Below are 50079 nucleotides of genomic sequence, written 5' to 3'. Positions count from 1 at the left end.
CATTATCTGCCTACTTCCTGCTTCGTGTTTTTATGTAATCCAAGTCGCTTAACGGCTTCTCTCAAAGGAATATCGCCAATCTGAGTAAATTTAAGCCAATATGACCATATAGTATCATACTGGCTGTCTGTTATCAACCCTTAGCGAAATGTGATCGAGTAAATTGGGTACGACTCTAACCGTCTAACACACTGGGGTCAATTAGAGTAATATCAAACGGGTCTTGAGATCCACTTTGTTTGTCTTCGGACTTAAGTCTTTTATCTTCGGGCTTGAGTCGGTAGTATTTCGCACTCACGCCTGAACTACCGCTAAACATAACTTGATCGGTATCTTTAAGTTCGTAAGCACTAATTTTACGACCATTAATCAAGATACCATTGGTGCTAGGTTGACCTTGGAGATTACCATCCATAATTTTGTAACGGTAAGACCCGTCATCAAGTGCTATCCGTCGTAACGTAGCATGTTGGCTCGAGACAAACATGGAGAACAAGCGGATATCGCAATTCGGAGATCGACCAAGGGAATAGACTTCCGCTTCTAAGGGAACGATTCGGCGTCCTTTATCATCTTCCACCAGCAATAGATGGCTTTCTTGAGCATCTGAAGCCTCGGAAAGCTGATGGGAGTCCTTGGGTGTGTGGTTAGCCGGTTTATGGAATTGAGACGTTTCAGTTTGAGACATTTGTTTTATCCTTGGGTTGACCGAAGGCGGTAACAACGACAAGCGAATAACCCAAAGTGGTTTAATCTAGTTTAACCATTGGGCGATCGCAACGCTTCGCGACAAGGGAGATCAGGGAGATAAGGGGGACAACAGTTATTTTAGCAGGTTAAGATTTGCAGCTACTCTGCATTAGGCGTCCTTGGAGAAGGCTCTAGAGAGTAGAAGACATCAGATTCTGTTTCTTTCATGCTACATCGAAAACTACAGGACTGGCGACGCCTAAAAATTCAACCATTGTGACAGGGTTCCTGGAACGGGTAGGAGAATACTCACCAAAACAGTCAACGCCAGCAATCCGGCAAAGTCGCGCCCATTATCCAATTCGGAAACATCGTTCAATGCGGGTTCATCGACGACGGGCAGCAAGATTAAAATAATCGCCCACAAGAGTAAATCGGGTTGTAAGAATGCCAAAACCAACATCAATAAGCGACTCAGTTGACCAATGGCGGCACCGGTTCTCTGTCCAAACATGGCATGGATAATATGACCGCCATCCAGTTGACCGACAGGCATTAAATTAAACGCGGTGACGATTAAGCCGATATACCCCGCCACAGCGACGGGATGCAAGTTAATCGCCATATCTGGCATGAATTGACTACCTAATGCCCATTTGCTGAGGACTGACAGCAATAGGGAAAAACGCGGATCTAAGGATTGGATATTCACCAATCCCGATTCCTCCGTCAACGGCACTGGACTAGAATGGGCTAACCCCCAGAACAGCAGGGGAAGGGCAACCAGTAACCCCGCCACCGGACCAGCAATCCCGACATCAAATAAAGCTTTGCGATTGGGGACAGGCGATCGCATCTGGATAAATGCGCCAAATGTGCCTAAGAAAAAGGGTACAGGGATAAAGTAGGGCAGAGTCGTCCGTATTTTATAATACAGGGCGACGAGGTAATGACCCAATTCGTGAATCCCTAAAATTGCCATCAGGGCTAAGGCATAGGGCAATCCTCTGAGTAACGCCTCTGGGTTCGATTGCACTTGTTCGGCAGAAAGTCCAGCAATCTGAGTCGCGCCCACCACGGTTGTGGTAAACAAGGTAATCACCACTAGCGCTAATGCTAAACCTGGTCGAGTTAACTCATCCTGCAACCGTCTCCCTCTAGGCTGGGTATAGGGATTGGGAACCAAGGCAAAGAAGGGTTTCCCACTGAAGCTTTCCTGAAAAATCACAAAAAAGCGATCGCCAAATTCGGCTTCAACATTTTTCCGTACTGTTTTGTAAGCCGCATCCGGATTGGTACGGAGTTTACCCCGACATAAAACGGCTTGGGGACGATATTCCAGATTTTGGAGATAGTAGACCCCCCAAGGAAAACAATTTCGCAGTTCCGTTTCTTCCTGCTTGGTGATTGGACGCAGCCCTAACTTTTCAGCCGTCTGGGACACCGTTGATCCAGTCGCTGAGTTTTGAGAGGGTGTCGGCATCCGGTTCATCCTGGTAACCGAGTACCTGCCAATAAAGTAGGCAATGAAAACAAGTAAAATTAGGAGTAACCAGAGTTCCATGATGTACAGATATACCCATTCGTAATAAAAGCAAAATCTTGACCCCGATGAGTCCGATTAGTCCAAGTGGCTAATGATTACAGACCAACCCGTATAGTGCAACCTGATTTGTATCCAACGGCTCATCGTGTTTTTCGTTCCTGATCGTCGTCCAATCTACAACCTACTGTGTTCAAATCCCCACGCCTAATCCTTGATTCTATTTTCGCATTTCCACCCAATCGTGACACCTTAGGAGGTACAGCTTATTTCATTGTAGAGAATGGGGCTGGGGTATTGATTGATTGTCCGGCTTGGCATGAGGGAACTCAGCAATTTTTGCAGGATCACGGCGGTGTCTGGTGTCTGTTCATTACCCATCGCGGCGGTATTGGCAAAGCCCAGGAGATTCAGGACACCTTTGGCTGTAAGCTGGTGATTCAAGAACAAGAAGCCTATCTGCTACCCAGCGCCAACGTTACCTCCTTTCACCGAGAATTGGCGATTTCTGAGCGCTGTACGGCTATCTGGACACCGGGTCATTCTCCGGGTTCAGCCTGCCTTTACTATAACCAGGAAGGGGGTGTGCTGTTTTCTGGACGCCATTTGCTACCCAACCCAGAGGGAGAACCTGTACCGTTACGAGTCTCAAAAACATTTCACTGGCAACGCCAACTTCGCAGCCTCCAGGCTATCCTAGATCGCTTTACCCCAGACACCTTGAGTTATATCTGTCCTGGGGCAAACACCGGGGCGCTGCGGGGAAAAGGCGCGATCGATCAGGCTTATCAACGGCTGTCTCAAATTGACCGAGTTTGATGGTGTCGGGGCGGGTTTCACTATTATCGTTTCTTCCTTCACCCCGATGTCACTAAACCCGCCCCGACTAAATTTTGACGATTCCGATCAGTTCTAATTTAACTTTTGCGTCCCCTGAATCCTGAGACGGGCGGGTTTAGTTCAGTTATCGGTTGGTGCCAAAACGTTATAGGTAAAACCCGCCCCTACAACCTGACAGGTGTAGGTTTTTTATTTTAGGGTGGGGACAAGACAAGGAGGACAAGGAAGGAAAGAAGACAAGGGGGAAAAACCGTACAGAATTAGGTTCGGTCAAACTAACTTCTAAAAGCTGAAACGCTCTATTTTTCGTTAAAACTCTATCTCCCCCATCTCCCTCATCTCCCTCATCTCCCTCATCTCCCCCATCTCTGACTTATGCGGCTTTAGCGGTTAAGACAGAATCCCCCGTCAATAACTCCACGGCGGCTTGATATTGGCGATCTGAGGCTGTACCCGCACGAGTCACAGGAATCGGATCAAGAGACACCTCCCAATCCGGCGTAATCCCTAACTTGTTGATATCTCGATGATTGGGCGTCTCGTATTTGGCAACGGTTACGGCTAAACCTGATCCATCGGATAAGTCAAATAAGGACTGAATTAACCCTTTCCCAAAGGTTCGTTCCCCGACAAGTTCCGCTCTACCATTGTCTTGAAGTGCGCCCGCTAAAATTTCACTGGCGCTGGCACTTCCCTGGTTGACTAATACGACTAACGGTGCTTCTGTAACTGCCTGTCCAAAAGCATCAAAACTGCCCATCATGCCATTGCGATTAACGGTATAGACAATAGTGCCACGATCCAGCCAGAGACGCGCAATTTCTAAACCCGCCTGCAATAAACCGCCGGGATTATTCCGCAGATCGAGAATGTAAGCATTTGCCCCCTCTTGTTCGAGTTGGTTAATCGCAGCTTCGACTTCCATGGGCGCATTAGCGCTAAATTGGGTGAGGCGAATGTAGCCAATGGGGATGTTGTTGGATTCAGAATCGAGTGCGGCATAAACTGGATTGAGGGCAATGCGATCGCGCACCAGTTCAATCACCCTAGGTTGCTCGTCTTTGCTCTGTACCGAGAGGGTGACGCTTGTGCCAACCGGTCCACGCATCCGGGCGGCGGCTTCGTCGAGGGTTAAGGCGGCTGTGGTTTCGCCATCAATTGCCACAATGCGATCGCGCGGTTGAATTCCAGCTTCCTCAGCGGGAGATCCAGCGATGGGCGCGACAACAGCTAATTGCCCGGTTTCATCATCCAGGGCAATTTGTAACCCGACACCAGACAGTTCACCGGATGTATTCACCTTAAGACTGCGATATTGACTCGGTTTCAGCAGTCGCGTGTAGGGATCATCCAGACTTGCCAACATCTTCTCAATTGCCTTATATGTGGCATCACGGTTCTCTAAATCCTTCTTCAGAGTTTTCTGGCGCACCAGCCACCAGTTTTGCTGGTTAAAGGAATCATCCACATACGCTTGCGAGACAATCCGCCACGCTTCGGAAAATAGTTGTTGTTCTTGAGTCGATGCTGAAGCTGAGGGAGTCCACCCCACCCATAGCAGGACAATTTGGCAAAGGATTATCAGTCCAACCCAGAATGATCGTTTTGGCATAACTCAACAAAAATTAACGCTAGGCTTTGATGCTCTCATTTATCTAGTTTGGCAAAGTCTCAGAAAATAAGTGTGCCAGGGGTACAGTTTTCTGAGGGAGAAGGGAATCTGGGGGAGCTGGGGGAGCAATGTAGAGACGTAGCATGCTACGTCTGGGAGCTAGGGGAGGTGTAGGGGCGGGTTTTACCGTTAACGTTTGGTTTTCACCCTGATATCCCTAAACCCGCCCCGACAGAGTGCAAGTAGTTTTCAACAAATGACAAAGGACGAAGGACGAATGACGAATGACGAATGACGAATGACGAATGACAAAGGACTACTCTTGTCAAGTTATGTTACATTTCTCATAGAGCAATTTCAAATCGGGTCAGTGTTCCCGATACAAAGATTCCGCCCCAGCGGTATTCAACACGCTAGTCCCAGAGCTATCTCATTTCCTGATAGACTTAACCCTATCCAGGATTAGCTCACACGCTTTCCAGCAATATCCTTCTAAAAATTCTGGCTTCATGTTTTCTAAGCAGGTAACTGAATCAAAAGCTTTTAACTGGTTTCAGGAGCGTCTAGAAATTCAGGCATTAGCTGAAGACGTAACATCAAAGTACGTTCCTCCCCACGTTAATATCTTCTACTGTCTCGGTGGAATTACTCTGGTTTGCTTTATTATCCAGTTCGCCACTGGATTTGCCATGACCTTCTACTACAGACCAACGGTCACAGAGGCATTTTCGTCTGTACAGTACATCATGACGGATGTCAACTTCGGTTGGCTGATCCGTTCCGTCCATCGCTGGTCTGCCAGTATGATGGTGCTAATGATGATTTTGCACACCTTCCGGGTTTATCTGACAGGCGGATTCAAAAAGCCACGGGAATTGACCTGGATAACAGGCGTAATTTTGGCAGTCATTACCGTTTCCTTTGGCGTGACAGGATACTCTCTACCTTGGGATCAAGTGGGCTACTGGGCGGTCAAAATCGTCTCCGGTGTTCCTGACGCGATTCCTGTAGTTGGTTCCTTAATCGTTGAACTCATTCGTGGCGGTCAAAGTGTGGGTCAAGCTACCTTGACTCGCTTCTACAGCCTGCACACCTTTGTTCTTCCTTGGCTCATTGCCGTCTTCATGCTGCTGCACTTTATCATGATTCGCAAGCAGGGTATCTCTGGTCCCCTCTAAACGGCGATTCCTGACAAAGACGTGCTACTCTTTGTTGATTAAGGACATTTAAAATCATGTCAATTCTGAAAAAGCCGGATCTCAGCGATCCCAAATTACGCGAAAAATTGGCTCAAGGCATGGGTCACAACTACTACGGTGAACCTGCTTGGCCCAATGACCTGCTTTACACCTTCCCAATCGTGATTATGGGGACAATCGCGCTATGCGTTGCTCTAGCTGTCCTCGATCCAGCTATGGTTGGCGAACCCTCTGATCCGTTTGCTACTCCCCTAGAAATCCTACCGGAATGGTATCTCTATCCTTCATTCCAAATTCTGCGTGTTGTTCCCAATAAACTCTTGGGGATTGCGTTAACGGGAGCGATTCCACTTGGTCTAATCCTGGTTCCCTTTATCGAAAACGTCAACAAGTTCCAAAACCCCTTCCGCCGCCCAGTGGCAACCACTGTCTTTATGATTGGTACCCTGGTTACGCTGTGGATGGGTATTGGTGCAACATTCCCGATTGACAAATCGTTTACTTTGGGTCTGTTCTAAACGTTCAAATTCTTTGAACTTAACACCTGTCGCTGTCTTAGTTATGTCTCTATCTAAGGCAATGGCAGGTGTTATATCATCAGGGAACAGGGAACAGGGAACAGGAAACAGGAAACAGGGAACGGGGAACAGGGAACAGGGAACAGGGAACAGGGAACAGCCAAATATAGCACTACGCACTCTAGTGCAAGAAGGCAGAAATAACTGAACAGCTAATATCTCCCCCAGCTCCCTCAGCTTCCCCTGCTCCCCCAGCTTCATCGTATTTACGAAGCTGCTCAAGTATTTCCGCAGCGCTGTACTAGTTAGGACATAAAAGAAAAATTCAAATCGCTTTGACCCTGAGCGAAGTCGAAGGGTCAATCCCTTGTAAGGTAAGCGTTTTTCTTCACTATTGCAAGAAAGCCTATTGCCCATTGTCTGGCGCGTAGCGCTATAGAACTTATTCGAGTAGTATTGGGGTTAGGAAGAATTTAAACATACAGCATTAGTAGGTCGGGGGAAAAGAAAAAATTGAGGAGTCTGAATAATACCCCAACTCATCATTTATTTGTTTTTCTAGAGATTTTTGCCATTGAAGGCGGTATTCAATCCTACGTTAAAAATATATTACAAGCTTATCTATCAATTCAGGCTCAAACTGAAGCCGAGATCGGGGCTGAGGTATTTTTACTCCGGGATAGCCCAGATTGCGACAATCCGTTTGATGTTCCCTGTCTACAATTCCATTACCTAAAAACTAAACCCCCAATGCTAGGACGTCTCAGGCTAGCCGCAGCGCTGGGGCTTTGTTTGTGGCAAAAACGCCCCAAGCATGTCTTTTGTGGTCATATTAACTTAGCCCCTCTGATTCAGTTTCTTTGTCAGCCATTGGGTATTCCTTACACCGTTTTGACTTATGGTAAGGAAGTTTGGCAACCATTACCTGATTCCCAACGTCGGGCGTTAGCTGGTGCGGCTCAAATCTGGACTATTAGTCGCTACAGTCGCGATCGCGCTTGTGCGGCGAATGACTTAAATCCCGACCAGATAAAGATTTTACCCTGTATGGTGGATGGTGATGCCTTTACTCCGGGTGACAAGTCTCCAGCGTTAATTCAGCGATATGATTTGGCAGGGGCTAAAGTATTAATGACTGTAGCACGTCTGTGGTCAGGGGATATTTATAAGGGAGTGGATGTGACGATTCGCGCCCTCCCTAAAATCGCGGCGGTTTTCCCAGAGGTAAACTATTTAGTCATTGGGCGCGGTGATGACCAGCCTAGATTAGCGCAATTGACTCAAGAACTTGGTGTTCGCGATCACGTGGTTTTTGCTGGGTTTGTTCCCACCAGTGACTTAGTTGAACATTACCGCGTAGCGGATGCTTATATCATGCCCTCTCAAGAAGGCTTTGGTATTGTCTATCTAGAAGCCATGGCTTGCGGTAAACCTGTATTAGCTGGGGACGCCGATGGATCGGCTGATCCCTTACAGGATGGACGTTTAGGCTGGCGAGTACCGCACCGTGATCCGGACGCTGTAGCAGCAGCCTGTATTGAAATCCTTAAAGGCGAGGATCAGCGCTGTGATGGGGAGTGGTTGCGAGAACAATGTCTGGCTAAATTTAGCCGAGATGCTTTTCAGGAACAGTTTAAACAACTTTTGTACAACTTATAGCGCTTTTCAAGTAAGTAAGGTACACAGACAGATCCCCGACTTCTCCAAGAAGTCGGGGATCTTGCTTCGATGTGTCTACTGCTCTACTTACTGTCTCTACCTGCTTAAAACTGCTCTAATTCTTCCTTAAATAAAACATCGAGGAAAATTGCAGAACCTGTAAGGTAGGCAATCAAAATCAAGAATGTTAACATAACCATCACCTCCACTATTTCATACGTCCACTTGGCTAGAGGTTATGCATATTAGTTTCAATTCTTTACAATCTTGGTCAGTACCTGGTTGAGCGATCGCCTGTCTGTGTGCCAATCGCCACCACCCTGCGCTGAACCTAGGAATGTTTCGCACCTGAACCCGAATACCCCTAGTCGCGGACTACCGCTCTGTTTACATTTTTTCACTTTTGCGATCGCATAGGCAATAGAAATACCCGAAATAAACTTTTAATTTTACCGTAAATCGGCGAAAATAGGAAATTCAAATTCATTACTTATAATTCATAACCATCCCTCATCGCCTTTTGATAAGCTTGAACCTGCCAATCAATTCCCGTAATCGCCGTTCCCACCACCACAGCATCAGCGCCTAACTGGAGGGCTTGTTGTGCCATCTGGGGCGAGGCAATCCCCCCTTCACAGATAGTTGGTACGTCTAACTGTTCGACGATTTGGGACAAGAGGTCAAATCCTGGGGGTTGAAGATGTTGGGTTGAGGCGGTGTAACCATAAAGGGTAGTTCCCACAAAATCTGCCTCGGCTTTCGCGGCGGCGGTTGCGCTTTCAATCGTATCGATATCCGCCATAACTGGCTTACCCAATTCCGCGTGAATTCGGGGAATTAAGTCAGAGAGGGTTTCCCCGCCAGGGCGTTGTCGTAACGTAGCATCAATAGCAATAATATCAGCCCCGGCTGACGCGATCGCCTGGGCATGATTAAATTGAGGGGTAATGTAAACTTCAGATCCAGGTATTTGCTGTTTCCACAACCCAATAATCGGCGTTGTCGGACATTGCTTCCGCACCGCTTGAATATGGGCAGGGGTCTCAATTCGTACCCCAACCGCACCCTGATTCACAGAGGCTTGCGCCATCGCTGCAATTACTAATGGATCATGGAGTGGCGAGTCAACAGGGGCTTGACAAGAGACGATCAAACCGTGATGTAAGGTTGAAATTAAGTTCTGAGAATTGGCTGTCATATTAATCCGGGTTAATTGCCGACTTAAGGTTGGAAGTCTTACTTAATAAGAGATCCCCCCTAGCCCCCCTTCAAAAGGGGGGAACCAGAAATTACAACAGTTTTCAAGTTAGCAGACTACAGACGATCATTGCGCTGAAAAGCAAACCGATACAATTTTGCTTTCCATAAACATGAAAAGCGCTGTAATCAAAGTCCCCCTTTTGAAGGGGGATTTAGGGGGATCTAAACTTTGAGCGTTAGTGATACAAAGTCTTAAGTTGACACGCGATATCTCGCTTTCATCTTATTTTTTAATTAGAGTAGCCGACTTTTGTTTGCGTCGTAACTGGGTAACGACACCAAAAGCACCAATCGCCAATAATCCTACAATAGAAGTCGATTCGGGAACAGAAGTTTCATCTGTCAGATCACAATCGGTTCTGTTACTCCATTCTGAATGCGGAGTAGCCTACCTGTTGCTCCATAACACAGGTCAACATTAGGGCGACTCGGCGAGGGAATACAAGAACCTGAACCCCCTTTGCCGGCTTCTGTCGCATAGAGAGCGCCATCAGAGCCAATCGTTAAACCTCTAGGACTATTCAAACCACTCGCTAATACGTCAACGTTAAAGCTAGCTGCTTGTGCTGCTTCTGAGACACCAAACGCCATTAATGCAGTTCCCGCCGCCGCGATCGTCAATTTCTTGAACATGATTAATTGTTGAATTTGAACGGTATCATGTTACCGCTGATTCTTAACTGTTCTGGCGATAGGCTGGAAAGGTTTATAAAGCTTTACTTTTTTAGAGATAAAATAGAGTAATTGAGTCAAAATTAACAGCTTGTAAAAATATTTATGCCTATAGGTGGATGGCGTTGACAACTCAAGTATTCCTAGAAACCGGGTTTCTTTGGGTGAAAGTTGATATCGTTGTCATCCTCACGAGAAACCCGGTTTCTTGACCGAGGTCTGACGTGACACACCTAATAGTATGAATTAACCTTACGCCGCGAAACTGTAGGGGCGCAAAGGCTTGCGCCCGATTTAATGGTAAAATCTCTACCACCATGTTAGCTGTGCCACGCCAGTAGATGGACATAAACTTGAAGGTGGAGAAAGCCCTATTTGGTAGAGTTAATCCCATCCTACACCACGCGATTATTTCTAATGCATTCTCGATACCAATCAAAGCTGGCTTTAGGAATCCGGTTCTGAGTCGGATAATCGATATAAATCAGTCCAAATCGGCGGTCATAACCATAAGACCATTCAAAATTATCCATCAAACTCCAGAGAAAATATCCGTTGAGGGGATACCCTTCAGAAATAGCGCGATGAGCAGAACGCAAGTGCTGGCGCAGGTAAAAAATGCGGTCAATATCGATAACTTCCCCCTGACTATTTAATTCATCCGCAACAGCACAACCGTTTTCAGTAATCACAATGGGTAAATCAGGACGCCCCACTGTTTCACTAATATGGCGAATACCCCAATAAATACAATCTGGCAAAATATGCAACCATGGCATATTCAGTTTCGGATAATGTTCGGGGAAATCGATAACTTCGTATCCCAATTCATTATCAGCAGCGCGAACATAATCACCGAAGTAAACATTAAATCCCAGAACATCCAAGGGTTGATGAATGGTTTCTAAGTCTTCATCCTGAATATCGGGCGCATTCTTTCCTAACTTTTCCAACAACGCCGGACTATACTTTCCAGTTAATGCGGGAAAAATAATCCCGCCATTTTGTCCACAGGTATGAAATGCTTTTTTTGCCGCCTCGATATGATCAGGAGATTCATTAATCGGTACGGTTACCGCAAAATTATCGACTAAACTAACCGAACAGGGAACAGGTGATGCGGCGCGAATGGCTTGACATCCTAAACCATGGGCTAAAAGGGCATGATGAGAGGTTTGCCACACTTGTTTGAGTGAACTCACCCGCGTTCCTGGTGCATGAGGCGGATCAGAATTAACCCCATAACCCCAGTGGGTAAAGCAGGGGATTTCATTCAGCGTCATCCAATGGGTAATGCGATCGCCTAATCGACTGACCACGGTGGTAACATAGTCAGCATAATCGGTTGCCATTTGCCGATTTTGCCAGGAACCGTAAGCCTCTTCTAACGCTTGGGGAGAGTCCCAGTGAAACAACGTCGCGTGGGGCGTAATTCCCTTATCCAGCAAGCAATCCACCAAACGCTTATAAAAATCAATTCCTTGTTCATTCACCGTACCACGACCATCGGGAATAATTCGTGACCAGGCGATACTAAACCGATAGTGTTGAATACCCAGTTGTGCCATTAAGTCTACATCCTGTTCGTAGCGATGATAATGATCACAAGCCACATCACCCGTATCGCCATTCAGGGTACGTCCAGGGGTAGCGCTAAATGTATCCCAGACACTCGGTTTGCGCCCACCTTCGTTTACTGCACCTTCGATTTGATAGGAAGCCGTGGCGCTTCCCCACCAGAACGCCTCTGGAAATTGGTAACTGGTCATAATGAATTTAAAATGTTGACCCCATGCCTATGATTGCAGATAAACTGGCATCGCATGACGAGTAGGGTTTGGAAACCAAACCCCTACGACCAAACGGTTATAATTTGAGATATTTCCCAGGGAAAATTGACGCCACAATTGGTAATGGTATAAAGAGAGGGACAAAGGACTCATGGCATGGACGCCGGGACACCAATTGAAAAGTCGCCCCTTTGTGGTGGATGATGTCCTGGGAGAGGGCGGATTCGGAATCACCTACAAAGTCCATCATCAAGACCTCAAGCAATATTTTGTGATTAAAACGCCGAACGCCCGCCTGCAAAATGACCCCGATTATCCAAAATATCTGAACCGCTTTATTCAAGAAGGACAGCGAGTCGCTAAAATTTGTCATGACCCCCATCCTCATATTGTTCGGGTGACGGATTTGTTTGAAGAGGCGGGGATTCACTGTCTAGTGATGGATTATGTCCCTGGGGAGAGTTTATGGAAATACGTGCAGAATCAAGGCGCGTTGTCAGAAGCCCAAGCGGTGCGATATATTCGCCAGATTGGGGATGCGCTGCGTGTGGTTCATCAGGCGGGATTAGTGCATCGGGATGCGACGCCCCTGAATATTATGGTGCGGAATCCGGAAAAAGCGGTATTAATTGATTTTGGTATTGCTAAAGGATTAATCCCAACCACGAGTACAACCACGGATAAAGCAGGAAATCAGGGATTTGCCCCCTATGAACAGATTGGATTAGGGAGTCGAGAGGTTACGGTTGATGTGTATACCTTAGCGGCATCCTTATATTATGCGGTAACAGGTCAGCGTCCAGTTGGTTCCTTTGGGCGAAAGCTGTTTAATGCAGAATTAGTACCACCGCAACAGCATATTCCTGGGTTAAGTGATGCCACAAACCAGGCTATTTTATCAGGAATGGCGCTAGAACCGGAAGACCGCCCTCAATCCATGGAGGCTTGGTTGGAGTTGCTACCACTTCCATCTGCACCCAAGCCATCCAGAACTGTTCCAAGAAGGACTCCTCGACCAACACCGCAGATGCTTGCTTCTACAGTTCCAGAGACTCCGCTTCCGCCTCAACCGCCCATCTTTCCCAATCAGCCTAATTCAACCAATTCTCGGAAACAACCCCTGATTTTAACCCGACGACGTTTGCTTCAGTTTGCGGGGTGGACAGGTGCGGGTTTAGGGATGACTGGGTTGATACAAGTCTTTAGTCGCAATTCATCTACTTCCCCTGAGAGTGTTTCGGTAAAGCCTGATTCTCCTAAAGGAGAACCTATTTCCACCACTAAGTTTCCTTTTGATGTGGTGAACGTTGATACAAAGGGAACGATAGTTGAAGAAAAAACTGGAGAGGCTGAGTTTTTTAGGGAAAGCTTGGGTAATGATGTAACTCTGGATATGGTAGCGATTCCAGAGGGTACATTCCAGATGGGTTCGCCAGAGACTGAGGAAGGACATGAGGACGATGAAAGTCCCCAGCATCTGGTTACGGTTCAACCTTTCTTTCTAGGTAAATACCCCATTACCCAGGCACAATGGCAAGCGGTGGCTAATTTGCCTCAAGTCAATCAAGCACTTGATCCTGACCCTTCTAAATTTAAAGGCGCAGATCGCCCGGTTGAACGAGTATCGTGGTATGATTGTGTAGAGTTTTGTGAGCGTCTTTCCCAGTACACGGGACGAGACTACCGACTTCCCAGTGAGGCGGAATGGGAATATGCCTGTCGTGCTGGAACAACAACACCGTTTTATTTTGGTGAGACGATTACCACCGATTTAGCCAACTATGACGGGAATTATACATACGGTGCAGGTGCGAAGGGGAAGTATCGTGAGGAAACCACTCCGGTGGGCAGTTTCCAGGTAGCGAATGCCTTTGGCTTGTACGATATGCATGGAAATGTGTGGGAATGGTGTTTTGACCAATGGCATGATAATTATGAAGGTGCGCCGTCAGATGGTCAAGCTTGGATAATTGATGATAATGATAATCATTCTCGGCTGTTGCGCGGTGGTTCGTGGAGCCTCGGTCCCAGGCTCTGTCGTTGTGCCGGTCGCTACAGGTATACCCCAGACCTCAGGAACCTCAGCAGCGGGTTTCGGGTTGTCTGTGGTGCGGCGTGGACTCTTTAGCCCTTGACACTTTTGCCCTTTTACCCTTTACCCTATTTTCTTTTCCCTCTTCCCGCCGCAGGCGGGTCGATTTTTTTTATAGCCAACATTACTAAATAAAGCCAAGTATAGCTTTACCAAGGCAGGTTAGGACATTTTTACTGTTGCCTGTTGCCTGTTCCCTGTTGCCTTTTGGGATAAACTTATGTCCTAACGTGTTTGCGTAGTGCTATAACTTGAGAGGGCGCAAGTCCTTGCGCCCCTACACAAATGGGATATGATGTTACTCTTGAACGGTAGAAGTCACCGCATCCTCATCGAAAACCACCTCAAACTGTGCATCAGGCATCCACTTTGCCAGAAAGCGCTGGTGATTTTGGGCTTCTGTGCGACTGTAGAAACGAGCAACCGTGTAATGTTGAGCATTCGGCAAAAGCCTCACCAGTGTCCAAGGATAATGCTGTTGATTCCAAAAGCTGTGGTTAGACTTTGATGAGGGTTCGGCTGTGCGCCCACATCCCCGATACTCCAGGATAGAATGAATTATCGCTAAAAGTCGCTCTCGCTGTGGCGTTCCATCATTAGGTAACAGACTCCACTCATTGATTGGTGAGGGTAGCCAAGTCAACCGATAAGTCATCTCTTTGCTAATATGCCAAGACAAGCGGCGTGGTTGTTTGCGACAGTTGAACCCATCTGCACGAAAAGACGCAACAATCCTGTCGCCTTCAGTTTGCAGGCGAAGCCATTGAGTGTGTTTCATTGTTATGATTTGAGTTAGTGTTTTTTAGTCAAGGGCGATTAGGCATAAACGTAAATATGCGATCGCCCCTTATCTATGGAAGGCTTTCTCAGAACTGACGCACGAGGCGATTGAAATCGCAGCTACACATAAGGGCAGTATCGCCCCATGCTTACACATGAGGGCAACGTGCTTCGTGTGAGAAACTACACCATAGAGACACAGACAGGGAAACAGGAAGTATGGGGACTTCCCTTATGCGTTTCCCCGTCAATTTTTAGGTTGTCAACAGGAAAAGTTTTCCTATCGCTAGTTAAAATGGTAAATGATCAGGATTGGAATAGCAACCCTAACTTGCCAACTCTTAAGCAAGTCCGCGAACGTCTAGGAATGACTCAGGAGCAATTCGCTCAAGAACTGGGGATTACTGGTCGGACAATTAGAAACTACGAAAGAGGCGCACATCAACTCAAGCTTTCTCTAGGACAGTTTAAACGCCTGAAAGAACTTCTGGAGCAGGCGGGTATGTCAATCGATGACTTACCTGACGATATTGATTGAGGCGGTATCAGTTCATCGGATGTCTCAAGACTGGACAGTAAAAGGGATAGAGTAAGACGGATAGCAGGTGTGCGATCGCGTGTTTTGGAGTGGGGAGTGCGATATAAGGGTTTTAATCCATTTTTCAACCCAACAAGTGCAAGGTTTTTACGCCTAGACGCTCAAAATTCTTGGATTGCAAGCCTTCGCGATACGCCCTATCGGACACGCTTGGCGAACACAGAATCTTCCCTCGACAGAGGGTTAAAACCATTGCAAGAAAGCCTATTCCCTATTCCCTCTCCCCACCACAAGACTTATTCAACAGCCCCTATTTAGTTTTGTTATGAGTTAGATCGTGGTCTGGCAAAATATCTTCTACATTCCGCAGCGTTGGGAAAGCGTATCCACTAATGCCAATTAACACAATCCAAATCGCAGTGATCACGTACAATAAGGCAATTCCGCTACCTGTTTGGGTGCCAAAGATTGAACCAAAAATGGATGCCAAAACTCCTCCGGGTTGCATCGCTGGTTCAAAAACTCTGTCAGCTAGCGGTCCAGCTATTAAACTAGCGACTGTTCCAATGATCATCCCTATGGCATGATCGGCAGCAAAAACCCGCCCCTGAATATTAGGGGGTACTTTGGCATACCAAATCGCATTGCTGGAACTGAATAACAAAGGGGTGTTCACCGAGGAGAACAACTGAGAACCAATCCAAATTAATGGTTTTTCACCTAAACCCAAGACAATTTTGCCTAAGCCATGACCGATAAAACCGATTAGCATCCCGCGAACTCGACGCTGAAAACCACCCCAGATACTTAAAGCTAAACCTCCGATCACACCACCCACTCCAGCCGCCGTCACCACAGTACCTAAGATTTGGGCATTACCATCGGTACGGGCAAGAATCATCGGCTGATACAAGGTTTCTCCTAATTGATGGGCAAGCCAAAACAAGGAGAACGCGATGGTCATTGCTAATAAACTCGGTTTGGAAAAGATGTAGCGGAAACCCAAAGACAGTTTTTGTCCAATTGTCTCAGGTTCGGAGTTGCTTGTATCAGTTGGGGCAGGTTGGGGAATTTGAACCAACAGTAATGTGCCAATCGCCATCACAAATGTAGTGATATCAACGATAATAATTCCTAATAAACCAATTGCGGGATACAAACTGCCAGCTAAGGCAGGAGCGAGAATCGCTGAAGCTTGAATCACCAAAGAACTCATACTGCTAGCGCGAATGTAATGCTGCTTTGACACCATCAACGGGATTGAGGTGGAATAGGCAAGTTCCTGGATATTCCCGAAGCCACCATAGACGGCAGCTAAAGTGTAGAGATGCCAGATGAGTAAGTGGTTAGTTGAGTAGAGAAATGCGACAGTAATGGTACATAAAGCCACACAGGTATCACCCAAAATCATCAGGTATTTACGGTTAAAGTGGTCTACAAGAATTCCCGCAAACAGCGCCACAAAGATTTGGGGCAGTTGGAAAAAGAAGGAGAATAAAGCGATGGCTGTTGCCTTCTCAGTGAATTGCCAAACCCAAACAGTCAAGGCAAACTTAGTCATGGCACTGCCGATCGCGGATACAAGCTGACCGCTCCAAATTATCAGGAAAGTACGCACAGATGTTAATTTTAAGGAAAATACGAGTAATTAATTCAACTTAATCGTAGTCAGTCGGTTGGTTGGGAAACAACAGAGCAAAACTGACAATATTTTAAGAGATTTTGGGGTGTCATGTTGCTGGTGATAAAAAATCGAGTGATTGCGAAACTCTGTTATTGATCAAGGTTTAACTGGGCGGAAGCAATTGCTTTTCAAGTGCTTCCAGATAGAGTTCAGTACCGATTGAACCGGGTAAACCCACACACATATAATATGGAATGAAATAGACTCGTCCGGCTTGGCTAGCGTTGAGGGATTGGGCGATCGCATTTTCTTTCCATGCCCGTTTCAAATCCGACAGGAGATGATTTTCAAACGCTGCTGTACCATTGAGGCGCTCAGGTTGGCTGAAATTACTTCCCAACAGGATAATTAAATCAGCATCATTCAACTGCGGTAACATTTCCAGGGAAATCGAGGCTGGATTATCTTGTTCAAATTCATCGAATCCAGGTGGTGAAATCAGTTGAAACCCTAAGTATTGAATCAGGGAACTGCAATGACCAAAAGCACGATTACCAACATAAATATCCTGCAATTCCCCTGAACGGAGCAACAGCACTTTGGGATGGGTGGCAACAACGGGCGCAAAGGTGTCACGAGCTGCCATGATTTGCTGTTCTGTTTCCATTAGCAATTGTTCGGCTTTTTCTGAACGTCCTACAGCTTGGGCGATTGTGGTCAAGTTTTTTTCTGCATTTGACCAATCGAGTAGTAAGGTGGGAGCAGTTTTAGATAATGTCTCGTACTGGCTAGCATTATATTCAGTACCTAAAATTAAATCCGGCTTAACTTTGAGAATGGCTTCAATAGAAGGTGAAGTAGCTAAACCTACATTGGCAAGTTGACCTGTGATGCGACTTCCTAAATAGGGGATCTGTTGACTGGGAGTGTCATAATTTCCTGTAGGTAATATCATGTAATCAGCGTAGGCAGCAGGTTGAACATCCAAAGCCAGCAAGGGTTCTAGAACAGAAGAACCGAGTACCACGATCTTCTGAGGTTGCCCACAAACTTCGGTTTCTCCCATTTGATGCTGAATCCTCCGACAGTCGGTGAGGTCAGATGATGAGGTAGAGGCAGAATTAACCCTTGAATGGTCAGCTTTCCCTTGGCAAGCCGCGATCGCAAATGCTGCGAGGATGGCGAATGCGATAAGCCGAATTGATCCAAATAGTCTTATCGGTGTCTGAGTTTTCATTGACATTCATTCATAAACATCCGCCCCCCTCAATCCTTACAGGTGTAGGTTTTTTATTTTAGGGTGGGGACAAGACAAGGGCGACAAGGAAGGAAAGAAGACAAGGGAGAAGAATCCCGTTCTCTCCCTTTTCCCAGGGGTAGGGTGGGGTCAAAATTCTACTGAAACAGAAGCTCTAACCGTGAGTGGAGCGCCTGGGTAAATAAATCGAGTTCTATCTCGACCGACAGACTCGATGTAATCAACATCAAAAAGATTGTCAACATTAAGGCGTACTTGCCAATTATTTCGTCGGTAGAAGATAGCCGCATTGGTGAGAAAATAGCTATCTACCTCAAAACTGTTAGCCAAATCGCCCTGCCGCTCTCCCACAAAATTAAATCCTAAGCCAAAGCCTAATCCTTGTAAATCTCCCGATTGAATTTCGTAGGTTGTCCACAAGCTGGCGCTGTGTTCGGGAACACCTAGCAGTCTGTTACCGACGATATCTGCGTTGTCTTCAGTGACTTCAGCGTCAATGTAAGCGTAAGAGGCAATCACATTCCAACCGGGCAGAATCTCTCCGGTTACGTCGAAATCCACACCACGACTCCGTTGTTCTCCTGTGGCAACTGAAGCAAAAAGATCATCTGGATCAGGTGTGGCTACGTTTTGCTTCGTGATGTTAAAATATGCCAGCGTGGTCGAGAGACGATTCTCGATAATTTCAGCTCGAATGCCAACCTCAAACCCTTCACCCTCTTCGGGTTCTAACGGTTCACCATCGGCATCCGTTGCCAAATTCGGTGTAAACGAGCGAGAGTAATTGGCATACAGAGAAATGGGTTCAATCGGCTGATAAACAATACCGATTCGAGGAATCACCGCATCATCATATTGATTCGTTTCTGTATCAGCCAAAAAATTAGTCGTGTCTTGATCGACAATATCATACCGCAACCCTGCCACCAGAATTAAGTTATCTAAGATATCAATTTGGTCTTGCAGGTAAATCCCCAGGCGATCGCTGGTTGAACTCGTGTTATTAAAAAGAGGAAGGTCTTCTGAATCAGGAGTTTGAATCGCTGAATAGTCCGGATCAAAAATGTTGATCGGAGTTAGAGGATCAAAGGCAAATCGTGTCTCATTCTCTCTCTCCACACGGGCTAAATCAACCCCAAATAACAGGGTATGCTCTACAGATCCTGTACTAAACTCTCCCTGGATATTGGTATACAGTGCATAAGTATCATCCTCTTGAATCTGATCGGCAAATCCCCGATTCAAAATTCCCGTGGCTTCATCTAACGCGAAGGGGAGGGCAATAACACTAAAATCAACCTCTTGAGAGATATAGCGAAACTGATTGCTGAGTTGCCAATTTTCGTTAAAACGATGCTCCAGAGTATACCCCACATTCAGATAGTCTTGTTCGACTGTATCATCAGGATTATTCGTCACTCTCTCTAGGGGAATATCGGCAATGCCATCTCCGAAGGCAACTGTGCCTAAATCAGCCGGGTCATCATCACTGAAATATTCCAGGTTGATGGTCAGATCGGTTTGATCGCCAATCTGCCAAGCTAAACTGGGTGCAATAAAAAAGCGCTCAAAACTATTGTCAAAATCCCGAAAACTATCTTGGTGTCGATAGAGAGCATTCAAGCGATAGAGCAAGCGACCATCTTCGGTTAAGGGTCCCGATAAATCAATACTGGGACTAACAAAATCGCGGTTTCCCAGTTGGAGTTGGACATTGTAATATGGCTCTGATAATGGTTGCTTGGTGACGAGATTAATCACCCCTCCTGGTTCAGATTGACCAAACAAGACGGATGCAGGACCTCTTAACACTTCAACGCGCTCCAGATTAGCCACTTCTGGTTCTATGCCTTCACCCCCAAACAGGCGGAAACCATTTCGTAAAACGGGAGCATTATCGAATCCCCGAATGGAAAAGTTAGGACTGAATCCATCTCGATTGCCCAGAAACGTGACACCTGCGGCGTTTTCAAGTACCTCTTCGACACCAATCGCTTGCTGATCTTCAATAATCTGTTGCGGAATTACCTGAACCGATTGAGGAACATCGCGCAGTGGCGTATCGGTGCGGGTAGCTGTGCTGGCATCAGGAACGAAGTATCTATCTTCATCTGGCTCTGCCGTCACCACGATTTCAATTTCCTCTTCTGGTTCGGGTGTAACCATCTCCTCTTCGGGTTCGGCTGGCGGCTGAGTGTCCTCGGCTTCAGGTGGGGGAGTCTCAGGGGATGGAGTTTGAGTCGTAGCCTCTGGGGTACTCAGGCTCAGAACTAGCCCTGATGGACTGGGACTGATTTCAACTGTCGGCAGCTCTGTTGTCCCCGTCACCGCCACTCGAATCGTGTTTGGGTTTTGCTGGGTCACCGTGACCGAGGCAATCCCTGCCGCTGGGTTATCTTGGCGAAACGCCTGACCTTCCGGTAGGCGGAGTTGAGTATTAAAAATATCTGTCAGTAACGTCTTGTCCAAGCTTGTTGTAAACACTTGAGGAATTGTGTCCGAATCGGTCTGTAAAATCACCTCAACTCCCCTCGGCGTGGTTTCGACCTGCACGCCTGTTACTTGTCTGACTTGAGCAAAAGCCGGAGCTGACACGAGTACAGAAAGCGTACTGGCAAGCCAAATACCCGGTAACAATTGTTGTTGTTTCAATCCAGTTTCCACGTCTTCACACCTAGAATGGGGGTTACTCTTCAGTAATCCAGCTCAATTATTGAGATATAATCTCATTAACTCCGGTAACAATAAAACAGTTTGTTTGCCATGTCAACTTTATTTATTTCGGTAGATGACTGGGGAGTTGACAGCTAGAGCAAAAGGCAGAGGGCAGAGGGCAGAGGGCAGAAGGGAAAAGATTGACGGGTCAAGGTTTGGCGCACCTTCCTTTGTCCTAATCGCCTTGGCGACTGCTATAGTACGTTGTCTCGCTTTCGGATGGCATTGCCTTTGTCTGAAGGGCGATCGCACTGGCTGTCGCATAAGATCGGGTATGGCTAATACTCAGCAGCCACCGAGTAATGCCACGTTTCGCGGCAATTTCAAGGGCAGTGGCATACAGCATGACAGAGGGTTCACCCGTCGGCAGCCGTTGGATTTCAATCTCTTGCCACGAGATAGATTGTTTACCGTCTCCACCGAGCGCTTTGAAAACCGCTTTTTTGGCAGCCAGACGGCTGGCAAGATACTGGAAGCGGTTACTACGGAACCCAGCAGCATTGAGTTCCGCCGCCGTGAGGTATTGTCGTTCAACACACTCCCCCAGTAGTGCCACAAGTTTTTCGATGCATCTGACGTTCACAATGTCAATCCCGTGACCAATGATATTCATGGGGCGATCTCGTCGTTCTCAAGAGTGCAAAACCAAATTCGTCAGCATCGTATTCATTTTGTTAACCGACTCGATATACTCGTTTCCAGGCACTGATTCAGCCACGATACCCGCTCCAGCATTGAGGTAGATTTCATGTCCGTACTGGTAAACCGAGCGAATAGCGATCGCTAAATCCGATTCGCCGTTGCTATCCACCCAACCAATACCCCCGGCATAAATTCCTCTCGGTTCGTCCTCTAAGCGATCAATCCAATCTAAAGCGGTTTGTTTATCAATTCCAGAAACAGTAATCCCTGGAAACAAAACCTTCAAGGCATCCCACAACGTATTACCCGGTTTAAGCTGACCACCAGCTCTTGAGGAAAGGTGCTGCACGCACCGATATTTCTTAACCTCCATAAAATCAAAAACCCGAACCGTTTCTGGCAAGCAAAATGAACTCATTTCGCTTTGTGCCAACCAGATAGAAAGCGCGTGTTCTTTCACCTCTTTTGCATCGGTAAATAACTCATCATTAAAGCGTACATCCTCTTCCCTCGATTGACCCCGAGGGCGAGTAGCCGCTAGCGGATTCGTCACGACAAACCCGTCTTTACTAACTTGCATCAAAATCTCCGGACTAAAGCCAACAGCACGCACGTTTTCGATCGTTAAACAATAGGAACGCGCTGAATTATTCGCCTTAGCGCCAACGGCATAGGTTCCCAATACATCCAAATCGCCAATGAGCTTCTTGGAGCGAGAGATAATCGCTTTATGCAATTTATCGTTTTGAATTGCCTCAATTAACCTTTCAATGCGGTGGGAGTAATTTTCGCAGTCCGCGAAATCTTCAGCCAGGGAGACGGGTACATAATCGGGAAGCTGGCTATTAATCGATAGTAGTTCTCGAATTTGCGGCAATGAGTTGGTACTTTTGACCTGAACACCCTCTGCCGTAAAGCGCAACTCAGTTTCAGGAACTAAAAAATAGAGAAGTGGCTGATCCATGGCTTTAGAGTAGGACGAATAGAAGCCAGCCATGTCAAAGGCTACATAACCATAAGCCGTCCAATTTTTAATAGATAAAGACCCCAGTAACTCACCGATTTGTTTAAAAGGATCACTGACAGGTTGAGAAGACGATTCCCCCAACCCTTCAAAACAGATTGACGTTTTGCTGACAGACACCTTGGCTAGCTCATTGCCCGCAATGCGAACCTCGTTGTCTTTTTCATACATGACATAATTGGCAAAAACACCCGCATCCAGAAAATTATGTAAAACGGCTACTGCATTCCTTTTGCCCGGAACAAAAGTTTCTTGATACGAGAGAGCCGATTTTAATTCTGTAACCATCAATGTCTCCTTGTCGATTAGTTTTAATCTCGTGTATTCCTTCCTAAACGCAGTTAAACGTTAAGTAGTTGGACATAATTAACGTGAACGGTGGAGATCGTCATTTGTCATTTGTCATTCGTCCTTTGTAATGGTTTGAGGCTTGTCTACAAAACTTAGTACAGTGTTGTTTTATTTTGTCCGACTTATCAAAATTTTATTGATAATAGGCTGAAAAAACTACCTCAAAAAAATGAAAGGGCATTATTGACTAGAACCCACTGCTATATTTTGCTCTTTTCCTATGAATTTACGGTGAATTTTTCCCGTTGAAGTACGCGGTAAATGCGCCAAAAAGTGAATCATTTTCGGAGCCTTAAAATGAGGAAGTCGCTGTTTAGCAAATTTACAAATGCTAGTTTCTAATTCAGGGGATGGTTCTTGTCTCGGCTTGAGACTGACATAAGCAACAACCCGAGTCAGTTGTTCGCCCTGATGGGATTCAGGAACCACTGCTACTTCTAGAACTTGGGGATGCTGGTGCAAGATATCTTCAATCTCCAACGGAGAGATCCACTGACCATTTACTTTAAATAAATCGTCTTTACGACCCATAAACTTGAAATAGCCGTCAGCATCACACAGATACTTATCCCCCGTTCGCATCGTGTTTCCATAAAGTGCTTGCCTTGTTTCTCGGAGTCGGTTCCAATACCCCAGCATCAGGCTTTCTCCACTCACCAAGAGATCGCCAATTTCCCCAGGAGGACAAAGGAGTCCATTCTCATCCACAACTCGGACATCGTAACCCGGAACCGGGCGACCAGATGTGCCAGGTTTACACTCACCTAAGCGGTTGGCAAGAAAAATGTGCAAAAACTCAGTTGTACCAATCCCTTCACAAATTTCCCGGTGGTAAGTCTCTCGCCACTTTTGCCAAAGACTCTTAGGAAGCTGTTCGGCGGCAGAAATGCATAAACGCAGAGAGGAGACATCTAAAGGTGCGATATCCTTTACAGCGAGAAGGTTGGCATAAATACTGGGGATGCCAAAAAAGACGGTTGGTTGATAGCGCTGGATGTCGGAGATAATATCAAATGCGTTATTGGCATCTGATAGTATAGTTGCTGCACCAACTGCCATGGGCATATAAAGCGTATTCCCCAAACCGTAGGCAAAAGGCATCTTGGCAACCGAATAGGTGATGTCATCAGGTTGCAAGCCTAGCGTCGCCTTAGCATAGCGTTCGGCACAAACCACCATGCTTTGATGCCGATGAATCACCCCTTTGGGTTTACCTGTACTGCCGGAGGTGTAAAGCCAGAATGCGGGTTCGTCGCCAGAAGTTTCAGCACAGGGAAAGGGTTCATCAGGCTGTTGGCTGAGTTGGGCTAAAAATGGGTTGTCTCCATCGTTGAGTAAAATGTGCTGCAAAAACTGAGACTGAATGGGAGTGAGTTTCTCTTGCCATTCCTGAGTCGTCAGCAAAATTTTGGCTCGTGAGTCTTGCAGGATATACTGCACTTCATCAACGCGACAGGCGGTGTTAATGGGAACGGGTACGGCACCGATCCAAATTGCGCCCCAAAAGCCAAAGACTAAATCGGGAGTATCGGGTAAAAGAATGGCAATCCGATTTTCCCGCTCTAGACCGAGAGTGAGGAGCGATCGCGCCGTGCGTTGGACAAAGCGACTGAGTTGGTCATAAGTATAGGTATCGTCCCGATGCCAAAAGGCGACGTTCTGGCTCTTCCTCTGTTCTAAATTACTGTTCAAGAAATAAGCAGCAACATTAAACACACCAGGCAACGGTTCAGAAACACTTTCCATAAAATTTTCCTTCTCATCTTAGGGTTGATAAACCGAGAACGTGAACCAATACGTGTTCATCCCAATGCCACCACGTTGCTAACCATGTCTGGATACCCGATTGTTTCGCCTGAATGCTGGCGTCCCCATACAGATAAACGGTTAACCGATCTGGGGTGAGGTTGGCTTCAATTTCATTCCAGCCAATGCCAGCTAATCCAGTTCCTAGGGCTTTTCCCACAGCTTCCTTGGTGGCAAAGCACACGGCGAAAGCCCGGTGGGGATGACTAGAGGATTGGCAATGATCTAGTTCGTTGGGAGTGAACAACAAACTTAGCGTTTCGCGATCGTACTGCTCAATGAATCGAGCAATCCGGGGGATGGGCGCGATATCAATACCGAGTCCCTTAACTTCAGTTGTCCATTCGCCTTCAAGAGACATGGTTCGAGTTGGAGTTGGCAAGCCGCGCCGCTTCGATTTTGTGACAGACTTGAGCCAACGTCATATCCTGCCGACTTTCAAGCTTCACACTCACCCCCAGTTGACGTTTCAGTCTCAGGGCAATTTCTACGATCTCAGTGGAATCAAGTTGTAAATCCTCGTGCAATCGTGTGTCATTGTGCAACGATTCTTTGGGAATACCCAACTCAGCAAGTATCGCTTGGAGAGTATCCATCACTTTTGAAGTATTCATCGTAAACCTCGTGAGACTCCGGGTGAGCGAAGCAACCCGGAGAGGGATAGAGGTCAAATTTTGTCGCTCGACGCGACAAGATTTGACAATCCAGTTATAGGCACGACATTTCGACTTCGCTCAATGTAAACAATTAACCCCGTGCTTCGCTGCAACAACTGGACTTTTTTAGCAGTAAACTGTCCTAATCGCTTCCAGTTAACATCGCTAACTGAAACCTGTTTGTCGGTGTCTCCAGAACACTTCTCTTAGCCAACGCCTAGCGCGGCTAGGTTTAGTCGGCATTAACGGCTTGCCTGATTTCGATAGAACTGGTACTCGTAACATGGGTGATAAACCTCACGAGTAAAGTGTTTACATTGAGCGACTTGTACCGAGCGAAGTCGAGGTAAGTCGAAATGTAGTCCCTTCCCGCCATCTCAACTAGGATGTCTTGACTTAACAACAACCCGACAAAAGGTTTTAGAGGGTATCCGAACTAGGGAGGCATTCGGAGGTCTGTGCCAAGTTGAGACTCAGTGCGGTATTCAACATTTAATTGCAATTTGTCTTGCCATCCCCACGCTCTACGTTAGTAGAGTGGGGTTGTTGAAGCAGAAAACACCTCAGAACCCTAATTAGACGTTTAGCTGCTTGTAACCGGGTTAGTGATTTGAAGCCAGCTAGCACGCTTGATGGTAGACTTAATCCGCACCTGTACGTGATCTCCGCACTTCACGAGAAAATTTCTCATTAACCCAGTTAACTTGATCAGGTATTGATCCAGAATCACCATACAGCTAGTTAGCACTTATTTGCAATAAGTTTTGGGAAAATTTTGGCAAGTTCCTGCGATCGCAGCCGCTAATGCTCACAGCTTTATCCCGATTTGAGCCTGAGTTCAGGTTCATCGTACTTGGGCATAATTCCCTCTGAGTAACGCTTGTAGCTTCAGTCTCATCGTTTTTCCCTTCTACTCCAATGACCGAGGATACACCCCTAACGGTCACGTTTGATCGGGATTGATAATCAATCACTATTAAAAATATTTTTCATATAAGAAAAAATAGTCAACGAAAAGCTTGTCAATAATTTGGCATATTGTTAAGCTACACAAGCAGTTAGTCGATAAGTATTCTCAATTACTGACAGGATTACCACCTGAGTGCCAGCCATGATGACTGTAGAGTCATCTGCGCTTCCAGGTGAGAGTTACCGAAGTTAAGGAGTCGTTCCGTGACCAGTCACTCCGTTGGTATTCGTTCGCTTGCCGTAAGCTTTCCAGCGCTAATCCGCACCAATAATTATTGGTACGAGACGTTCCCTGAGTTAGCGGTTCAACAAAAGCCAAAACGAGTTCGGTTGCCGAGACCCTCTCAACCCATTTGCAACGATGGACTTGAGATCTGGTCGCAAGAAGTAGCCCCCTATTTAAATGACCCGTTTCGAGGCAATGTCGAGCGGCGAGTCCTCAGTCCAGATGAGTCGTCGCTGACACTGGAATGTCGAGCCGCTAAAGAGGCGCTTGCAGCCGCTAACCTTGAGCCGGAAGCCGTCGAAGTGGCGATCGCGACTTCACTCTTTTGCGCTCCCATCGGACTTGGTCATCCCTCCGCTCTCGCTCGCCAACTCAACTTGCATTGTCCTGCCTGGACTCTGGAATCAACCTGTTCAAGCGCCTTAGTCGCACTGCAAAATGCTCGTGCCTTGGTGCAAACGGGAGAATACCGCAATGTGCTGGTGATGGTTTCCCACTTTGGCTCTAACACCGTAGATGACGAAGACACGCTTTCTTGGTCGATGGGTGACGGCGCTGGCGCCTTTGTCGTGAGTTCGCTCAAACCGAATCAAGGCGTTCTTGGCAGCAAAATTGTCAGCACCACTGCCACCTGCGGCGCTTACTCCCACGAACTTGTCACCGATGTTCAAGGTGTACCTCGGATGCGGACTCAAACGGGTGAAAACGCCAGTATGCTAGCTGAAACTGCCGTTGATTTCGTCCGCACTTGTTGCCAAGGAGCCGCCGCCGCCGCGGGAGTGTCCCTTAATCAGATTGACTTTTTTGCCTTCAATACCCCTACTGCTTGGTATGCTAACGTCTGTACACGAGCATTAGGCATCGATCCGCAGCGCACGATCAATCTTTACCCCCGGTATGCCAACATTGGACCCGTTCTTCCTATTGCCAACCTATACCACGCGGCGCGATCGGGCAAACTGGGCGAAAATGACCTGGTTCTGGTTTACACAAACGGTGCAGATGCCACGGCAGGAGCAACCGTGATGCGTTGGGGTGATGTCGCCCTAGGAACGATGCCTGCTCCTCCCCTCAGCGTGACTCCGGAACAAGAGAAGATTCATTTAGCAGGAGCCAACTCTAGTTCAGCAGAAACATCTTTCGTTCACCAAACGGAAACTTTGTCAAGAGAACAGCTTCTGGCGGCTGAACCGGAGAAAAGACGGCAGATGCTGGAGACTTACCTGCTCGAATGGCTCTCTACGACGTTATCACTTCCGCCAAACCAGCTCACCCCTCAACAGTCTTTTGCCTCATTACTCGACTCTTTGATCGCACTAATGTTTAGGAGTCGAATTGAAACCGACTTTCAGGTGCAAGTACCGATGGAGAAATTCTTTGGGGATAACAGTATCGCTCAACTAGCCGAACAATTGCTCAACCAATTAGCGCTGGCAAATTTAGTTGAATTGGAGAAAACCTCGGCTACGACTCATGAGGAAGAAGAACGGGAAAAATTGAGTATTTAACTCAATCTTCAATAGGCACAATAAATAGAAAATAGTTTACTGAAACCATGGAACTGCACTCACTTCTAACTCATCTCTCCCACCAAGGCGTCAAACTTTCTGCTCAGGGCAGTTCACTAGAAATAGATGCGCCCAAAGGGGTAATCACTCCAGAACTGCGAAACTCTCTCGCAGAGTATAAAACAGAGATTCTCACGTTGCTGCATCACAACAGCATGAGTGTCAGTTCCACGGCGCTACCAACTATCGTGCCAGCACCCGAACAGCGCTACGAACCGTTTCCGCTGACGGATATGCAATATGCCTTTTGGGTGGGTCGAAGTGGGATATTAGAACTCGGGAATGTTGCTAATCATGGGTACTACGAAATTGAAGGGAAAGACTTAAACGTAGAAGGCTTGAATTGGGCGTTGCAACAGTTAATTGAACGGCACGATATGCTAAGAGTTGTCGTGTTACCCGATGGTCAGCAACAGGTGCAAAAAACTGTACCTCCCTATCAAATGAAGGTTGTGGATTTGAGGGGAAAGACGGAAAATGTTGTCGGCGAAACGTTAGCAGACATTCGCGATCGCTTATCCCATCAGGTCATCCCTGCCGACCACTGGCCCCTGTTTGAATTTTGTGCCACGCGCTTGGATCAAGGGCGGGTTCGGTTGCATATTAGCTATGATCTGCAAGTCTTTGACGCTTGGAGTTTGTTTCGTCTGTTTGACGAGTGGGTGCAACTTTACCAGAACCCCGATGCGGCACTGCCACCGATAGAACTGTCATTCCGCGATTATGTGTTAGCCGAGCAAGGGTTGCAAGAAACAGAATTGTATAAGCGATCGCAAGACTATTGGTTCAGTCGTCTGGATACCCTGCCTCCAGCACCAGACTTACCCCTGGCTAAAAATCCCAAACAACTCAAACAACATCGCAGCAGGCGCTACGAGAGTAGACTAGAGCGAACCGACTGGCAACAGTTAAAACAACGAGCCGCTCAAGCCGGTTTGACCCCCTCTGGACTTCTACTGGCAGCTTTTACTGAAATCATCGCACGTTGGAGCAAAAACCCTCAATTCACTATTAATCTTGCCCTTTTCAATCGCCTACCCCTGCATCCCCAGGTCAATGACATCTTAGGAGACTTTACCTCTGTCACCCTCTTAGCCGTAAACCATTCATCCGGTGATTCCTTTACCAACCGAGCTATCCATCTACAGAAACAACTGTGGCAAGATTTAGAACACCGCTACTTTAGTGGCGTGCGCGTGACGCGGGAACTGGCTCGCAGAAGCGGGACAGCGCCTAGCGCCATGCCCATCGTCTTTACCAGCACTCTAGGCTTCAGTTCCCTTGGTCAGGAAACCTTGACCTTCAGTCACTTCGGAGAGTTAGTCTACGGCATCAGCCAAGCCTCTCAAGCCTGGATGGATATTCAAGTCTGGGAAGAAAAGGGAGAATTGTCATTCAACTGGGATGTCGTGGAGGAACTCTTTCCTGAAGGCATGATTGCAGATATGTTTGAGGCATATTGTCGTTTGCTCGGAACACTTGCCACCTGCGAATCTGCCTGGGTGGAAACGACGCAGCAATTATTGCCTCCGGCTCAATTAGCGCAACGGGATGCGATCAATGCCACAGACGCACCGATTCCAGATCAGCTCCTGCATGAATTGTTTGCAGCACAAGTACGAGTGCGGGCAAATGAAAACGCGATTGTTACCAGCCAACGCCGATTAACGTACCAGGAATTATGCGATCGCTCTAACCAACTGGGTCATCGGTTGCGGCGTCTGGGAGTAATGCCCAATCAACGGGTTGCCGTGGTTATGGAAAAGGGATGGGAGCAAATTGTTGCCGCGATCGGTATTTTGGCATCGGGTGCTGCCTATGTCCCCATTGACCCTGGACTACCGCAAGAGCGCTTGTTGTATCTTCTGGAAAATAGTCAAGCCAACATTGTTCTCAGCCAATCTTGGTTGGTGGAAAACGAGTGGGCTAAAGGCATTCAGTGCTTGTGTTTGGATCGTGATGATTTAGCCCAAGAAAGTAAAGAACCACTCTCACCCGTGCAGACTCCCGATGACTTAGCCTATGTCATCTATACATCAGGTTCCACAGGGTTGCCCAAAGGGGTGATGATTACTCATCGCAATGTAGCGAATGTGGTGATTCACACGAATGAGCGCTTTCAGGTTGGTTCTCAAGACCGAATTTTAGCCCTGAGTGCCCTCAACCACGACTTATCGGTTTATGACATCTTTGGTTTGCTGAGTGCTGGCGGCACAATTGTGATGCCCGATGCGGCGGCGGTAAAAGATCCGAGTCACTGGGTTGAGTTAATGGTACGCGAACGGGTCACCCTATGGAACTCGGTTCCCGCGATGATGGAAATGGTGGTGGATTATGCCGAGGGTCAATCTGTGGCACTCCCCGATAGCTTGCGTTTGGCAATTTTGGGTGGAGATTGGCTGCCCGTTTCCCTGCCCGATCGCATTCGTGCTTTAGTGCCAAGGATAGAACTTCTCAGTATTGGGGGTCCAACGGAGACGACGATTTGGAATATCGGTTATCTGATCGAAAAGGTTGACCCAAACTGGAAAAGCATTCCTTACGGTCAACCGATGGCGAACTCGAAATACTATATTTTGAACGACGCCTTAGCAGACTGTCCGGTTTGGGTTCCCGGTCAAATGTACTGTTCTGGAGTACAGTTGGCAAAAGGCTACTGGCGCAATCCCGAAAAGACTGAGGATAGTTTTTGTTCTCATCCGCGCACGGGAGAACGTCTCTACCGCACGGGCGATTTGGGTTGTTATCGACCCGATGGCAACATTGAATTTTTGGGACGAGTAGACTTCCAAATTAAGATTCGGGGACACCGGATTGAGGCGGGAGAAATTGAGGCAGCGTTGACTCAGCATCCAGCCGTAAAAGCCGCCGTGGTGAGTGCGATCCAAGAACGTTTACTTGCTTATATTGTTGCCAATAAAAAAGCAGCGCCTACAGTTGAGGAACTGCGTAACGTCCTGAGTCGTAAACTGCCAGACTATATGATACCATCTGCGTTTATTGTTCTGGAAAAGTTACCGCTGTCGGCGAATGGAAAAGTAGACCGCCGTGTCCTGCCTAATCCAGAGGGTTTCATTCAGGAATTAGAGGTTGATTATGTACCGCCCCAGAACGATATTGAACAAAGGATTGCTACGGTTTGGCAAACTGTATTAAATTTAGAAAAAGTTGGGGTAAATAGTAACTTTTTTGAAATCGGTGGCAATTCATTACTGATTACAACTATTTACAACAAACTCAGAAAGAGTTTGCTAAATGAGGTAGACTCTATATCATTGGTTGATTTGTTTAAGTATCCAACCATTCGGTCTCTGGCTAAATATTTAAGTCAAGCTCAACAAGCCGTATTGCCGGAGCGAAAAGATTTAGAAGTGGTTAAGCGACTGGCAGCAGGTAAAACTCGCATCAAACAAAGACTAAAACAATCCAAAGCGACTAAGCTATAGGTTTAGTTGTGTCAAGACGTGTAATTAGTAATTAGAAGCATTTAAGAATGACTAATATAGAGCAAGATCGAGCAGAAACTATAAATATGATGTCTGAATCAACGGGACTAGAAGTTGCATTAGTCGGTATTTCTGGGCGTTTTCCCGGAAGCAAAGATGTTGAATCTTTTTGGGATAACCTGATCAATGGATTAGAATTTATTTCAGTTTTATCCAATAAAGATGGAGTAACTCAAGACTTAGAGACAGAGCCGAATGGGACGAAAAATGAACGAAAAGCAGCGGCTCTTTTAGACGATATTGAACAGTTCGATGCCTCCTTTTTTGGTTTGAATCCCAGAGAAGCCGAAATTATGGACCCGCAACATCGCCTTTTCTTAGAATGTGCGTGGGAGGCTCTGGAAAATGCTGGCTATGACTCGGAACGAGAAGACAGAACCATAGGCGTTTACGCTGGGGTAGGTAGAAGTACATACTTGCTCTATAACCTTTTCCCGAATAATCTCAATGAAACTCTCGGATACTTTCCCATCCTACTGGCGTCTGATAAAGATTACGTACCCACTCGCGTCTCCTACAAATTAAATCTCAAAGGACCCAGTATTAGTGTCGGAACAGCCTGTTCAAGTTCATTAGTTGCCGTTCATTTAGCCTATCAAAGTTTACTCAGTGGCGATTGTGACATGGCTTTGGCGGCTGGCGTTTCAATTAAAGCTCCCCAAACCGCAGCAACACTTTGCCCAGAGGGGATTTCTCCGGATGGGCATTGCTTCGCCTTTGATGCTCGTGCCAATGGGACAATTGGGGGTAACGGTATTGGTGTGGTTGTACTCAAGCGGCTGGACGATGCGATCGCGGATCGAGATTATATTTATGCTGTTATTAAAGGTTCAGCGATCAATAATGATGGTGCGGTAAAAGTTAGCTACACAGCACCCAGCGAAGAAGCACAAGCGAAAGTCATTCGTGCGGCTCAGATTATGGCTGAAGTGGAACCAGACACAATTAGCTATATAGAAACCCATGGAACGGGAACGTCTTTGGGTGATCCGATTGAAATTGCGGGGCTAAAACGAGCGTTTCCAACGGATAAGCAAGGCTACTGTGCGATCGGCTCAGTAAAAACAAATATAGGACATTTAGACGCAGCGGCTGGGATTGCTAGCTTGATTAAGACAGCTCTAGCCTTGGATCACAAATTATTGCCACCGAGTCTCAACTTTGAAACCCCCAATCCTCAAATTGATTTTGCCAATAGCCCATTTTACGTTAACACCAAACGTTCTGAGTGGAAAACCAACGGCACTCCTCGTCGCGCTGGCGTCAGTTCCTTTGGGTTTGGGGGAACGAATGCTCACGTCATTCTGGAAGAAGCACCCCAAATTCAGCCATCAGTCACGTCCCGTCCTTGGCAATTACTGATGTTATCTGCCAAGACGAGTTCAGCTTTGGATACCGCCACAGCCAATTTGGTTGAACACCTCAAACAACATCCTAAAATTAACCTCGCTGATGTCGCTTACACCCTGCAAGTTGGTCGTCGGGAGTTTGAGCATCGAAGGGCAGTTGTTTGCCAAGATATTGAAGATGCTCTAGTCGCCCTGCAAGATCCGAAACGAGTTCTCACCAGCATTCAGGAAGAAAGTGAGCGTCCTGTCGCTTTCATGTTCACCGGATTGGGAACTCATTACGTCAACATGGCTGGGGAATTGTACCAAGTTGAGCCAACATTTCAAAGAACAATTGACCGCTGTTGCGACATCCTTAAACCTCTGATTGATCTAGATTTAAGAGATATACTCTATCCCCATCAAAATCAATCCTCAGAAAGTTCCCAACTAAGCAACTCGACTAAGAATAAACCTTCATCAGGTTTCGATCTGCGTAAGATGTTGGGTCGTGACCAAGAACCCGCTGATGACGCGACTCAACAACTGAATCAAACCTATCTCACCCAACCTGCTGTTTTTGTTATCGAGTATGCTCTGGCTCAGTTATGGATGTCTTGGGGAATTCGTCCAGCGGCGATGATTGGCTACAGCATTGGTGAATATGTGGCAGCAACTTTGGCTGGAGTCTTGTCCTTAGAAGATGCCCTGACTTTGGTTGCTAAAAGAGCGCAAATAATTCAGGAGTTACCCGGTGGAGCCATGCTAGCTGTGCCTGTTTCCGAAGCAGAAGTATGTCCTTTCCTGAATGAAAAGCTGTCCTTATCAGCAATTAACGGGGCAAAACTTTGTGTAATTGCTGGGGAAACAGAGGCTGTGAATGAATTGGCTTCCCAGCTAACTGAAACAGGATTGGCATATCGGCGTTTGCAAACGTCCCATGCCTTTCATTCTCTGATGATGGAACCAATTGCTTCTTCCTTGACTGACTTAGTTAAAACCGTCAGCCTCAATCCACCCCAAATTCCCTATCTGTCAAATGTTACGGGAACTTGGATTACAGAATCTCAAGCAACAGATCCAAGTTACTGGACAAAGCATCTGTGCCAACCTGTACGCTTTGCTGATGGGGTAAAAGAGTTATGGAAACAACAGCAACCGATTCTGTTGGAAGTGGGATCGGGACAGACGTTAAGTAGCTTGGCATTGCAGTGTCTAGAGAGTGATCAGGTAGCAGATAAAGTGGTGCTACCATCCCTGCGCGATGCCTATAATCAACAGTCAGATTTAGCGTTCTTGCTCAATAGTTTGGGACAGTTGTGGCTTTCAGGAGTCCAGATAAACTGGTCAGGATTTTATCCTAAAGAACGTCGTTATCGTATTCCGTTACCGACTTATCCCTTTGAGCGCCAGCGTTACTGGGTTGAATCATCCAAACCAAGACAGCCTGCATCAACAGGGCAGATTTCCTTAGAGAAAAAGCCGGATATAGCCGACTGGTTCTACGTTCCAGTTTGGAAAAAATCAATACCGCTTGTTCCATTTGAAGTGGGTAGTTTGGTGGAGCAAAAGTCTTGCTGGTTATTGTTCGTTGATGAGTGTGGGATAGGTTATCAAATAGCCCAACGACTAAAAACTGAGAATCAAGATGTGATTAGCGTGAAGGTGGGAGAGCAATTTAGCCAACTCAGTGAAAGCGAATATACCATTAATCCGGGTTCGCCAGAGGACTATCACACTCTACTCAAACAACTCCATGCCAGAAATAAGCAACCTAAAACTATAGTTCATTCATGGAATATCCAACTCGATGAACAGGCGCAATCAGGAATTAAGCGATTTGAAGCCGCCCAGAACTTAGGGTTCTACAGTTTGCTCTTTCTCACCCAAGCTCTCGGAAAACAACTGATTACAAACCAACTTCAACTCTGGGTACTTTCTCAGGGTATGCACGGAGTTGAAAGCCAGGATGTATTGTATCCAGAGCAGGCAACTTTGTTGGGACTGTGTAATGTCATTCCCCAGGAATATAGGAATATTACCTGCCGAAGTATTGATCTGGTACTACCGCAACCAAAAAGTCAGCAAGAGGAGAAACTGATAGACCATATCTTGACAGAACTTACGACTCCCTCATCTGACTTAACAGTTGCTTACCGTGGCAATCATCGATGGCTCCCAGACTTTGAACCCATACGGTTAAATGATAGCGCCTCGCGTCGAACACAATTGCGGCAAGGCGGCGTATACCTGATTACAGGTGGATTAGGAAAACTGGGTCTAATGCTAGCCAAATACTTGGCTCAAACTGTGCAGGCTAAACTGGTATTAATAGGACGTTCAGGATTACCCGCAAAAGCAGAATGGGAGCCATGGTTAGCTACTCATGATCAGCATGAGCGAGTAAGTAGCAGAATCAAGAAGGTTCAAGAGTTGGAAGAGTTGGGTGCTGACGTTTTAGTCATCAGCGCCGACGTAGCAAATGAAGTCCAAATGCAAGCAGCGATTGCCCAGACTGAGGCGCGATTTGGCAAGATTCATGGAGTCATTCACGCCGCAGGAGTCGTTGACAAAGAATCATTGACGGCAATTTCCGAAACAGGTTACAGCGAATGTGAATTACATTTTCAACCCAAAGTGTATGGAGTCTATACACTAGAGAAAGTGTTGCGAGGAAGAGAACTTGACTATTGTGTGTTAATATCTTCGGTCTCATCTATTTTGGGAGGACTGGGGTTTGCTGCCTATAGTTCAGCCAATCTCTTTCTGGATGCCTTTGCTCACCAGCAAAACCAAGTAAATCATAATAACTGGTGTAGCACCAATTGGTTCTTGATTGATGTGCCAGAAGAAACGACGCAAGCCTTTCAGCGTATTTTATGCCAAGGTACACTTTCTCAGGTTGCTATTTCACAAATCGATTTAAAAGCCCAAATCAATACGTGGATTAAACGCCAATCTTGGCAAGATGCAGAGGTAAAGGATCAAACAACCTCTTCATTCTACCCCCGCTCAAACCTGCGGAATGCTTATGTTGCTCCTAGCCGTGAAACCGAGATTAAAATTGCTCAACTCTACCAACAATTCTTGGGGATCGAAAAAGTTGGCATCCATGACAATTTCTTTGAGCTAGGCGGACATTCTCTAATTGCAACTCAGCTAATTTACCATCTTCGCAAGGACTTCAACCTGGAAATTCCGATAAGTATCTTATTGGAGTCTCCGACGGTAGCAGAATTTGCTTTGGCTATTGAAAGAATCCTGATCAGTGAATTAGAAGAACTAACGGAAGCAGAAGCTCAAGAGCTGGTGTCAGATATGTCCAGCCAATAAAAAATGCCCAGAATTCTAAGATAAGGTCAATCTGAAGATGAATATTCAAGTTGTTGGTGTTGTCGGAGCCGGTGTTATGGGCATCGGGGTATCACAAAATCTCGCTCAAACGGGTCATCAGGTCATCCTTATAGATGTTTCAGATGAGATTCTGGAACGTGCCAAACAGGAAATTAGGCAGAATCTTCGTTTTCGAGGCTTTTTTAATAAAAGTGAGCCAGATAATACTCCCGAGGATGTCCTGAGCCGGATCAAGTTTTCTACTAATTATCAGTTCTTAGAATCGGCTGAATTTGTTATTGAAAATACGACAGAAAAATGGGAGATTAAACAGCAGGTTTACACCCAGCTTGATCCCATTTGTCCGCCAGAATCAGTCTTTGCAGCCAACACATCAGCTATTCCCATTACTCGCATTGCTTCAGTAACCAAACGTGCCTCTAAAGTGATTGGAATGCATTTCATGAATCCTGTGCCAATGAAGCCAATGGTGGAAACGATTCGCGGGTATCATACTTCTGAAGAAACTATTGGAACCGCGCAAAAGTTGTTGACTCAAATGGGCAAAGAATGTATCATCGTTAATGATTCACCCGGTTTTGTGTCTAACCGTGTACTCATGTTAACGATTAATGAAGCAGTTTTTATCCTGCAAGACCAAGTTGCTTCAGCATCGGATGTAGATAGAATCTTCAAAACCTGCTTTGGACACAAAATGGGTCCCCTAGAAACCGCTGATTTAATTGGATTAGATACGATTCTCTTCTCTATCGAAGTTCTGTACGAAAGCTTTAACGACAGTAAATATAGACCCTGCCATTTGCTCAAAAAAATGGTAGATGCTGGGTTGTATGGTCAAAAAAGTGGACAAGGATTTTACACCTATAACTGAATCTCCAAAATTTACAGGAATTAATTCGAGATAACTCACCATGAAAGCAACTCAATCTAAAATTAGGAATTTTCTGGCACAGTATTTTGGTAATCATAAACTGCAAAATGATGAAGATATATTTGCGCTTGGCTTTGTCAATTCGATGTTTGCTATGCAACTGGTTTTATTTATCGAAAAAGAGTTTAATGTTACGATTGAAAACGAAGACCTCGATTTTGATAATTTCCGAACTATAAATGCTATGGTTAGTTTGCTAGAACAGAAGATGGCTGTAGCTGCTCCCCAGTAAAAAAGTAATAAAAAACCAGATATACCGAAAAGTAAATGATACAATGAAACTCGAATTAACCCCCCAGCAAAACCAGGCTCGGTCTGAATTCAAAGCTTTTGTAGATGAAGTAATCGTTCCTGATGCCAATCGATGCGATCGCGAAGAACATACGCCCCCAGAACTGATTGAAAAACTAGCTCAACAAGGCTATTTAGGTGCTGGGTTGCCCAAAGATAGGGGTGGCACTGGCATGGACATGATCACCTATGGACTTCTGAATGAAGAAATCGGACGAGGTTGTTCTTCACTGAGGAGCTTACTAACCGTTCACAATATGGTAGCTCAGGCACTGTTCAAGTGGGGCAATACATTTCAAAAAGAAAATTGGCTGCCTAAATTAGCATCGGGAGAGGTTATTGCTGCTTTTGCTTTGAGCGAACCTAACGTGGGCAGCGATGCCAAAAGTATAGAGACGACAGCTACACGTTCAGGAGATTTTTATGTATTAAATGGGCAAAAAAAATGGATGACGTATGGGCAAATTGCAGATGTATTTTTAGTCTTTGCTCAGAATGACGGTAAACCCTCAGTTTTCTTAGTCGAAAAGAATCGCCCAGGATTGACAATCAAACCAATTTTTGGGATGTTAGGTGTGAGAGGTTCAATGTTAGCAGAACTGCACCTGCATGATTGTAAAATTCCCTCAGAAAATCTCCTGTGTAGACAGGGTTTTGGTTTTTCCCATGTGGCGTCTTCTGCACTAGATTATGGAAGATACAGCGTGGCTTGGGGTTGTGTCGGCATTGCCCAAGCCTGTCTAGATGCTTGCCTTCAATATACAAGTCAACGCCAGCAGTTTGGTGTCTATCTCAAAGAACACCAATTAATTCGACAAATGATCACTGAGATGCTGGTTAATGTCAAAGCAGCGAGACTGCTGTGTTATCAAGCGGGCTATCTCAAAGATAATGGCGATCCCAAATCAATTATGGAAACTTCAATTGCCAAATATTTTGCCTCCACAACGGCAACTAAAGCGGCAAATGATGCAGTACAAATTCATGGCGGTAATGGTTGTAGTCGTGAATATTCTGTTCAACGGTATTGGCGAGACGCCAAAATAATGGAAATTATTGAAGGCAGTACCCAGATTCAACAAATTACCATTGCTGAATATGGTTACCAAGAACATCTGTTTCCACGGAATCGCCCTGTAATGTCTCAGGAATTAATGGCAAGGATTTAAGCATGGTAAGTTTAAAATCAGAGAATGTAGACACTAAGCCAGTTAATCAAAAAACGATTAAATGTGTCGTTTGGGATTTGGATAATACTCTATGGAATGGCGTGTTATTGGAGGATGATGAGGTTAACTTAAAAGACAATGTAGTTGATATTATCAAAACCTTGGACAGTCGAGGAATACTCCAATCCGTTGCCAGCAAGAATGAGTATGGCAAAACGATGGCGAAACTAGAGGATCTGGGATTAGATGAGTATTTTTTGTATCCACAAATTCATTGGAATTCTAAAGTTTACTCTATTCAGCAAATTGCTAAATCAATCAACATCGGTATGGATACAATAGCCTTTGTTGACGATCAGCCATTTGAACTGGAAAACGTTAGTTTTTCATTACCTGAAGTCCTCTGTATTCATGCAGCGAACTTGGAGCCGTTGCTGGATATGCCGGAAATGAATCCTCGTTTTATTACCGAGGATTCAAAACAGAGAAGGTTGATGTATCTCAGCGATATAAAGCGCCAGAAGGTAGAGTCAGAATTCGTCGGTTCCCAAGCAGAGTTCTTGGCTACACTTAATATGCATTTCACGATCGCTTCGGCTAAAGAAGAAGATTTACAGCGAGCTAAAGAATTAACAGTGCGAACGAACCAACTAAACACAACTGGCTATACTTACTCCTACGATGAACTCAATCAGTTTCGACAGTCAGATCAACACAAGCTGCTCATCGCTAGTTTGACAGATAAGTATGGAACTTATGGCAAAATTGGCTTGGCTCTTGTGGAATGTCAAGAAAGCCTGTGGACGATTAAGTTATTGTTGATGTCTTGTCGCGTCATGTCTAGAGGTGTTGGCGTCGTTATGCTTAACTACATTATCAAGCTGGCTAAAGATAATAATGTTCGCCTGTGTGCTGAATTTGTTGCCAATAATCGTAATCGAATGATGTATATAGCTTATAAGTTTGCGGGATTCAAGGAAGTAGAGAAAAAGCGTGATCGGGTTGTTCTGGAAAATGATTTTAAACGGATTCAACCTTACCCTAATTATATGCAAGTGGATATTTTTGATTAAAAAATAAAATATATTAAGTGTTAATTTTCGATTGTTGAGAGTATATCACTATGTCATCATCAGAAACTATCAATCAATTAAAATCTAAACTTTCACCAGCAAAACAAGCGCTTCTTGAAAAACGTTTGCGAGGTGAAATTGAGTCTAACTCTCGTCTTAAATTATTACAAGAAGAACTCCCAAAAGTAGTTCCCCATGCAGACGAGCAACATAAACCCTTTCCACTCACTGACGTTCAACAGGCTTACTGGATCGGTCGCCAAGATGTTTTTGAATTGGGTAACGTAGCCAGTCAGGCTTATTTGGAAATTGAAACGGTTGATTTCAACCTAGAACGGTTTGAAAAAGCATGGCAGCGACTAATCAATCGCCATGGGATGCTGCGGGCAATCGTACAATCCGATGGGCAACAGCAGATTTTGGCACAAGTTCCAGCCTATAAAGTTAAGGTGTTGGACTTGCGAGAGAAAACACCAAAAATAGCCGCATCTAAGTTAGCAGAAATGCGCGATCGCCTGTCCCACCAACGGCTGCCTGCGGACCAATGGTCCCTGTTCACAATACAAGCGTCTCAGTTAAACAATAATAAAGTTAGGCTTCACTTCAATTTTGATGTATTGATTTGCGACGCTTGGAGTTTAGGAATTATTAGTCGGGAACTGGCGGAACTGATGCAAAACCCCGACATTGCCCTACCTCCTTTAGAACTTTCATTTCGGGATTATGTATTAGCTGAAATTGCCTGCCGCAATTCAGAAACCTATCGCCGTTCATTAGAGTATTGGCAAAGCCGTCTTGCTACTTTACCACCCTCCCCTGAACTGCCCTTGGTGAAGAGTCTGACAACTGTCAAACATCCTCAGTTTGTGCGCCGGACGAGAAAACTAGCGCCAGAGAGTTGGCAGCGCCTCAAGCATCGGGCGACCAAAGCCAACGTGACTCCTTCTGGACTATTACTCGCTGCCTTTGCCGAAATTCTGACTGTTTGGAGTAAAAATCCTCAATTTTCCATCAATTTAACCCTCTTCAATCCTTTACCGTTGCATCCTGAAGTAAATCAGATTGTTGGAGACTTCACCTCTGTGACGTTACTGGCGGTAGACAACTCCGAACAAGAGTCTTTTCAAGTGCGTTCTCAACGCATCCAAAAGCAACTTTGGGAAAACCTTGATCATCGGTATGTTAGTGGCGTGCAAGTGTTGCGGGAATTAGCCCGAACCCAAGGTCAGGCTTCAGCGGCGTTCATGCCTGTCGTCTTCACCAGCACTCTAACCCAGAACACTCAGAACCAACCCTCTGTACCCATGGCTTGGCTGGGAGAACTCATTTACAGCATCAGTCAAACCCCGCAAGTTTATCTAGACCATCAAGTTTTTGAAGATGCGGGAACCCTGATTTTATATTGGGATGCTGTTGAAGACGTCTTCCCTCTAGGACTCTTGGATGATATGTTTGCCGCTTACTGTGATTTCCTCAATCGTCTGGCAAATGAAGAAGACCTTTGGCAAACAAAAACACGGCAACTGTTGCCCTCAGCACAGCTACAGCAACTAGCCACGATTAATGGTACTGAGGCACCCATTGCGGAAGCAGCCTTACTCCAGACCTTGTTTTTTGAGCAAGCCGCTTTGCATCCCCAGCAAGCCGCTGTGGTGACATCTAGTCGCACTTTAACCTATCAGGAATTATGCGATCGCGCCAATCAGCTCGCCGATCAACTGCGACAACTGGGTGTTCGCCCCAACGAATTGGTGGCAATTGTCATGGAGAAAGGGTGGGAGCAAGTTGTCGCCGCCTTGGGCATTCTGGCTTCTGGTGCGGCTTATGTGCCGATTGACCCTGGACTCCCTGGTGAACGGCGGTGGCATTTACTCGAAGAAGCACAAGTGCAGTGGGTACTGACTCAATCCTGGCTCGACACCGATTTAGAATGGTCAGAAACTAGCCGACGTTTCTGTATAGACACCCTAGAACCTTCTAGTTCCTCTGCCCCTCTAGAGCCCATACAACACCCATCGGATTTAGCTTACGTCATCTACACCTCTGGCTCAACTGGCAAGCCAAAAGGGGTGATGATTGACCATCGAGGTGCTGTTAATACAATCCTCGACATTAACCAGCGCTTTAATGTGAAATGCCAAGACCGGGTATTTGCTCTGTCCTCTCTGAGTTTTGACTTGTCAGTATATGACATCTTTGGCACTCTGGCAGCGGGAGGAACCCTAGTTATTCCTGATGCCCATGCTACAAAAGACCCGGCTCACTGGGTGCAATTAATCGTACAACATCAGGTCACTCTCTGGAATTCGGTGCCAGCTTTGATGCAGATGCTGGTGGAATATGCGGCAAGTCGCTCAGAATTATTGCCTCAATCCCTGCGGTTGGTGATGTTGAGTGGAGATTGGCTACCTCTGAACTTACCCGACCAGATTCGCACTCTGTTTAAAGAGGTGCAGGTCATTAGTTTAGGCGGCGCGACAGAAGCGTCAATCTGGTCCATTCTCTATCCCATAGAACAAGTTGACCCAACTTGGAAAAGCATCCCTTATGGTCGCCCCATGCGTCACCAGCATTTCTATGTTCTGAATCAAGCCTTGGAACCTTGTCCAGTGTGGGTGATTGGACAACTTTACATCGGCGGAATTGGACTCGCTAAAGGTTACTGGCGAAACCCAGAAAAGACCAATACCAGTTTCATTATTCATCCCCAAACCCAGGAAAGGTTGTACAAAACGGGCGATTTAGGTCGGTATTTGCCAGATGGGACTATTGAATTTATCGGACGGGAGGATTTTCAGGTTAAAGTTAATGGTCACCGGATTGAACTGGGTGAAATTGAGGCGACTCTGCAACAACATCCTAGTGTGAAAGAGGTAATCGTCTCCGCCGTCGGAGAGTCACGGGAAAACAAGCAATTGGTGGCTTATGTCGTTCCTAAGCAAGAGCTAATTTCTAGTAATTCTTCGAGTTCACCCGATCAGAAGCTAGTAGACTTTGCCGGGACTCAGCAGTGGCTACAACCTACAAATTCTCAGAATCAGAAACCCGTATCAATGGCTGATGAGTTGCGTAATTGTGTGCAACAAAAGCTGCCTAACTATATGATACCTTCTGTCTATATATTCCTGGATCAGGTGCCGTTAACACCTAACGGCAAGGTTGATCGAAAGGCACTGCCTGTACCCGAAAATATTAACCCACAGGAGAGTGCAGCATCTGTCATGCCCCAGACGGAATCGGAGCAACTCATTGCTAGGGTTTGGCAAGAGATACTTCAACTAGAAAAGGTGGGTATTCATGACAATTTCTTTGATCTGGGAGGAAATTCCATACTCATGATCAAGACTCAAGTAAAAATGCAAGATTTGTGGGAACAAGAGATACCTATCGTTGAAATGTTTAAGCATCCGACTATACACTCTTTTGCTAAATATTTAAGTCAGGAAGAAACAACAAATACTTCTATTCAGCAAGGTAATGAGAGAGCTAGGTCTCGTCGTGTTCGTCAAACCTTAAGAGACCAACAAAAAGACTTCAGACAAAAGCATCGTTTGACCAATAAATAGTACAAATATTAATTTCCTAGTAGAGAGGTTTGAAATAAAATGAGTGAACTACATTTACCTAATAATAGTAATGGTTTAGAAATAGCGATTGTCGGTATGTCTGGTCGTTTTCCAGGAGCCAAGGATATTGATGCATTTTGGCAGAATTTACGAGAGGGTGTCGAGTCCGTTTCATTTTTCTCTGAGGATCAGCTACTCGCTTCAGGTGTAGACCCGACTTTGCTAAATAACCCTAATTACATCAAAGCAAAATCTATTCTTTCAGACATCGAGCTGTTTGATGCTCAATTCTTCGGCTTCAGTCCTAAAGAGGCTGAACTCATGGACCCGCAACACCGCCTCTTCCTGGAACACGCCTGGGACGCGATTGAAAAGATCGGTTGCAATCCGGAAACTTATGAAGGTTCGATTGGTGTTTACGCTGGTGTAGAAAACAACACTTACTGGCTCAACAACATTGGTCACAACATTGGCAATTTCCCGGATATACAGACACTTTTTGGCAATGGGGCGGATTATCTCTCCACAAGAGTATCCTACAAGTTGAACTTGAAGGGACCTTCTGTCACGGTTCAAACCGCCTGTTCGACTTCCCTAGTGGCTGTCCATCTGGCTTGTCAGAGTTTGCTGAATGGCGAATGTGACATATCGTTGGCTGGGGGTGTTTCACTCACGATACCCGAAAAGGCTGGGTATTCCTATGAGGCAGGGGGAATCGCTTCTGCCGATGGACACTGCCGAGCCTTTGATGCTCAAGCACAGGGAACTGTTTTCGGAGAAGGTATCGGAATTGTCGTCCTGAAGAGATTGGCAGATGCGATCGCGGATGGAGACTGCATTCATGCCATTATCAAAGGCTCGGCAATTAATAACGATGGTTCTTTGAAGGCTGGCTATACGGCTCCTAGTCCAGATGGTCAATCGGCAGTGATTTCAGAAGCTCAGGCTGTTGCTGGGATTGAACCTGAGACAGTAACCTATATAGAAGCCCACGGAACGGGAACAGCCCTGGGAGATCCGATTGAAATTACGGCGCTGACACAAGTTTTTCGTAAAAGTACCGATAAAAAAGAGTTCTGTGCGATCGGTTCAGTGAAAACCAATTTCGGACATCTGGGTGTAGCGGCTGGGGTAGCAGGTCTAATTAAAACCGTCTTGAGTCTCAAACACCAGTTGATTCCTCCTAGTTTGCATTTCCAGCAACCCAATCCCCAGATTGATTTTGCCAACAGTCCTTTTTACGTCAACACCCAACTGTCGGAATGGCAAAATGGCAAGACTCCTCGCCGTGCCGGAGTCAGTTCTTTTGGCATCGGGGGGACAAATGCTCATGTAATTCTGGAAGAAGCACCAGTTGTGGCAGCGTCTAGTTCCTCCCGCTCCAGGCAATTATTGCTGCTTTCAGCTAAAACCCACTCAGCATTGGAAACGGCTACCACGAATTTAGCCAATCACTTAAAGCAGCACCCACAACTTAACCTAGCCGATGTCGCTTATACGCTTCAAGTCGGTCGTCGCGGGTTTAACCATCGCCGGATGGTGATCGTAGAAGACATTGAGGATGCACTCCAAGCTCTAGAGTCAGATCCGCAACGGGTTTTTACCAGTGTCACCGAAGGGCGCGATCGCTCCGTCGTTTTCATGTTTTCCGGTCAAGGAGCGCAGTATGCAAACATGGCACGGGAACTCTACCAGAGTGAGGCGATATTTCGGGAGGTATGCGATCGCTGTTGTGAATTGCTCCAGCCTCAGATCGGGTTAGATTTGCGCCAATTGCTGTACCCAAAAGAGGAAGATGCCCAAAAAGCGGCGCAGCAATTACAGCAGACGGCGATTACTCAACCCGCACTGTTTGCGATCGAGTATGCCTTGGCTAAGTTGTGGATGTCTTGGGGAGTGCATCCGGTGGCGATGATTGGTCACAGCATTGGGGAATATGTGGCAGCTTGTCTGGCTGGTGTATTTTCCCTAGAAGATGCTTTAGCTCTGGTGACAGCACGGGGTCAACTGATGCAGCAACTGCCCTCTGGAAGTATGCTCGCTGTTCCCTTGCCGGAAAAAGAGGTGCAACTCTTGTTGGGTGAAACACTCTCTCTGGCAGCAATTAACGGGTCATCCTCCTGTGTTGTTTCAGGTACAACCGAGGCTGTAGAAGCACTACAAAACCAGTTAGCATCCTCTGGCGTGGATTGCCGTCGTCTACACACCTCCCATGCCTTTCATTCTCCGATGATGGAACCGATTCTGGAGCCTTTCCAAGAACGGGTCACACAAGTGACGCTCAAACCACCACAAATTCCTTATGTTTCCAATGTTACTGGCACTTGGATTACTGTCCAGGAGGCAACGGCTCCTTCCTATTGGACTGCTCATCTACGGCAAACCGTGCGCTTGGCTGAGGGTTTGCAAGAGTTATTGAAGAAATCGGCGCACGTTCTGCTAGAAGTGGGTCCAGGTCGGACATTAAGTAAATTAGCCAAACAGCATCCAGAGAAAAAGCCTGAGCAGGTGGTATTAACCTCAGTACGCCACCCCCAAGAGAAACAATCGGATGTAGAGTTTTTGTTGAAGGCATTAGGTCAGCTATGGCTAGCTGGAGTGCAGGTGGATTGGTCGGGATTCTATGCTCGTGAGAAACGCGATCGCATTCCCTTACCCACTTATCCCTTTGAGCGCCAGCGTTACTGGATTGAGCCGCTTCAACCAGGACAAAATAACCGCGCTACTCAAATATCACTGGGCAAAAAGCCGGATATTGCCGATTGGTTTTACCTCCCTTTGTGGAAACAATCAGTACCCCCAGTACCACTCAAACAGGAAGAATTAACAGCTCAAAAATCTTGCACTCTGGTGTTTGTTGATGAGTGTGGCTTGGGGACTCAACTGGTTAAACGACTTCAAACACAGAAGCAGGAAGTAATCACTGTCAAAGTCGGTACAGAATTCACCCAACCCAGCCAGAGCCAATATACCCTGAATCCTCAACAAAGTAGTGACTACGATACCTTACTCAAGGAACTCCTAGCACAACAGAAGCTGCCAGAACAAATAGTTCATTTGTGGAGTGTCACGCCGATGACTCAGGCAGAATCCGGGATGGTAGGAGTTGAGAAAGCTCAAGAAAAAGGATTTTACTCTTTGCTGTTTCTGGCTCAAGCACTGGGGAAATTAAATCTAACTGAGGCGTTGCCAATCACGGTTGTTTCTAATAATATGCAGCCAGTCACAGGGGAAGAGTGGCTCTCTCCAGAAAAAGCCACCCTACTCGGACCGGTGAAAGTAATTCCCCAAGAATACCCAAACATTAACTGTCGCAGCATTGATGTGGTGCTTCCCCCTTCAGGAAGTTGGCAACAGGAGAAACTCACAGAGCAACTTGCGACAGAACTGAGACTTCCTATCTCTGAGCAGGTGATTGCCTACCGAGGCAATAATCGTTGGTTGCAAACCTTTGAACCCGTGCGACTCGATGAATCTCTCAAAGAGACACCACAATTAAGGGAAGGAGGAGTTTATCTGATTACAGGCGGACTTGGAGGGATTGGACTTGTCTTGGCGAAGCATTTAGCGAAGACAGTACGTCCTAAATTGATTCTGACAGGACGTTCTGCTTTTCCAGAAAAACAGGAGTGGGATAGGTGGTTGGCAACTCACGATGAAACAGATAGTATCAGCCGCAAGATTCGCCAAGTCCAAGAACTTGAAAATTTAGGTGCAGAGGTTTTGGTGGTTAGCGCTGATGTAGCGAACCTCACACAAATGACGGAGGCGATCGCACAAATTCAGTTGCGGTTTGGTCAGCTCAATGGTGTCATTCATGCTGCCGGAGTTGTTGGAGAAAAATCGTTTGCGGCTATTGCCCAGACAAATAAAATTGAGTGTGAGCAGCAATTTCAACCTAAAGTCTATGGACTGTTTATATTAGAAAAAGTTCTCCAGGGCAAAGATCTAGATTTTTGTGTACTATTATCTTCGTTGTCATCAGTGTTAGGAGGAGTGGGTTATGGGGCATACGCAGCAGCCAATCTGTTCATGGATGCTTTAACTCACTACCATAATCAGACCAATCCTGTACCGTGGTTCAGCGTAAATTGGGATGCATGGCAGGTTGGGGGAGAGAATAAAGAAAGTGCATTAGAGCAAACCAGTTTGGCTGAATTTGCACTGACCCCAAAGGAAGGAATTAAGGTATTTCAAACTCTTTTATCTAGATGTGACCTGAATCAAGTCGTTGTCTCAACGGGAGATCTACAGGCAAGACTTGACAAATTTATTAAACTTAAATTTGTACAAGAGAGAGTAGATTCTCCAGCAGCCAATTCCTCTTCATTCCATCGAAGACCCGATTTGGACAATACTTACACAAGTCCCAGGAATGAGACCGAACAAAAACTTGCCGATATATGGCAACAGGTGCTTGGTGTAGAGCCTGTTGGTATTTATGACAACTTCTTTGATTTGGGTGGGGATTCCCTAATCGGTATCCAGCTAGTTTCTCAAATTCGGACTCAATTCCAGTTAGAGCTATCTATTCGTCACGTATTTGAGTCTCCCTGTGTCGCTGATTTAGCCTTGGTCATTGAAGAAATGATCATAGAGGAATTGGAAAAAATAACTGAAGACTCAACTAAGGAACTTATCTCTATGATTCCGGATTAGGACTAAACTCTTGATCTTTATTATCGTCCTTTTCTTTAGTTGTGTACAACTCTGACACCCGATGGATATAAATAAAAAAGAAAGAATAATAGCACGAAGGTCTAAACTTTCACCCGCCGAACGGGCGCTGCTTCAAAAGCGTTTGCGAGGTGAAGTGGACTCTGGTTTTAAACTAAAAGCTATTCCTCGACGTTCAAGTACAGCTCCTTTACCTTTATCCTTTGCCCAGCAGCGGCTATGGTTTCTCCAACAGTTGGAACCCAACAACCCTTTTTACAATGAGCATGGAGCAATACAGCTAACAGGTTTCCTCGACGTAGCAGCGCTGGAGCAGAGTCTCAAGCAGATTATGCAACGCCATGAAGCTCTGCACACTAGGTTTGAGATGGTGGAGGGGCAACCCGTTCAAATCATTGCCCCAAACCTGACCTTGACATTGCCCGTGGTCAACCTGTCCCAGTTGCCAAAAGCGGAACAGAAAATTGAAGTTCAGCGTGTCGCGACTGAGCAAAGTCAACGTCCTTTTGACTTGATTCAAGGACTTCTGCTGCGATGTACGCTACTACAGCTAGGTGAACAGCAACATCTGCTGCTATTTACTATTCACCACATTGTCTTTGATGGTTGGTCAGTGGGCGTATTCATTCGTGAATTGTCAGCCCTTTACCAAGCCTTTTCTACGAGAAAACCTGCGCCGTTGCCGGAACTGCCCATCCAATATGCTGACTTTGCTCTCTGGCAGCGACAAGAGTTGCGGGGAGAAAAACTATCCTCCCAACTGTCTTACTGGAAGCAACAATTGGAAAATGCTCCACCTCTACTGCAACTGCCAACAGACCGACCCCGACCACCCGTTCAAACTTACCGGGGGGCAAGACAATCATTCCGGTTGCCCAAGAGTTTGACCCAGGCACTGCAGGGGATTGGCAAAAAAGCCGAGGCTACGTTGTTCATGACCCTACTGGCAGCGTTCAAACTATTGCTCTACCGCTACAGTGGGCAAGAAGACATCATCATTGGTTCGCCTATTGCTAACCGTAACCGAGCTGAAATTGAAGGACTGATTGGCTGTTTTGTCAATACTCTAGTACTACGCACCGATTTTGCAGGCAACCCGACTTTTGAGGAACTTTTAAGTCGAGTGCGGCAGGTGACGATGGCAGCTTATGAACATCAGGATTTGCCCTTTGAAAAACTGGTCGAGGAACTACAACCAGAACGGGATGCCAAGTATAATCCACTGTTCCAGGTGTCATTTACCTTACAAAATACTCCGAGGGTAAAATTTGAACTGCCTGGGCTGACTATGACTCCTTTTGAGGTTGAACGCACCAGAGCTTTGTTTGATTTGCGCTTGGACATTACAGAGACGAATTCAGGGCTAGAGGGTTTCTGGGAATACAATACTGATTTGTTTGATGCTGCCACTATAAGCCGGATGAGTGGGCATTTCCAAACCTTGCTCGAAGCAATTGTAGAAAATCCACAACAGCGAGTTGACCAATTGCCCCTGTTGAGTGAAATACAGCAGCATCAGTTGTTGACCGAATGGAATCAAACCCAGACAGATTATCCCAAGAATACCTGTATTCATCAGTTGTTTGAAGAGCAGGTCGAAAGAACACCGAATGCTGTAGCGGTAGTGTTTGAAAATCAGCAGTTGACCTACCAACACTTAAATCAAAAAGCCAACCAACTAGCACATTACCTGCAAAGCAAGGGAGTCAAACCCGAGGTACTCGTTGGTATTTGTGTGGAGCGTTCCCTGGAGATGGTGGTGGGACTATTGGGGATACTTAAGGCGGGTGGTGCTTATGTCCCCCTTGACCCCAATTATCCCCAACAACGGCTCAGTTATATGTTGTCCGATTCGGGTGTTGAAGTATTGCTTACTCAGAGTTCATTACTGGAATCTTTGCCAGAAAATCAAGCACAGATGGTTTGTTTGGATACGGATTGGCAGGCAATTGAGCAACACCAAAAGGAGAATCTTGATGCTGGGGTATATTCGGATAATTTAGCTTACGTTATCTACACTTCGGGTTCTACAGGAGTTCCCAAAGGGGTTCAAATCTGCCACTACAGTGTGGTCAACTTCCTCAATTCCATGAGTCATTGTCCAGGATTAACTCAGGAAGATACTTTCTATGCCGTTACCACTATTGGCTTT

At 46.1% G+C, this 50079-nt stretch carries 31 protein-coding genes and 3 pseudogenes; 16 read left to right on the top strand and 18 right to left on the bottom strand.

Features of this window, described 5'->3' with window-relative positions; all coding sequences use genetic code 11:
* Nucleotides 1-175: 175 nt before the first annotated feature.
* Together RIE73_RS24720 and RIE73_RS24715 are read right to left on the bottom strand one after the other, a co-directional pair.
* Nucleotides 176-688 (bottom strand): FHA domain-containing protein, encoded by a 513-nt coding sequence (locus RIE73_RS24720; RefSeq protein WP_446403701.1) that lies wholly within the window; start codon nucleotides 686-688, stop codon nucleotides 176-178.
* Between the two features lie 261 nt (nucleotides 689-949).
* The gene (locus RIE73_RS24715) at nucleotides 950-2173 is read right to left on the bottom strand and encodes a site-2 protease family protein (RefSeq protein ID WP_446403700.1); all 1224 of its coding nucleotides are present in this window, start codon (nucleotides 2171-2173) and stop codon (nucleotides 950-952) included.
* Nucleotides 2174-2422: 249 nt separating this feature from the next.
* On the opposite strand from RIE73_RS24715, the gene RIE73_RS24710 reads away from it, so the two are divergent.
* Nucleotides 2423-3052 carry an MBL fold metallo-hydrolase gene (locus tag RIE73_RS24710; protein WP_446403699.1) on the top strand — a complete coding sequence of 210 codons (630 nt, stop codon included), beginning with the start codon at nucleotides 2423-2425 and terminating at the stop codon, nucleotides 3050-3052.
* A 394-nt stretch (nucleotides 3053-3446) separates the two neighbouring features.
* On the opposite strand, the gene ctpA is transcribed toward RIE73_RS24710, so the two are convergent.
* Nucleotides 3447-4685, bottom strand: a complete 1239-nt coding sequence (ctpA, locus tag RIE73_RS24705; protein WP_446403698.1) for a carboxyl-terminal processing protease CtpA — start codon at nucleotides 4683-4685, stop codon at nucleotides 3447-3449.
* 509 nt (nucleotides 4686-5194) lie between these two features.
* Between ctpA and petB the strand changes: the two genes are divergently transcribed.
* From petB to RIE73_RS24690, 3 genes are all read left to right on the top strand, one after another.
* Complete coding sequence (gene petB, locus RIE73_RS24700) at nucleotides 5195-5863, top strand: cytochrome b6 (RefSeq protein WP_446395865.1); 669 nt, start codon at nucleotides 5195-5197, stop codon at nucleotides 5861-5863.
* A gap of 56 nt (nucleotides 5864-5919) precedes the next feature.
* Nucleotides 5920-6402, top strand: a complete 483-nt coding sequence (gene petD, locus RIE73_RS24695) for a cytochrome b6-f complex subunit IV (protein WP_006105395.1) — start codon at nucleotides 5920-5922, stop codon at nucleotides 6400-6402.
* Nucleotides 6403-6915: 513 nt separating this feature from the next.
* Entirely contained in the window at nucleotides 6916-8061 is a 1146-nt protein-coding gene (locus tag RIE73_RS24690; RefSeq protein ID WP_446403697.1) for a glycosyltransferase family 4 protein, read from the top strand.
* A gap of 490 nt (nucleotides 8062-8551) precedes the next feature.
* Here RIE73_RS24690 and RIE73_RS24685 read toward each other — a convergent pair whose 3' ends face one another.
* The 4 genes from RIE73_RS24685 to RIE73_RS24670 form a co-directional block, all read right to left on the bottom strand.
* On the bottom strand, nucleotides 8552-9259 hold the full coding sequence (locus RIE73_RS24685) for an N-acetylmannosamine-6-phosphate 2-epimerase (protein WP_446403696.1): 708 nt from the start codon (nucleotides 9257-9259) through the stop codon (nucleotides 8552-8554).
* 285 nt (nucleotides 9260-9544) lie between these two features.
* The gene (locus RIE73_RS24680) at nucleotides 9545-9667 is read right to left on the bottom strand and encodes a PEP-CTERM sorting domain-containing protein (RefSeq protein WP_446403702.1); all 123 of its coding nucleotides are present in this window, start codon (nucleotides 9665-9667) and stop codon (nucleotides 9545-9547) included.
* Nucleotides 9664-9954: a hypothetical protein gene (locus RIE73_RS24675; RefSeq protein WP_446403695.1), complete on the bottom strand. Its 291-nt coding sequence runs from the start codon at nucleotides 9952-9954 to the stop codon at nucleotides 9664-9666. Before RIE73_RS24675 ends, RIE73_RS24680 begins: the two co-directional genes overlap by 4 nt.
* 434 nt (nucleotides 9955-10388) lie before the next feature.
* Nucleotides 10389-11762, bottom strand: coding sequence for a GH1 family beta-glucosidase (locus tag RIE73_RS24670; RefSeq protein WP_446403694.1), 1374 nt, complete (start codon nucleotides 11760-11762; stop codon nucleotides 10389-10391).
* 172 nt (nucleotides 11763-11934) lie between these two features.
* Here RIE73_RS24670 and RIE73_RS24665 point away from each other — a divergent pair, with 172 nt between their 5' ends.
* Complete coding sequence (locus RIE73_RS24665; protein ID WP_446403693.1) at nucleotides 11935-13911, top strand: SUMF1/EgtB/PvdO family nonheme iron enzyme; 1977 nt, start codon at nucleotides 11935-11937, stop codon at nucleotides 13909-13911.
* 262 nt (nucleotides 13912-14173) lie between these two features.
* Here the strand turns inward: RIE73_RS24665 and RIE73_RS24660 are convergent, their stop codons facing one another.
* Nucleotides 14174-14653 carry a hypothetical protein gene (locus RIE73_RS24660; protein ID WP_446403692.1) on the bottom strand — a complete coding sequence of 160 codons (480 nt, stop codon included), beginning with the start codon at nucleotides 14651-14653 and terminating at the stop codon, nucleotides 14174-14176.
* A 297-nt stretch (nucleotides 14654-14950) separates the two neighbouring features.
* Here RIE73_RS24660 and RIE73_RS24655 point away from each other — a divergent pair, with 297 nt between their 5' ends.
* Entirely contained in the window at nucleotides 14951-15193 is a 243-nt protein-coding gene (locus RIE73_RS24655) for a helix-turn-helix transcriptional regulator (RefSeq protein WP_446395482.1), read from the top strand.
* Nucleotides 15194-15503: 310 nt separating this feature from the next.
* Here RIE73_RS24655 and RIE73_RS24650 read toward each other — a convergent pair whose 3' ends face one another.
* The 10 genes and pseudogenes from RIE73_RS24650 to RIE73_RS24605 form a co-directional block, all read right to left on the bottom strand.
* Entirely contained in the window at nucleotides 15504-16811 is a 1308-nt protein-coding gene (locus RIE73_RS24650) for an MFS transporter (protein WP_446403691.1), read from the bottom strand.
* A gap of 169 nt (nucleotides 16812-16980) precedes the next feature.
* Entirely contained in the window at nucleotides 16981-18054 is a 1074-nt protein-coding gene (locus tag RIE73_RS24645) for an iron-siderophore ABC transporter substrate-binding protein (RefSeq protein ID WP_446403690.1), read from the bottom strand.
* Nucleotides 18055-18204: 150 nt separating this feature from the next.
* Nucleotides 18205-20727, bottom strand: a complete 2523-nt coding sequence (locus RIE73_RS24640; RefSeq protein WP_446403689.1) for a TonB-dependent siderophore receptor — start codon at nucleotides 20725-20727, stop codon at nucleotides 18205-18207.
* 238 nt (nucleotides 20728-20965) lie between these two features.
* Nucleotides 20966-21403 carry a holo-ACP synthase gene (acpS, locus tag RIE73_RS24635; RefSeq protein WP_446403688.1) on the bottom strand — a complete coding sequence of 146 codons (438 nt, stop codon included), beginning with the start codon at nucleotides 21401-21403 and terminating at the stop codon, nucleotides 20966-20968.
* Nucleotides 21404-21421: 18 nt separating this feature from the next.
* On the bottom strand, nucleotides 21422-22744 hold the full coding sequence (locus RIE73_RS24630) for an anthranilate synthase component I family protein (RefSeq protein ID WP_446403687.1): 1323 nt from the start codon (nucleotides 22742-22744) through the stop codon (nucleotides 21422-21424).
* A 243-nt stretch (nucleotides 22745-22987) separates the two neighbouring features.
* The gene (locus tag RIE73_RS24625) at nucleotides 22988-24553 is read right to left on the bottom strand and encodes a benzoate-CoA ligase family protein (protein WP_446403686.1); all 1566 of its coding nucleotides are present in this window, start codon (nucleotides 24551-24553) and stop codon (nucleotides 22988-22990) included.
* 13 nt (nucleotides 24554-24566) lie between these two features.
* Nucleotides 24567-24974, bottom strand: a complete 408-nt coding sequence (locus RIE73_RS24620; RefSeq protein WP_446403685.1) for a holo-ACP synthase — start codon at nucleotides 24972-24974, stop codon at nucleotides 24567-24569.
* Entirely contained in the window at nucleotides 24964-25227 is a 264-nt protein-coding gene (locus tag RIE73_RS24615) for an acyl carrier protein (protein ID WP_446403684.1), read from the bottom strand. Before RIE73_RS24615 ends, RIE73_RS24620 begins: the two co-directional genes overlap by 11 nt.
* A gap of 53 nt (nucleotides 25228-25280) precedes the next feature.
* A pseudogene (locus RIE73_RS24610) lies at nucleotides 25281-25466 on the bottom strand (hypothetical protein); the annotation flags it as partial.
* 4 nt (nucleotides 25467-25470) lie between these two features.
* Nucleotides 25471-25554: pseudogene (locus RIE73_RS24605) on the bottom strand (RRXRR domain-containing protein); the annotation flags it as partial.
* An 888-nt stretch (nucleotides 25555-26442) separates the two neighbouring features.
* On the opposite strand from RIE73_RS24605, the gene RIE73_RS24600 reads away from it, so the two are divergent.
* From RIE73_RS24600 to RIE73_RS24555, 10 genes and pseudogenes are all read left to right on the top strand, one after another.
* On the top strand, nucleotides 26443-27972 hold the full coding sequence (locus RIE73_RS24600; protein WP_446403683.1) for a 3-oxoacyl-[acyl-carrier-protein] synthase III C-terminal domain-containing protein: 1530 nt from the start codon (nucleotides 26443-26445) through the stop codon (nucleotides 27970-27972).
* Between the two features lie 47 nt (nucleotides 27973-28019).
* A complete protein-coding gene (locus RIE73_RS24595; protein WP_446403682.1) occupies nucleotides 28020-31478 on the top strand; it encodes a non-ribosomal peptide synthetase in 3459 nt (1152 codons plus the stop codon).
* A 47-nt stretch (nucleotides 31479-31525) separates the two neighbouring features.
* Nucleotides 31526-36199, top strand: coding sequence for an SDR family oxidoreductase (locus RIE73_RS24590; protein WP_446403681.1), 4674 nt, complete (start codon nucleotides 31526-31528; stop codon nucleotides 36197-36199).
* A 37-nt stretch (nucleotides 36200-36236) separates the two neighbouring features.
* Nucleotides 36237-37091 carry a 3-hydroxyacyl-CoA dehydrogenase family protein gene (locus RIE73_RS24585; RefSeq protein ID WP_446403680.1) on the top strand — a complete coding sequence of 285 codons (855 nt, stop codon included), beginning with the start codon at nucleotides 36237-36239 and terminating at the stop codon, nucleotides 37089-37091.
* Between the two features lie 40 nt (nucleotides 37092-37131).
* Nucleotides 37132-37383 carry an acyl carrier protein gene (locus tag RIE73_RS24580; RefSeq protein ID WP_446403679.1) on the top strand — a complete coding sequence of 84 codons (252 nt, stop codon included), beginning with the start codon at nucleotides 37132-37134 and terminating at the stop codon, nucleotides 37381-37383.
* A gap of 43 nt (nucleotides 37384-37426) precedes the next feature.
* Entirely contained in the window at nucleotides 37427-38611 is a 1185-nt protein-coding gene (locus RIE73_RS24575) for an acyl-CoA dehydrogenase family protein (RefSeq protein ID WP_446403678.1), read from the top strand.
* Nucleotides 38612-38613: 2 nt separating this feature from the next.
* Nucleotides 38614-39684, top strand: coding sequence for an HAD-IIIC family phosphatase (locus RIE73_RS24570; RefSeq protein ID WP_446403677.1), 1071 nt, complete (start codon nucleotides 38614-38616; stop codon nucleotides 39682-39684).
* Nucleotides 39685-39734: 50 nt separating this feature from the next.
* A pseudogene (locus tag RIE73_RS24565) lies at nucleotides 39735-43250 on the top strand (non-ribosomal peptide synthetase); the annotation flags it as partial.
* Between the two features lie 39 nt (nucleotides 43251-43289).
* Nucleotides 43290-47909, top strand: coding sequence for an SDR family NAD(P)-dependent oxidoreductase (locus RIE73_RS24560; RefSeq protein ID WP_446403676.1), 4620 nt, complete (start codon nucleotides 43290-43292; stop codon nucleotides 47907-47909).
* Between the two features lie 61 nt (nucleotides 47910-47970).
* On the top strand, nucleotides 47971-50079 hold a 2109-nt coding region (locus tag RIE73_RS24555), incomplete at its 3' end, for a non-ribosomal peptide synthetase (RefSeq protein ID WP_446403675.1).

Origin of the sequence: Coleofasciculus sp. C1-SOL-03, from assembly GCF_040220555.1 — a bacterium.
Classification (GTDB): domain Bacteria; phylum Cyanobacteriota; class Cyanobacteriia; order Cyanobacteriales; family Coleofasciculaceae; genus Coleofasciculus.
Note: the sequence above shows the minus strand (reverse complement) of the source record. Positions and strands in the feature narration are given on the sequence as shown.

Bases quoted from the DNA above. Each gene is read 5' to 3' on its own strand.
- RIE73_RS24595 (WP_446403682.1), top strand. From the start codon at position 28,020: ATGGAACTGCACTCACTTCTAACTCATCTCTCCCACCAAGGCGTCAAA.
- RIE73_RS24720 (WP_446403701.1), bottom strand. From the start codon at position 688: ATGTCTCAAACTGAAACGTCTCAATTCCATAAACCGGCTAACCACACA.
- RIE73_RS24675 (WP_446403695.1), bottom strand. From the start codon at position 9,954: ATGTTCAAGAAATTGACGATCGCGGCGGCGGGAACTGCATTAATGGCG.
- RIE73_RS24685 (WP_446403696.1), bottom strand. From the start codon at position 9,259: ATGACAGCCAATTCTCAGAACTTAATTTCAACCTTACATCACGGTTTG.
- RIE73_RS24655 (WP_446395482.1), top strand. From the start codon at position 14,951: ATGGTAAATGATCAGGATTGGAATAGCAACCCTAACTTGCCAACTCTT.
- RIE73_RS24665 (WP_446403693.1), top strand. From the start codon at position 11,935: ATGGCATGGACGCCGGGACACCAATTGAAAAGTCGCCCCTTTGTGGTG.
- RIE73_RS24715 (WP_446403700.1), bottom strand. From the start codon at position 2,173: ATGCCGACACCCTCTCAAAACTCAGCGACTGGATCAACGGTGTCCCAG.
- ctpA (WP_446403698.1), bottom strand. From the start codon at position 4,685: ATGCCAAAACGATCATTCTGGGTTGGACTGATAATCCTTTGCCAAATT.
- RIE73_RS24570 (WP_446403677.1), top strand. From the start codon at position 38,614: ATGGTAAGTTTAAAATCAGAGAATGTAGACACTAAGCCAGTTAATCAA.
- RIE73_RS24560 (WP_446403676.1), top strand. From the start codon at position 43,290: ATGAGTGAACTACATTTACCTAATAATAGTAATGGTTTAGAAATAGCG.
- RIE73_RS24660 (WP_446403692.1), bottom strand. From the start codon at position 14,653: ATGAAACACACTCAATGGCTTCGCCTGCAAACTGAAGGCGACAGGATT.
- RIE73_RS24625 (WP_446403686.1), bottom strand. From the start codon at position 24,553: ATGGAAAGTGTTTCTGAACCGTTGCCTGGTGTGTTTAATGTTGCTGCT.
- RIE73_RS24630 (WP_446403687.1), bottom strand. From the start codon at position 22,744: ATGGTTACAGAATTAAAATCGGCTCTCTCGTATCAAGAAACTTTTGTT.
- RIE73_RS24585 (WP_446403680.1), top strand. From the start codon at position 36,237: ATGAATATTCAAGTTGTTGGTGTTGTCGGAGCCGGTGTTATGGGCATC.
- RIE73_RS24615 (WP_446403684.1), bottom strand. From the start codon at position 25,227: ATGAATACTTCAAAAGTGATGGATACTCTCCAAGCGATACTTGCTGAG.
- RIE73_RS24590 (WP_446403681.1), top strand. From the start codon at position 31,526: ATGACTAATATAGAGCAAGATCGAGCAGAAACTATAAATATGATGTCT.
- RIE73_RS24575 (WP_446403678.1), top strand. From the start codon at position 37,427: ATGAAACTCGAATTAACCCCCCAGCAAAACCAGGCTCGGTCTGAATTC.
- petD (WP_006105395.1), top strand. From the start codon at position 5,920: ATGTCAATTCTGAAAAAGCCGGATCTCAGCGATCCCAAATTACGCGAA.
- RIE73_RS24620 (WP_446403685.1), bottom strand. From the start codon at position 24,974: ATGTCTCTTGAAGGCGAATGGACAACTGAAGTTAAGGGACTCGGTATT.
- RIE73_RS24580 (WP_446403679.1), top strand. From the start codon at position 37,132: ATGAAAGCAACTCAATCTAAAATTAGGAATTTTCTGGCACAGTATTTT.
- RIE73_RS24670 (WP_446403694.1), bottom strand. From the start codon at position 11,762: ATGACCAGTTACCAATTTCCAGAGGCGTTCTGGTGGGGAAGCGCCACG.
- RIE73_RS24645 (WP_446403690.1), bottom strand. From the start codon at position 18,054: ATGAAAACTCAGACACCGATAAGACTATTTGGATCAATTCGGCTTATC.
- petB (WP_446395865.1), top strand. From the start codon at position 5,195: ATGTTTTCTAAGCAGGTAACTGAATCAAAAGCTTTTAACTGGTTTCAG.
- acpS (WP_446403688.1), bottom strand. From the start codon at position 21,403: ATGAATATCATTGGTCACGGGATTGACATTGTGAACGTCAGATGCATC.